At 63.4% G+C, this 54,873-nt stretch carries 59 protein-coding genes; 25 read left to right on the plus strand and 34 right to left on the minus strand.

Translation table 11 applies throughout. The features are described 5' to 3' along the window. Window positions 1–283: helix-turn-helix domain-containing protein (locus NKI61_RS17350; RefSeq protein WP_352840148.1), on the minus strand; the 283-nt coding region annotated here is incomplete at its 3' end. A 143-nt stretch (window positions 284–426) separates the two neighbouring features. Between NKI61_RS17350 and NKI61_RS17355 the strand changes: the two genes are divergently transcribed. Next, a complete protein-coding gene (locus tag NKI61_RS17355; RefSeq protein ID WP_352840149.1) occupies window positions 427–1,038 on the plus strand; it encodes a class I SAM-dependent methyltransferase in 612 nt (203 codons plus the stop codon). A gap of 2 nt (window positions 1,039–1,040) precedes the next feature. On the opposite strand, the gene NKI61_RS17360 is transcribed toward NKI61_RS17355, so the two are convergent. Beyond that, on the minus strand, window positions 1,041–1,496 hold the full coding sequence (locus NKI61_RS17360) for a MarR family winged helix-turn-helix transcriptional regulator (protein ID WP_023727329.1): 456 nt from the start codon (window positions 1,494–1,496) through the stop codon (window positions 1,041–1,043). A 132-nt stretch (window positions 1,497–1,628) separates the two neighbouring features. On the opposite strand from NKI61_RS17360, the gene NKI61_RS17365 reads away from it, so the two are divergent. After that, window positions 1,629–2,036: a cupin domain-containing protein gene (locus tag NKI61_RS17365; RefSeq protein ID WP_352840150.1), complete on the plus strand. Its 408-nt coding sequence runs from the start codon at window positions 1,629–1,631 to the stop codon at window positions 2,034–2,036. Window positions 2,037–2,039: 3 nt separating this feature from the next. Here NKI61_RS17365 and NKI61_RS17370 read toward each other — a convergent pair whose 3' ends face one another. The 6 genes from NKI61_RS17370 to NKI61_RS17395 form a co-directional block, all read right to left on the minus strand. Then, complete coding sequence (locus NKI61_RS17370; protein ID WP_352840151.1) at window positions 2,040–2,807, minus strand: YbaY family lipoprotein; 768 nt, start codon at window positions 2,805–2,807, stop codon at window positions 2,040–2,042. A 69-nt stretch (window positions 2,808–2,876) separates the two neighbouring features. Beyond that, window positions 2,877–3,350, minus strand: a complete 474-nt coding sequence (locus NKI61_RS17375) for a molybdenum cofactor biosynthesis protein MoaE (RefSeq protein ID WP_352840153.1) — start codon at window positions 3,348–3,350, stop codon at window positions 2,877–2,879. Window positions 3,351–3,354: 4 nt separating this feature from the next. After that, complete coding sequence (gene moaD, locus NKI61_RS17380) at window positions 3,355–3,612, minus strand: molybdopterin converting factor subunit 1 (protein WP_023673448.1); 258 nt, start codon at window positions 3,610–3,612, stop codon at window positions 3,355–3,357. Window position 3,613: 1 nt separating this feature from the next. Then, window positions 3,614–4,210, minus strand: a complete 597-nt coding sequence (pgsA, locus tag NKI61_RS17385; protein ID WP_023673449.1) for a CDP-diacylglycerol--glycerol-3-phosphate 3-phosphatidyltransferase — start codon at window positions 4,208–4,210, stop codon at window positions 3,614–3,616. A 170-nt stretch (window positions 4,211–4,380) separates the two neighbouring features. Then, window positions 4,381–6,456: an excinuclease ABC subunit UvrC gene (uvrC, locus tag NKI61_RS17390; protein ID WP_352840154.1), complete on the minus strand. Its 2,076-nt coding sequence runs from the start codon at window positions 6,454–6,456 to the stop codon at window positions 4,381–4,383. Next, window positions 6,453–7,217 (minus strand): SDR family oxidoreductase, encoded by a 765-nt coding sequence (locus NKI61_RS17395; RefSeq protein WP_023742332.1) that lies wholly within the window; start codon window positions 7,215–7,217, stop codon window positions 6,453–6,455. Before NKI61_RS17395 ends, uvrC begins: the two co-directional genes overlap by 4 nt. 411 nt (window positions 7,218–7,628) lie before the next feature. On the opposite strand from NKI61_RS17395, the gene NKI61_RS17400 reads away from it, so the two are divergent. Then, window positions 7,629–8,279, plus strand: a complete 651-nt coding sequence (locus tag NKI61_RS17400; protein WP_023673452.1) for an outer membrane protein — start codon at window positions 7,629–7,631, stop codon at window positions 8,277–8,279. A 63-nt stretch (window positions 8,280–8,342) separates the two neighbouring features. Here NKI61_RS17400 and NKI61_RS17405 read toward each other — a convergent pair whose 3' ends face one another. From NKI61_RS17405 to NKI61_RS17415, 3 genes are all read right to left on the minus strand, one after another. Further along, entirely contained in the window at window positions 8,343–8,939 is a 597-nt protein-coding gene (locus tag NKI61_RS17405) for a glutathione S-transferase family protein (RefSeq protein ID WP_023689091.1), read from the minus strand. Window positions 8,940–9,280: 341 nt separating this feature from the next. Then, entirely contained in the window at window positions 9,281–9,670 is a 390-nt protein-coding gene (locus tag NKI61_RS17410) for a hypothetical protein (RefSeq protein WP_023742331.1), read from the minus strand. Between the two features lie 377 nt (window positions 9,671–10,047). Beyond that, on the minus strand, window positions 10,048–10,776 hold the full coding sequence (locus NKI61_RS17415) for a DinB family protein (protein ID WP_023742330.1): 729 nt from the start codon (window positions 10,774–10,776) through the stop codon (window positions 10,048–10,050). A 62-nt stretch (window positions 10,777–10,838) separates the two neighbouring features. On the opposite strand from NKI61_RS17415, the gene NKI61_RS17420 reads away from it, so the two are divergent. Beyond that, window positions 10,839–11,462, plus strand: coding sequence for a TetR family transcriptional regulator (locus tag NKI61_RS17420; RefSeq protein ID WP_031198064.1), 624 nt, complete (start codon window positions 10,839–10,841; stop codon window positions 11,460–11,462). 97 nt (window positions 11,463–11,559) lie between these two features. Here the strand turns inward: NKI61_RS17420 and NKI61_RS17425 are convergent, their stop codons facing one another. The 5 genes from NKI61_RS17425 to NKI61_RS17445 all read right to left on the minus strand — a co-directional run bounded on the left by NKI61_RS17425 (window position 11,560) and on the right by NKI61_RS17445 (window position 14,832). After that, window positions 11,560–12,006: a hypothetical protein gene (locus tag NKI61_RS17425; RefSeq protein WP_023673457.1), complete on the minus strand. Its 447-nt coding sequence runs from the start codon at window positions 12,004–12,006 to the stop codon at window positions 11,560–11,562. A gap of 202 nt (window positions 12,007–12,208) precedes the next feature. Beyond that, window positions 12,209–12,631, minus strand: a complete 423-nt coding sequence (locus NKI61_RS17430) for a VOC family protein (protein ID WP_023684718.1) — start codon at window positions 12,629–12,631, stop codon at window positions 12,209–12,211. Then, window positions 12,619–13,122 (minus strand): MarR family winged helix-turn-helix transcriptional regulator, encoded by a 504-nt coding sequence (locus NKI61_RS17435; RefSeq protein ID WP_023705343.1) that lies wholly within the window; start codon window positions 13,120–13,122, stop codon window positions 12,619–12,621. Before NKI61_RS17435 ends, NKI61_RS17430 begins: the two co-directional genes overlap by 13 nt. A gap of 239 nt (window positions 13,123–13,361) precedes the next feature. Beyond that, complete coding sequence (locus NKI61_RS17440; protein WP_023705344.1) at window positions 13,362–14,210, minus strand: 23S rRNA (adenine(2030)-N(6))-methyltransferase RlmJ; 849 nt, start codon at window positions 14,208–14,210, stop codon at window positions 13,362–13,364. A 7-nt stretch (window positions 14,211–14,217) separates the two neighbouring features. After that, window positions 14,218–14,832, minus strand: coding sequence for a hypothetical protein (locus NKI61_RS17445; RefSeq protein ID WP_023684715.1), 615 nt, complete (start codon window positions 14,830–14,832; stop codon window positions 14,218–14,220). Between the two features lie 182 nt (window positions 14,833–15,014). Between NKI61_RS17445 and NKI61_RS17450 the strand changes: the two genes are divergently transcribed. Further along, window positions 15,015–16,172 carry an ATP-grasp domain-containing protein gene (locus NKI61_RS17450; protein WP_027048820.1) on the plus strand — a complete coding sequence of 386 codons (1,158 nt, stop codon included), beginning with the start codon at window positions 15,015–15,017 and terminating at the stop codon, window positions 16,170–16,172. A gap of 58 nt (window positions 16,173–16,230) precedes the next feature. Here the strand turns inward: NKI61_RS17450 and NKI61_RS17455 are convergent, their stop codons facing one another. The 11 genes from NKI61_RS17455 to NKI61_RS17505 form a co-directional block, all read right to left on the minus strand. Further along, window positions 16,231–16,524 (minus strand): addiction module antidote protein, encoded by a 294-nt coding sequence (locus NKI61_RS17455; RefSeq protein WP_023672747.1) that lies wholly within the window; start codon window positions 16,522–16,524, stop codon window positions 16,231–16,233. A 1-nt stretch (window position 16,525) separates the two neighbouring features. After that, window positions 16,526–16,813 carry a type II toxin-antitoxin system RelE/ParE family toxin gene (locus tag NKI61_RS17460; protein ID WP_023672746.1) on the minus strand — a complete coding sequence of 96 codons (288 nt, stop codon included), beginning with the start codon at window positions 16,811–16,813 and terminating at the stop codon, window positions 16,526–16,528. Between the two features lie 52 nt (window positions 16,814–16,865). Beyond that, window positions 16,866–17,870 (minus strand): Rieske 2Fe-2S domain-containing protein, encoded by a 1,005-nt coding sequence (locus NKI61_RS17465; protein WP_023743808.1) that lies wholly within the window; start codon window positions 17,868–17,870, stop codon window positions 16,866–16,868. Further along, complete coding sequence (locus NKI61_RS17470) at window positions 17,867–19,000, minus strand: GNAT family N-acetyltransferase (RefSeq protein WP_023814931.1); 1,134 nt, start codon at window positions 18,998–19,000, stop codon at window positions 17,867–17,869. Before NKI61_RS17470 ends, NKI61_RS17465 begins: the two co-directional genes overlap by 4 nt. After that, window positions 18,997–20,253: a F390 synthetase-related protein gene (locus NKI61_RS17475; protein WP_023715075.1), complete on the minus strand. Its 1,257-nt coding sequence runs from the start codon at window positions 20,251–20,253 to the stop codon at window positions 18,997–18,999. The genes NKI61_RS17470 and NKI61_RS17475 overlap by 4 nt, the downstream gene beginning before the upstream one ends. Next, window positions 20,250–21,074 carry an MBL fold metallo-hydrolase gene (locus tag NKI61_RS17480; RefSeq protein ID WP_023743806.1) on the minus strand — a complete coding sequence of 275 codons (825 nt, stop codon included), beginning with the start codon at window positions 21,072–21,074 and terminating at the stop codon, window positions 20,250–20,252. Before NKI61_RS17480 ends, NKI61_RS17475 begins: the two co-directional genes overlap by 4 nt. Beyond that, complete coding sequence (locus NKI61_RS17485) at window positions 21,071–22,075, minus strand: NAD-dependent epimerase/dehydratase family protein (RefSeq protein WP_352840156.1); 1,005 nt, start codon at window positions 22,073–22,075, stop codon at window positions 21,071–21,073. Before NKI61_RS17485 ends, NKI61_RS17480 begins: the two co-directional genes overlap by 4 nt. After that, the gene (locus NKI61_RS17490) at window positions 22,072–23,013 is read right to left on the minus strand and encodes a 3-oxoacyl-[acyl-carrier-protein] synthase III C-terminal domain-containing protein (RefSeq protein WP_352840157.1); all 942 of its coding nucleotides are present in this window, start codon (window positions 23,011–23,013) and stop codon (window positions 22,072–22,074) included. The genes NKI61_RS17485 and NKI61_RS17490 overlap by 4 nt, the downstream gene beginning before the upstream one ends. Before the next feature lie 143 nt (window positions 23,014–23,156). Beyond that, window positions 23,157–23,606, minus strand: a complete 450-nt coding sequence (locus tag NKI61_RS17495; protein ID WP_023738611.1) for a DNA polymerase III subunit chi — start codon at window positions 23,604–23,606, stop codon at window positions 23,157–23,159. A gap of 8 nt (window positions 23,607–23,614) precedes the next feature. Next, entirely contained in the window at window positions 23,615–25,105 is a 1,491-nt protein-coding gene (locus NKI61_RS17500; protein WP_023715072.1) for a leucyl aminopeptidase, read from the minus strand. Between the two features lie 49 nt (window positions 25,106–25,154). Further along, window positions 25,155–25,448, minus strand: a complete 294-nt coding sequence (locus tag NKI61_RS17505; RefSeq protein ID WP_155923279.1) for a hypothetical protein — start codon at window positions 25,446–25,448, stop codon at window positions 25,155–25,157. A 32-nt stretch (window positions 25,449–25,480) separates the two neighbouring features. Here NKI61_RS17505 and lptF point away from each other — a divergent pair, with 32 nt between their 5' ends. The 8 genes from lptF (at window position 25,481) to NKI61_RS17545 (ending at window position 34,054) form a co-directional block, all read left to right on the plus strand. Then, window positions 25,481–26,680 (plus strand): LPS export ABC transporter permease LptF, encoded by a 1,200-nt coding sequence (lptF, locus tag NKI61_RS17510; RefSeq protein WP_023672737.1) that lies wholly within the window; start codon window positions 25,481–25,483, stop codon window positions 26,678–26,680. Window positions 26,681–26,682: 2 nt separating this feature from the next. Then, window positions 26,683–27,765 (plus strand): LPS export ABC transporter permease LptG, encoded by a 1,083-nt coding sequence (lptG, locus tag NKI61_RS17515; RefSeq protein WP_023695591.1) that lies wholly within the window; start codon window positions 26,683–26,685, stop codon window positions 27,763–27,765. After that, window positions 27,765–30,197 carry an LPS-assembly protein LptD gene (locus NKI61_RS17520; protein ID WP_023742320.1) on the plus strand — a complete coding sequence of 811 codons (2,433 nt, stop codon included), beginning with the start codon at window positions 27,765–27,767 and terminating at the stop codon, window positions 30,195–30,197. The genes lptG and NKI61_RS17520 overlap by 1 nt, the downstream gene beginning before the upstream one ends. A 91-nt stretch (window positions 30,198–30,288) precedes the next feature. Continuing rightward, the gene (locus NKI61_RS17525) at window positions 30,289–31,218 is read left to right on the plus strand and encodes a SurA N-terminal domain-containing protein (RefSeq protein ID WP_352840158.1); all 930 of its coding nucleotides are present in this window, start codon (window positions 30,289–30,291) and stop codon (window positions 31,216–31,218) included. 12 nt (window positions 31,219–31,230) lie between these two features. Then, complete coding sequence (gene pdxA / locus NKI61_RS17530) at window positions 31,231–32,259, plus strand: 4-hydroxythreonine-4-phosphate dehydrogenase PdxA (protein ID WP_031193551.1); 1,029 nt, start codon at window positions 31,231–31,233, stop codon at window positions 32,257–32,259. Between the two features lie 53 nt (window positions 32,260–32,312). Beyond that, complete coding sequence (gene rsmA / locus NKI61_RS17535) at window positions 32,313–33,149, plus strand: 16S rRNA (adenine(1518)-N(6)/adenine(1519)-N(6))-dimethyltransferase RsmA (protein ID WP_352840163.1); 837 nt, start codon at window positions 32,313–32,315, stop codon at window positions 33,147–33,149. A 115-nt stretch (window positions 33,150–33,264) separates the two neighbouring features. Continuing rightward, window positions 33,265–33,468, plus strand: coding sequence for a hypothetical protein (locus tag NKI61_RS17540; RefSeq protein ID WP_023693963.1), 204 nt, complete (start codon window positions 33,265–33,267; stop codon window positions 33,466–33,468). Window positions 33,469–33,484: 16 nt separating this feature from the next. Beyond that, on the plus strand, window positions 33,485–34,054 hold the full coding sequence (locus NKI61_RS17545) for a Fic/DOC family protein (RefSeq protein ID WP_348625866.1): 570 nt from the start codon (window positions 33,485–33,487) through the stop codon (window positions 34,052–34,054). An 85-nt stretch (window positions 34,055–34,139) separates the two neighbouring features. Here the strand turns inward: NKI61_RS17545 and gmk are convergent, their stop codons facing one another. The 7 genes from gmk to fabD form a co-directional block, all read right to left on the minus strand. Continuing rightward, on the minus strand, window positions 34,140–34,814 hold the full coding sequence (gmk, locus tag NKI61_RS17550) for a guanylate kinase (protein WP_023672729.1): 675 nt from the start codon (window positions 34,812–34,814) through the stop codon (window positions 34,140–34,142). A gap of 6 nt (window positions 34,815–34,820) precedes the next feature. Beyond that, window positions 34,821–35,711 carry a YicC/YloC family endoribonuclease gene (locus NKI61_RS17555; protein WP_023695597.1) on the minus strand — a complete coding sequence of 297 codons (891 nt, stop codon included), beginning with the start codon at window positions 35,709–35,711 and terminating at the stop codon, window positions 34,821–34,823. A 262-nt stretch (window positions 35,712–35,973) separates the two neighbouring features. Further along, window positions 35,974–37,209 carry an endolytic transglycosylase MltG gene (mltG, locus tag NKI61_RS17560; protein ID WP_023702950.1) on the minus strand — a complete coding sequence of 412 codons (1,236 nt, stop codon included), beginning with the start codon at window positions 37,207–37,209 and terminating at the stop codon, window positions 35,974–35,976. A gap of 201 nt (window positions 37,210–37,410) precedes the next feature. Continuing rightward, window positions 37,411–38,673 carry a beta-ketoacyl-ACP synthase II gene (gene fabF, locus NKI61_RS17565; RefSeq protein WP_023685687.1) on the minus strand — a complete coding sequence of 421 codons (1,263 nt, stop codon included), beginning with the start codon at window positions 38,671–38,673 and terminating at the stop codon, window positions 37,411–37,413. A gap of 34 nt (window positions 38,674–38,707) precedes the next feature. After that, on the minus strand, window positions 38,708–38,944 hold the full coding sequence (locus NKI61_RS17570) for an acyl carrier protein (protein ID WP_006203723.1): 237 nt from the start codon (window positions 38,942–38,944) through the stop codon (window positions 38,708–38,710). Window positions 38,945–39,165: 221 nt separating this feature from the next. After that, complete coding sequence (fabG, locus tag NKI61_RS17575; protein WP_352497165.1) at window positions 39,166–39,903, minus strand: 3-oxoacyl-[acyl-carrier-protein] reductase; 738 nt, start codon at window positions 39,901–39,903, stop codon at window positions 39,166–39,168. A 60-nt stretch (window positions 39,904–39,963) separates the two neighbouring features. After that, window positions 39,964–40,911, minus strand: a complete 948-nt coding sequence (gene fabD / locus NKI61_RS17580) for an ACP S-malonyltransferase (RefSeq protein WP_023805665.1) — start codon at window positions 40,909–40,911, stop codon at window positions 39,964–39,966. Window positions 40,912–41,188: 277 nt separating this feature from the next. On the opposite strand from fabD, the gene NKI61_RS17585 reads away from it, so the two are divergent. From NKI61_RS17585 to NKI61_RS17640, 12 genes are all read left to right on the plus strand, one after another. Then, window positions 41,189–43,117 (plus strand): LTA synthase family protein, encoded by a 1,929-nt coding sequence (locus NKI61_RS17585; RefSeq protein ID WP_352840159.1) that lies wholly within the window; start codon window positions 41,189–41,191, stop codon window positions 43,115–43,117. Between the two features lie 311 nt (window positions 43,118–43,428). After that, complete coding sequence (rpsF, locus tag NKI61_RS17590; RefSeq protein WP_023672722.1) at window positions 43,429–43,929, plus strand: 30S ribosomal protein S6; 501 nt, start codon at window positions 43,429–43,431, stop codon at window positions 43,927–43,929. Then, window positions 43,929–44,177, plus strand: coding sequence for a 30S ribosomal protein S18 (gene rpsR / locus NKI61_RS17595; protein WP_006203718.1), 249 nt, complete (start codon window positions 43,929–43,931; stop codon window positions 44,175–44,177). Before rpsF ends, rpsR begins: the two co-directional genes overlap by 1 nt. Before the next feature lie 265 nt (window positions 44,178–44,442). Then, on the plus strand, window positions 44,443–45,030 hold the full coding sequence (gene rplI, locus NKI61_RS17600) for a 50S ribosomal protein L9 (RefSeq protein WP_023672721.1): 588 nt from the start codon (window positions 44,443–44,445) through the stop codon (window positions 45,028–45,030). A gap of 186 nt (window positions 45,031–45,216) precedes the next feature. Continuing rightward, window positions 45,217–46,566: a cyclopropane fatty acid synthase gene (locus tag NKI61_RS17605; protein ID WP_023672720.1), complete on the plus strand. Its 1,350-nt coding sequence runs from the start codon at window positions 45,217–45,219 to the stop codon at window positions 46,564–46,566. A gap of 157 nt (window positions 46,567–46,723) precedes the next feature. Next, the gene (locus tag NKI61_RS17610; protein WP_023738601.1) at window positions 46,724–47,701 is read left to right on the plus strand and encodes a small ribosomal subunit Rsm22 family protein; all 978 of its coding nucleotides are present in this window, start codon (window positions 46,724–46,726) and stop codon (window positions 47,699–47,701) included. A 222-nt stretch (window positions 47,702–47,923) separates the two neighbouring features. Further along, window positions 47,924–49,417 carry a replicative DNA helicase gene (locus NKI61_RS17615; RefSeq protein WP_023731144.1) on the plus strand — a complete coding sequence of 498 codons (1,494 nt, stop codon included), beginning with the start codon at window positions 47,924–47,926 and terminating at the stop codon, window positions 49,415–49,417. A gap of 230 nt (window positions 49,418–49,647) precedes the next feature. Then, complete coding sequence (gene radA, locus NKI61_RS17620; RefSeq protein ID WP_023672716.1) at window positions 49,648–51,051, plus strand: DNA repair protein RadA; 1,404 nt, start codon at window positions 49,648–49,650, stop codon at window positions 51,049–51,051. 50 nt (window positions 51,052–51,101) lie between these two features. Continuing rightward, a complete protein-coding gene (locus tag NKI61_RS17625; RefSeq protein WP_023672715.1) occupies window positions 51,102–51,767 on the plus strand; it encodes a CvpA family protein in 666 nt (221 codons plus the stop codon). Between the two features lie 108 nt (window positions 51,768–51,875). Next, window positions 51,876–53,357 (plus strand): amidophosphoribosyltransferase, encoded by a 1,482-nt coding sequence (gene purF / locus NKI61_RS17630; RefSeq protein WP_352840160.1) that lies wholly within the window; start codon window positions 51,876–51,878, stop codon window positions 53,355–53,357. Between the two features lie 30 nt (window positions 53,358–53,387). Continuing rightward, window positions 53,388–54,143, plus strand: a complete 756-nt coding sequence (locus NKI61_RS17635) for an SDR family NAD(P)-dependent oxidoreductase (RefSeq protein WP_023824144.1) — start codon at window positions 53,388–53,390, stop codon at window positions 54,141–54,143. A gap of 77 nt (window positions 54,144–54,220) precedes the next feature. Then, window positions 54,221–54,850, plus strand: coding sequence for a hypothetical protein (locus tag NKI61_RS17640; RefSeq protein ID WP_352840161.1), 630 nt, complete (start codon window positions 54,221–54,223; stop codon window positions 54,848–54,850). Window positions 54,851–54,873 lie beyond the last annotated feature (23 nt).

Here is a 54,873-nt window from a genome sequence, read left to right on the forward strand (position 1 = left end):
CCGTCAGGCAACTGGCATTGCGGATATTGAACAATGCAGCCGTCTGCCGATACGACAGACCTTCCTCCCACATCCGCTCAAGCACCGACAGCCTGAACGCCGCGTCATAACGATCGTACTTGGCAGATAGCCCGGCATCTCCATGGGCCTGGTACAACGCAACCCACTTGCGAACAGTGGCCGCATCAACGCCATGCATTGACGCCGCGCTCGCGTAGCCCTCATCCTCGCCTAAATAGATGTCGACAACCGAGCGCTTGAAACTCTCGCTGTATTTGGACATGCAAAACCCCCGAAGGTTGTGTCCAACTTTCGGGGGTCAGTTCATTTCGCCGGCCTTTTTTCTTGGCGTCGGACCTCCCTGCACTCCCCCGAAGATCGGTCTCAGCTAAAGTCGGCCCAGGCACCAGCGGAACCGACCCGACCATGACCAGCGCCATCCCCGGTTTCTTCCAGGGCACCGAGATGCCGTCGAGCGGCTGGTGGGAGGCGCTGTGGCCTGATCCCGCCGGCGTGCTTGCGGCAACCGGGCTGAAGCCGGGCATGGAGGTGGTCGACCTCTGCTGCGGCGACGGCTGGTTTACGCTGCCGATCGCCACGGTCGCCCGCCGTGTCATCGCCATCGATATCGACGCCGACCTGCTGGAGGCCGCGCAACGACGTCTGATCGGCGCCGGCGCGACCAATTGCGAATTCGTCGCCGGCGACGCCTACGAACTCGCGAGTCTCGTGTCCCGGCCCGTCGACTTCGTCTTCCTGGCCAACGCCTTCCACGGCGTGCCAGACCGGCCGCGGCTGGTACGTGCCGTGCGCGAAGCACTCGTCCCCGGTGGACATTTTGCGATCGTCAACTGGCACGGGCAGCCTCGCGAGACGACGACAGTGCTGGGCGAGCCGCGTGGCCCGCGAACCGAACTCAGGTTGTCACCTCAACAGACCATCGCGGATGCCGAAGCCGGCGGCCTGAAGCTTGTTAAACTGGTCGAGGTGCCGCCCTATCACTATGGGGCGATGTTCGAGAAGGCGAAGCCGGTCTGAGCTCAACGAATGAGCGGCGTGTCCCAGAGGTCGCCGAGCAGCGTTTTCAGCTCGGTGAAGCGCTTCTGCCCAAGCTCCTGCGCCCATTCCCGCTCGACGTCGAGCAGGATGTCGGCCATCTTCTGGTATGCGGCGCGCCCGCGGTCGGTGAAGTGGACGACGGTCCCGCCGCTCTCATCGGGTGCCGCCGAGCGAGTGATATAACCCATCGCTTCCAGCGTCTTCAGCAGTTGATTCATGGCCTGCTTGCTCATCGCGGCGCGCTCGGCGAGCGCGCTCGGCCGAAGGCCATCCGGGCCGGGATATTGGATCACCGCCATATGCGGCGGGCTGAGGTCCTCGAAACCCGACGCCCTGAGATCCCTGATCAGCTTGCGGTGAATGGCCATGGCCGGAACGCGCAGCAGTGCACCGATCAGCGGTGGCTTCTTTGGCGGTTCTTCCGCGGATAATGGCATTGACACTCTGGTAAATTGAGTTTACTCATTTCGGTAAATTCAATTTACCACGTGGGAGGATGAAATGCTAGACAGAGCTAGCCAGATCAGCGTAATCCGGCCGACGAGACAATCAGCCATGGCGGCCTTGCCGTGCGCTTCCTGCTTACCGGCGACCAGTCGAACGGCAGCATCGCCGCCTTCGAACTGACGGTCGCCGGCTCGCAGCGCCTGCCCGCCCCGGCGCACAGCCACGATCACTATGAAGAGACGATGTACGGGATCGAAGGCGTGCTGACGCTGACCGTCGACGGACACCGGCACGATATCGGGCCTGGGCAGGCGCTGTGCATTCCGCGCGGCGCGGTCCATCGCTTCGACAACGACACCGCCGCGACCGCCAAGGTGCTGTGCGTGGTGACACCGGCGGCGATCGGCCCGGAATATTTTCGCGAGGCCTTCGCCATCTTCAGCACTGGCGGCCCGCCAGACCGCACCAGGCTGATGGACCTGATGCGCCGGTTCGGCCTGACGCCGGCGCCCCCGCCGCCGCAGTCTTGATTCTTAGCTCGCTGCGTTGAAGCGCAAGATATCGTGGCCGTCCTTGTCGGCGATGATCAGCTTGCCGCCATCGACACGGTATGACGCCGCCTTGGCGAGCGCCTCGAACAGCGCCTTTTCCTCGGCCATGATCTCCGGCGCGCAGGCCTTGTAGGTCGAGCCGATGTCGCTGATGACGATGGTCTCGCCATCGACTTTGGCGGTGGCGAAATAGGCGTTGCACGGGCCGCTGCCGCCCGCCTTGCCGGCTTCGCTGACCCGGAACGTCGCCTGCGGCTCCGAAATCACGCCGATACCGTCGATATATTCGACTAGCCAGCTCTGGCCGGACAGCGAGGCCGAGGTCGGCTTGTCGCTCGGCGCCACCATTTTCAGCACAATGGCCTGCGGCGCCTCGCTGAGCGGATCGACCTGATAGCGCGAGTCCGTGAGGAACAGCAGCTTGTCGTCGGCGGTGATGCGCGCCTGCAGCGCATAGGTCATGTTGGGCCGGATCACCGTTGGATCGAAGCTGATCTCGAACTTGATCGGCACCTGGCCGGCCGGCGCTACCTTGCGCTCGCCGACAATGGCGGCCGGCGCATCGGCCAGCGATACATCGGCAAGTTGAACCGACAGCACGGCGTTGGGCGGCAGCGCGATGCGCTCGCGATACATCACCTCGCCTTTCAGGGTTTTTTCGGCGGCGACGGAAGGCTCGGGAACGGCCAGAACGCCGATAACCAGCGGCACAAAACCGAAGACGAAGAATTCGGCGATCCTGTCCAGCATGCCCTTGCTCCCTTTTTGCCGATGCGATTTGGCCAAGGGAATGCGGTCAATACATGGCTGCGCCGAGATTTATTCGGGCCGCGCCTTCCAGCGCGCCGCAGCCTGCTCGTCGGCGTCCTTGGCCTCGACCCAGCCGCCATCGCTGCCGTCCACGCGGTGCTCCTTCTTCCAGAAAGGCGCACGCGATTTCAGGAAATCCATCAGGAAATTCGCCGCCTCGAACGCCGCCTGCCGGTGCGAGGACGCCGCCACCACCAGCACTATGTTTTCGCCCGGTGCGATCTTGCCGTGGCGATGGATGACGGTCAGGCCTTGCAACGGCCAGCGCTGAAGCGCCTCGCCGGCGATCCGGCTGATTTCGGCCTCGGCCATGCCTGGATAGTGCTCGAGTTCCAGCGCCGACAGCTGGCCCTGCTCGTCGCGGCAAAGTCCTGAGAAGGACACCACGGCGCCGATGTCGGCGCGACCCCCGGTCAGTTTCGCGATCTCGGCGGCAACGTCGAAATCGTCGCGCTGGATGCGCACCGTCGGCGCGCCGGACATGGTGTCAGCCCCCGGTCATCGGCGGAAACAGCGCGATCTCGCGCGCGCCGGCTATCTTCTCGCGATGCTCGACATGTTCCTGGTTGATGGCGACGCGGATCACATCAGGATATTGCAGCGCGTGCTCATATTCCTCGCCACGCGATTTCAGCCAGCGCAGGAGGTCGGCCACCGTCTCGATACCGGCGGGCAGTTCGACATCCTCTTCCGGCTTGCCGATCCGTTCGCGCACCCAGGCGAAATAAATGAGCCGGGTGATCATCTCACTCGTCCATGATGTGCTTGAGGCCGGCGCGGAAATAGTCGTAGCCGGTGTAGAGCGTGACGAGGGCTGCGATCCACAGCAGCACCAGTCCGGTCTGCGTGGTCAGCGGGAAGATCTTGTCGCCGGCAGGCCCGGCCAGCAGGAAGGCGATGGCGACCATCTGGATGGCGGTCTTCCATTTGGCGAGCTGCGTCACCGGCACCGAGACTTTCAATGCAGCCAAATATTCGCGCAGCCCCGAAACCAGGATTTCGCGGCACAGGATGATGATTGCCGCCCACAGCGACCAGCCTGCGATGCCGGCATGGCGGTCGGTGTCGGCGGCGAGCAGCAGCAGGCAGGTGGCGACCAGCAGTTTATCGGCGATCGGATCCAGCATCTTGCCGATGTTGGACGTCTGCTGCCAGGCGCGCGCCAGATAGCCGTCGAGATAGTCGGTGATCGAAGCCAGCAGGAAGATGATCAACGCCGACCAGCGGGCGAAGTCGCTCGATTTCAGATGCCCCTCGAGAAAAAAGCACAGCACCACCAGCGGCACCGCGACGATGCGGGCATAGGTAAGCATGTTAGGCAGGTTGAACGCGCGCTTGGCCATATCTCAGGGACTCTTTCTGCCTGCGTACTCAAATCAGAACCGGATGTAGGGGGTCAACAGGCGAGATTCGATTGGCCAGACGAAAATAGCGCGCGATTGCCGGGATTCGAGTGGCCTGCGAGAAAAGAACGGCTGCTGCCATTTGATCGGGACAGCGGCGTCACCGGCGCTCAGCTCTCATGGAAATGATTGTAGACGAGCTTGGCGACCTGCTCTGAAATACCGTCGACCTTGACCAGATCCTCGACTGCCGCGCGGCTGACCGCCTTCGCAGTGCCGAAGGCCAGCAGCAGCGCGCGCTTGCGGCCGGGACCGATGCCGGCGATCTCGTCGAGCGGGCTCTTGACCAATTCCTTCTTGCGCCGCGCGCGGTGCGAACCGATGGCGAAGCGATGGACCTCGTCGCGCAGCCGCTGGACGAAATAGAGCACGGGATCGCGGACGGGCAGCGAAAACGAGTCCCTGCCTCTGACGAAGAAACGCTCGCGGCCGGCATCGCGGTCCTGGCCCTTGGCGATGCCGATGGCCGCCACGCGATCCTCGATGCCGAGGTCGGCGAGGATCTTGCGCACCGCGCTCATCTGGCCCTGGCCGCCATCGATCAGGATGACGTCGGGCCAGGCCGGGAAGCTGCCGGAGACGTCTTCTTCGATGTCGTCGCCTGCTCCACCGGCTGCCGCGTCGTCGGGAACGACATCGCCATGTTCCTTCAGCAGCCGCGAAAAGCGCCGTTCCATCATCTCGCGCATCATGCCGAAATCGTCACCGGGCGTGATCTCGGTCGAGCGGATGTTGAATTTGCGGTACTGGTTCTTCACAAACCCTTCCGGCCCGGCGACGACCATGGCGCCAACGGCGTTGGTGCCCATAATATGCGAATTGTCATAGACCTCGATGCGCACCGGCGGCTTCGGCAGGCCGAAGGTCTCGGCAAAGCCGGCGAGCAGCCGGCCTTGCGTGGAGGTTTCGGCCAGGCGGCGGCCGAGCGCCTCGCGGGCATTCTGCAGCGCGTTGTCGGTCAAATCCTTCTTCTCGCCGCGCTGCGGCACCGAGATCGACACTTTACGGCCGGCGCGGGTGGACAGCGCTTCGGCCAACAGTTCCTGATCCTGGACGCCTCGCGACAGAAGGATGTTCCGTGGCGTCGGCTTGTCGTCATAGAACTGCGCCAGGAACGAGCCCAGCACTTCCGCCCCCTCCAGTGCCGGATCGGCCTTGGGGAAATAGGCGCGGTTGCCCCAGTTCTGGCCGGTGCGGAAGAAAAACACCTGGATACAGACCTGGCCGCCCTCCTGATGGATGGCAAAGACATCGGCCTCGTCGACCGTGGCCGGGTTGATGCCCTGATGGCTCTGCACATGGGACAGTGCAGCCAACCGGTCGCGATAAATGGCGGCGCGCTCGAAATCGAGCTCCTGCGAGGCCTGCTGCATGGCGGCAGAGATTTCGGTCTTCACCTTCTGGCTGCGGCCCGACAGAAAATCCTTCGCCTCGCTGACCAGCTCGGCATAGTCGCTATGCGAGATCTCCCCGGTACATGGACCGGCACAGCGCTTGATCTGGTAGAGCAGGCACGGCCGGGTGCGGTTTTCGTAAAAGGAGTTGGTGCAGCTCCTGAGCAGGAAGGCGCGCTGCAGCGAATTGATGGTGCGCCCGACCGCGCCGGCCGACGCAAAAGGTCCGAAATAGTCGCCCTTGCGCGAGCGCGCACCGCGATGCTTGTAGATGCCGGGCGAGACGTGATCGCCGGTCAACAGGATGTAAGGGAACGACTTGTCGTCCCGCATCAGCACATTAAAACGCGGCCGCAAGCGCTTGATGAGATTGGCCTCGAGCAGCAGCGCTTCGATTTCGGTGCGGGTGACGACGAACTCCATCGTCGATGTCTCGCGCACCATGCGGCCGATGCGGGCGGTGTGGAACCGGCCTTGCGCGTAGTTGGTCACCCGCTTCTTCAGGCTGCGCGCCTTGCCGACATAAAGCACGTCGCCGGCAGCGTTCATCATGCGGTAGACGCCGGGCGCATTGGGCAGCCGCTTGACCAATGTCTGGATGACCTCCGCGCCGACCATGCCGTCGGCGTCGCCGGCATGCGGCGCCCAGTCTATCGCTGTGAAGGCGACATCGGGCCCGGTGGCCTCGGGCTCGACGATCTCCTCGACCGCTTCATCCTCAAGCTCGATGTCAGGCGGCATATCGTCGGCGGCGCCGGCGCGCGTCTTGTGTTTCTGGTCTGCGGGACTCATTCCACCATGCCTGTCACATCCGGCGTCTGCCATGCAAGATGCTGGCCGCCGTCGAGCGCGATCATCTGGCCGGTCACCGAGCGCGCCTCCCAGAGATAGCGGATGGTGGCGCCGAATTCGGCCAATTGCGGGCCGCGCTTCAGAATCAGGCCATCGACCTGCTTTTGGAAATCATCATCGTCCTGGCGCGCATTCTTCAGCGCCGGACCGGGACCGATGGCGTTGACGCGGATGCGCGGACCGAGCGCCTGTGCCAGCATTTCGGTCTGCGTCCACAGGGCCGACTTCGACAGCGCATAGGAGAAATAGCGCGGCGTCGGCCGCCAGACGCGCTGGTCGATGATGTTGACGATCAGCCCCTCCTGCCCTTGCGGCAAGGCGCGGGCGAAGTTTTGCGCCAACAGCGCCGGCGTCTTCACATGGATGGCGAAGTGAAGGTCCCATGCCGCCCAGTCGAAGTCCTCGACGCTATCGTCGACGAACAGCGACGCATTGTTGACAAGAAGCGTGACCGGGCCGAGCGCTGCCGCGGCGCGGCCGACGAGATCGCCAACCGCATCCATGTCGGTCAGATCGGCGGCTACCGCGCCGGCGCGGCCGCCTCCGTCCCTGATGTTCGCAGCCAGCGCGTCGGCCTCGGCGGTCGAGCGGTTGGCGTGGATGGCGACGGCAAAACCGTGCGCGGCCAGATCCTCGACGATCGCCTTGCCGATCCGCTTCCCCCCGCCCGTCACCAGCGCCGTTCCGGCGGCTTCGATCATCTGTCAATCCTCAATCTGCGCCTCAATTCGGCTGGCGGCACATTGTGACGCGTCCAGGGGTTAAATGCCGTTTCCACCTGGGGCAGGAATGTGGCGAAACGGCTTTTTCGCCGCCGGCACCGCCCCGGATTCGGGTCGGCAGGACCGCAATATAGGACGCTGAACCCGTTGCACCAAGCCGAGTGCAGTGCAGCATCGCCTGCGTACTGACATTTCGCTGTTGCGAAGATGCAACGTCAAGCTTCGGCCTCATTCGTGCCGGGGAATGACCCATTTTCAGGTTCGCTGCCGCCGCATTTTGACACGACATTCGGAACCGTTGAGTGCCAGATCCGTTTCACCCCCCGGACGGGTTGATGGCGCTCAGGACAAACAAGCCTACGTGTCTTGTGGCTTAAGGAGTAAACAACAATGCAAACCAATCTCAAATTCGCGCCGCTCGCGGTTGCGCTCGGGCTCTTCGCCCTCAGCGGTACCGCTTTTGCTGCCGATGTCGTCTCGGAAGAGCCCCCGGCGCCGGCCCCGATCGCCGAGCTCCCCGTCGCTTCCTGGGCCGGCCCGTATGCCGGTCTCAGCGCCGGCTACGGCTTCAGCGGTCATGCCAAAGTCCAGGACGGCGGCCCCGACATCAAGACCAAGGGCTTTGTCGGCGGCGTTTTCGGCGGCTACCAGTGGCAGCAGGAAAACTTCGTGTACGGTGCTGAAGCCGATCTCGGCTACAATGGCGTCAAGGGTGACAGCGGCGGCGTCAATTCCAAGGGCGGCTTCGAAGGCTCTCTGCGCGCCCGTCTGGGTTACGCCGTGACCCCGGAAATCCTGCTCTACGGCACCGGCGGCGGCGCCCTGAAGAACCAGAAGGTCTCGGTCCCCGGCGACAGCGACAGCAACACCATGCTCGGCTGGACGGCCGGCGTCGGCACCGACATCAAGATCACCGACAATGTGTTCGGCCGTGTCGAGTACCGCTACACCGACTTCGGTTCCAAGAGCTTCGACAGTGTCGGCACCAAGGTCAAAGAGAGCGACAACCGCGTCACCTTCGGCGTCGGTATGAAGTTCTAACTGTCGTTCAAGCCACGACACAAGAAAGCCGGGCCTCGCGCCCGGCTTTTTTTGTTTCGCCCGTCAGGCCGGCACAGCCACCTTCAGCCCCGGAAACTTCTCATCGAAACGCGCTGCCCAGCGGGTCAGGCGGCCGCGGCCCTTTTCCCATTTGCCGGCGAAGCGCAGAGAGAGGTAGCCGAGGCAGGCACGCAACGCCAGCTGGCCAAGCGTGATCTTCTTCGGCAGCTTCGGCGGATTGGCGTTGAGGAAATCGAGTGCGGCGGTGATCTTGGTCCACTGGCGATCGAGCCAGGGTTGATAGACCATCTCCTCCGGACGCGTGCGCCGCTCATAGACCATCGACAGCGCGCAGTCGCATATGCCGTCGGCCAGCGCCTCCAGCACTTCGGCCTCGAGGCGCTTGTCGGCATTGCGCGGCAACAACAGGCTCTTGGAAGCGCGGTTGAGATGCTGGGTGATGGCGCGGCTGTCGTGGATCGAGCGGCCGTCGTCGAGCACCAGCACCGGAATCTTGCCGAGAGGATTGGCTGACATCAGTTCAGCAGGCTTGTCCTCGGTCTTGACCGGCACCAGCTCGACGGCAATGCCGGCATGGAGTGCTGCCATGCGCACCTTGGAACTGTAGGGGGATGAGGACGCGTAGAGCAGCTTCGGCATGATCGGTTCCCTGTTTTCGGACGGCCAGTGCATGTCGCTCAACAATGCGGCTCCGGTCTTGAGAACGACGCGCGTAAAACAAAGGTCTAGAGCGCGTCGCCTGAACCCCATCGGATGCGACCGCCTTAGTGTTGGCCGATCTTCCCTGAGGGAGCAACTGCCAGAAGGGCAAAACCAGGCGGCCAATCCGCCGACAATGAAATCGCCAATGCATGTCTCACAGAAGTGGCGTCAATTTCGAGAGAACGACATGCATCAAAACAAGACCTAAATCACAACAAAAAAGCTCCCGGGAATCTGCCAGTCGGCAAAGTTCCCGGGAGCTTTGAGATGGTCCGCTGTTACTTCTTCTTGGCGGCTGGCTTTTTGGCCGGTGCAGCCTTCTTCACAGCTGCCGTCGACTTGGCGGCGGCGGCCTTCATCGGAGCCTTGGCGGCGGGTTTTGCCGCTGTCTTGGCTGCCGGCTTCTTGGCGGCGGGCTTGGCTGCTGCCTTCGCAGCAGGCTTCGCCACAGCCTTGGCGGCCGGCTTCTTGGCGGCGGGTTTCGCTGCTGCCTTGGCGGCGGGTTTTGCAACTGCCTTAGCTGCCGGCTTTGCCGCTGCCTTGGCGGCCGGCTTTGCCGCTGCCTTCGGTGCTGCCTTCTTTACTGCTGCAGGTTTCGCGGCAGCTTTCGGTGCCGCTTTCTTTGCCGGCGCTTTCGCCGCCGGCGCCTTCGTCGTGGTCTTTGCCATGCGATGCCCCTTGCGTTTGTGCCGATGGCCGTGAGTGACCCGGCGAGCTAATGCATATCTGACTCGTGCGTATCTAGCCAGCGAAGCATTACATAGAATTTTGCAGATTAAGTTTCGGTTACGCTGAGAGCATGATCGCAATGATCGGCACAGAAATCGGCAAAGAATCTTCCCGCTTCGCAGCGAACTATTGCGAGAGAAATCTCTGATATCGCGACTCACACGATCTTCTCGTCAAGCTCACATTCTCTTGCAACGCCGTCGATCTCACGCGGTCATCGGCGGCCTATCGGATGGCAACAATCATCGCACAGCAGAGGCTGATCTTGCTTCATCCCAACGGTTGCAGGAACAGCACTAAACTAGACGCGAGCTTTTTACTCGTATATCGAAAGTGGTTGGATGGAAGCCAGGAAAGACAGCACTTGAAGGGACAGCCTGTTGTGTCGGAGTTTCCCAGACGAGAAGGGAGATCGCCAGCTTCGGCGCAAGAGATGCCTAACGGAAATGGGAAACGAAGATCGGGGAATCCTCCTCCCGGGAAGCCGCGATCCCTTGGAAGCCACGGGGTGCAGGCCCCTAAGCGCCAACCGCTCGCGCACCTGCAGCCGGCGCGAAGGCTCGGCGTGGTGGAGGTGGACGGCAAACGTATCCCACGGCGGCGCAATGCCGATCTGCATCAGGATCCGCCCGATCTCGCCGCGGTGATAGCCGCCATGCGTGACGACATGTGTCAGCATTTCCTGGCGTGACATCATCGCCCTGTCGCCGTCGGTGAAGGTGAAAGCCACAGGCTCTGACATGAGCTTTGGCGAGACGGCTTCGATATAGTCGAGATACCAACGATCCATCGCAGCGACATCAGCGCTCAATTCATCGAGTGCCGGTGTGTCCTCGGTGTTGTTGGACGCATAGCCATGACGCGTGCCGGAAAGATGCGCGGCGAATATCTTCGATACGACAAGGTTGTGGTTGATGAGACGGGTCGCCGTGTGGCTCTGATCGATATGCTCCTGCTGGTCGAGGCCCGCAAGCTTCTCCAGCAATTCACCGTTCGCCCAGGCTTGATAAACGAAGAGGCTGCGGAGCAAATCCAGCGCGTCCATGGTCTATATCCTTTGCAAAAAATGTGAGTATGTTATCTATATTCTTGGCTGCTGGAGCAGACATGTCTACTCGCATTGCAAAGCCGCGCTCACGCATGCGCAAGCAGCCGCGCCAGGCGCGTTCGAGAGCGACGGTCGAGGCGCTCATCGAAGCCGGTGCTCATGTTCTGAGCGCGCTCGGCTGGGCCGGCTTCACCACCAACAAGGTGGCCGATGCGGCCGGCGTCAGCATCGGCTCGCTCTATCAATATTTTCCCGACAAGCTGTCGCTGGTCGAAGCAATTCGCCGGCGACATTTCGATCAGGTGCTGTCGGTGATCGCCGAATCAGCAGAAGGCGACAAGCCGCTCAAGCGATTCGCGCAGGAGCTGGTGCGCGGCATGATCGATGCGCACAGCATCCATCCGACGCTGCATCAGGTGCTGCTCGACGAGGCGCCGGGCGATCGCGGCTCACGCGCCGCCCATGCCTCGTTCCAGTCGCGCTATCTGGATCACTACACGGCGGCGGTGGCGCAATATCGCAGGCGCAGAAAGGACAATGAGACCGTGGCCCGGGTGCTGTCCTCAGCGGTCGAGGGCGTCATCCACAATGCCGCGCGGCGAGACATGCTCGACGCGCCGGAACTGCAGAAGCAGTTGGTCGAGCTGATCTGCGCTTACGTATCTGGTGGGAAGGCGGTGTGAGGCAGCGGCAGCAGTTCGGAGATTGGCGAATCCGGAGCGACATCAGATCTCCCCCTTGCGGGGAGATGGCAGGTTCAACGGCGGTTCTTATCCGACCTTAGCGCAGGACGCGGCAGCGGCCGTTGTAGACCATCCAGCGGTCGAAGCCCGAGACGCAGAATTCGACATTGTCGCCGATCGAGGCAAAACCCTGGCCTTCCTCGATCAAGTACCAGATGGTGCGGGCGCGGCCATCGGAAAGGCTGACGGTGGCGCCGCAATAGCGGCGGCCGATCGGCCATTCTTCGCTGGCCGGGAGATAGCGATGCTGGTGGATGCGTTGAAAATCGGTGATCGAAACATCCGGCAGATGCGGCACGTGATGCACCTGGTAGGAGAAGCGGCTGGAGATCTTGCTTAGCACCCATGCCTCGCCGCAAACGCCGCTGTCCTCGTCGGAATAGACGGAAAGGTCGGCGGCCTGTGCTGGCTGGCCAAGGGGTGCGGCCAGCGGCGTGCAAAGCGAAATCAGGGCAGCAAGAGCGGATTTGGCAAAGCGAGTCATGGCAGCCTCTCAAAGGTCGACTGCGCCCACTTTGCGGATTCGGCGGCGCGCGGTCAAGCGGTCGCCCTGACGATGGTTTCCCGCTCCGCAACCGGTTTTGCCGGTGCGAAGCTGCGAAACCACGTCCTGACCTTCGAAAAAGCTCGCCTTGCCCATTAGGAAAAGCGGCCTGCCCATGGCCGGCGGGCCGCCGAAACCCGGTTCAGCCTTGCTTGGCGTCGCCCTGCGGTATGGCGGCCGGGTCCATCCACATCGCTTCCCAGACGTGGCCGTCAGGATCGGCCAGGCTGCGATTGTACATGAAGCCATAATCCTGCTGGGCGTTGATGTCGGCGGCGCCGCCATTTTTCGCCGCCGCCTCGTTCATCGCATCGACCGCCGCGCGGCTGTCGCAGGACACGGCAAGCATGACCTCGCTCGAGGTGGCCGGCGGGATGGGGCGATCGGTGAACTGACGCCATTTGGCATGGGTGAGCAGCATGACGTTAATCGTTTCGCTCAGCACCATGCAGGCTGCGGTGTCGTCGGTGAAGTGCGGGTTGTTGTCGAAACCGAGAGCTTTGTAGAAGGCCATCGACGCAGCGAGGTCGGCGACAGGCAAGTTGACGAAGATCATACGGGGCATAGCGTCTCCTTGACAGTACACAGTTGAAACCGGACCGGCGTTGCGCCGGACCATCCTCCGATGCCTTCTCTCAACGCACCGGTTTTGCTTTGCCGCGCACCCTCTCGGTCTGCGCCTTCTGCATCGCTTCGACCTCTTGATAAGCCGAGCAAAAACTGCATCTCGGCCGCCGAATATTTCTCCAGCAATGCGTCGCCCGCCTCGAGGATCGGATGGTAGCAGCGCCGGACGAGTTCCTCGGTGCCCGCCGCGACCATGACCTTGCGCCTGTCATCGGGATCCGGCTGGCGGCTGACGAAGCCGCGCTTTTCCAGCCGGTCAATCAACGTCGTAACCGCCGCCGGCGTGAGATTTGTCTCCCTCGCTACGACGTTTGCCGGCCGCGGGCCGTGACTGATCGCGCCGAGACAGCGGCGCTCGGCAGCGCTCAGCACATAGATTTCGGCAACGGTCCCATCGAACGTTTCAACGGCATCCTGCCAGCGCGACATCGCGAAGCCTATCGCGTTGACCCGTTCCTTTTTTGTCGATCTTGGCTTCGATTCGAAATCTAATAATTAGACATCTATCTATCTGATTCTGGGATTAGCGTCAACGCCAAGCCGATTAGATGTGCATCTCCATGGTTTCGGTTCGTTGAACACAGCTGAGCATTCGCGGATGGCGCCACCGTCAAAACTTCTAGCGACTTTGTGTCTTTGCCGCGGGCGTCGCCCGCTGCGAAGCGTCGCTACTCCCCGGCCAGCCATTCCAGCGACCAGTGCGCCGGCTTTTCGACCGCCAGCAATCTGTGCAGGACCGGCAGCACGATGCGCAGTTCGCGCTCCAGCGTGAAGGGCGGGTTGACCACCACCATGCCGCTGCCGTCGAGGCTTGGTTCACGCGATGCCGGCCGGATCTCGAACTCGATGTCGAGCAGTTTTGGAACGCCGGATTGCTTGAGCGCCTTGCGGAAGGCGATGATCGCTTTGCGGTCCTTGATCGGATACCACAGCGCGTAGATGCCACCCGGCCAGCGCCTGTGCGCTTTCTGCATTCCGTCGACCAGGCGGTCGAATTCGCCGGCTTCTTCGAACGGCGGATCGATCAGCACCAGGCCGCGCTTTTCCTTTGGCGGCAGATGCGCGCCAAGCGCCAGCCAGCCGTCGAGTTCGATCACCCTTGTCTGGAAATCGCCGGCAAACAGCGTCTTCAGCCTGGCAGCATCTGCGTCGTGCAATTCGATCGCCGACAACCGGTCCTGCTTTCGCATGAGGTACCTGGCGATCAATGGCGAGCCCGGATATTTCTTCACCCCGCCATCGGGATTGAGCGAACGCACCGCTTCAAGATAGGGGGCAAGCAGCGCAGCCGCCGATTTTTCGATCGGGGCGTGGATGAGGCGGCCGATGCCGCCTTGCCATTCGCCGGTCTTTTGCGCTTCCGCCGACGAAAGATCGTAGCGGCCAATGCCGGCATGAGTGTCGACGACACGGAACGCCTTGTCCTTTTGCTTCAGATAGTCGAGCAGAAGGCTGAGCACGACATGCTTGACGACGTCGGCGAAATTGCCGGCGTGATAGGCGTGACGGTAGTTCATGCTGCGCTCATGTCGAGGAGCCTCTGCCCCAACGCGGCGGTGGCGGCTTCGAGTTCGGGTTCTCCGGCCGGCGACCGCCGAAAGCCAGAGTAAGCAGGAAGCCGATCAGGCCGACGGCCATCAGCCCATAGCCAACCGGCCGTGCGCGTTGATCGATCTCACCGGCGCCGGAGCGCAGTATCAGATCCACTGCGCGTATCGGGATATCGTCGGCGTCGCCCGGGCCGGCGGTGAAGAGATAGGCGCCTGGACTGACGGTTTCGATCACGCCGGCCTCGTCGCGAAAGATCTTGTCGGGCAGTTGCGGGCTGACCTGGCGCGGATTGTCGGCGTGGTTGAATTGCAGCGTCGAGGCAAGCACCGTGCGCCCGGCTGTGGCGGCAGTCAGCGTCAGCACGGTGCGCTGCTGCGAGACAATGCGCTCGGCCTTTGCCGTCAGGTCGACCAGCACTCTGACCGGCGCGTCGCCAGCTTTCAGCGTCACCGTCACAGGCCTAAACCGTCCCTGGTCGTAGACGCGCCAGGTGCCGATCTCGTGGCCGGAGAAATTGCTCATGGCCCAGGGATAGACGAAGCCAATGGCGGCGCCGGCAAGCAGTATCAGGACAAACAGAAAGCGCATTGAGGAGATCCGGGTGTTCGACAGATTGCCAATAACGCCCCGAAGGCCAAAAAGCGATGGCTGACGCAGCGGAGCCACCTTTGTGGAGTGCGTTGGCGGCACGCAAGCCATGTGGCACTTATGGCGAATGAAGCCTTCCGCAGAAGCATCGACTCGTCTTTTCCAACCGATGCCGGTGGCTCATGCCCAATAGCACCGTGCTGATCACCGGTGCCCGCGCGCCGGTGGCGCTGCACCTGGCGCGGCTGCTGCATGGCGCCGGTCGCCGGGTGATCCTGGCCGACAGCCCGGCCCGGCCGATCGCCGCAGCGAGCACGGCCTGCGCCGCCTACCATCGCCTGCCGCCGCCGCGCTTTGCCGCCGACGCCTATGCCAAGGCGGTGGAAGCGCTTGTCCGCGCGGAAGGCATCGAACTCGTTATCCCGACCTGCGAGGAAGTCTTTTATCTCGGTCGTCTCTGGCAGCACCGCGCCATGCCGGCCCGCCTCTTCGCACCCGAGATGGCGATGCTCGCCCGCGTTCACGACAAGCATGCCTTCATCCGGCTGGCGCAGAGCCTTGGGCTCGACGTGCCGGAAACGATACTGCTGCAAAGCGAGGCCGATCTCGACGGCGTTCGTGGCCAATCGCGCGAATTGGTGTTCAAACCTGTGTGGTCACGTTTTGCCCGTGACGTACTGCTGCGGCCATCGCCGGACGAACTCGACGCCGTCCGCCCCTCGCCCGCCGCTCCTTGGGTGGCGCAGCGCTACGTCGCCGGTGAAGAGATCAGCGCCTATGCGGTGGCGATCGAGGGTGAACTCAAAGCGCTGGCGCTCTACCGTTCGCTCTATCGCGCCGGCAAGGGCGCCGGCATCTGTTTCGAGCCGGTCGAGGATATCGCGGCGCGGCGCTTCGTCGAAACCTTCGTCGCCGGCGCCGGCTGGACCGGCCAGATATCCTTCGACCTGATGCGCGAGAACAACGGCAGGGTGCTGCCACTGGAGTGCAATCCGCGCGCCGTGAGCGGCCTGCACTTCTTTCGCGATCCGCGGCGCTTCGCCGACGCGGTCCTGGAGGATGGCGCCGAGGTGAAGCCCGACGTGACGGCGCCGCAGACGGTGAGGCTTGCGATGTGGATCTACGGGATGCCGGCGGCACTGCGCTCCGGTGGTCTCGGCAGCTTTCGCCAGGCGATGCACGATGCCGATGAGCTGCTCGACTGGCCGGGCGACCCCGCGCCGAAGCGGGCGCAGTGGCGCACGCTGGCCGAGATCGCCGGCACAGCACTGCGCCAGCGCATCAGCCTTCAGGCTGCGTCGACGCGCGATATCGAGTGGAATGGGCCGGAACAGGACTAGTCGAGTTGAAGCGGAACTTCCCGTTTTCAGCTGAGTGCGTAAGTCCTGCTAAGGTTGCCTAAACGGGATTAACTGGCTTTGCGGACAATTGCAGGCCAAGCGCCTTGGTTACGCCCAGCAATGTACTGAGGCGCGGATCGCCCTTTTCGCTCAGCGCCTTGTAGAGTGCCTCTCGGGTCACGCCGGCGTCCTTCGCTATGCTTGTCATGCCGCGGGCGCGCGCGACAATGCCGAGGGCGTGCGCAATATAAGTCGCGTCCCCGGTCTCGAACGCATCAGCGAGCAGTTCGGCTTGAGACTCAGCATCATCAAGATATTCGGCGGCGTCGAATGGTGTGGTTCTGAGGGTCATATCAAACTTCCTTTGCCATTTTCCTGGCTTTTCCGATGTCCCTGTCCTGCGAGCCTTTGTCACCGCCGCAGAGCAGGATAATGACCGTGTTGCCGCGCCGGACGAAGTACACGCGGTATCCCGGACCGTAATCTACGCGCAATTCTCCTATGCCATCGAAGAACTTGGCATCTCCCAACAGCCCAGCCTGAACGCGGACAATCCGTTGGGTGATCTTCTTTACGGCGCGAATGTCCGTGAGCCCTCTGAGCCATTTTCGGAATTCGTCAGTGGATCGAACTTCGATCATCCGTGAACTATAATTTACAGCAGAACTGGAATCAAGTGCCGTGAACTTTAGATTACAACTCGATTTGGTGCACCCGCGGCTCTGCCGCCGCCGGTGGCATCTTGCCGTCGATGATCGCCGCTATGTCGCGGCGCAGGAAATCCAGCGGGCCGATCGCCGGCTGAACCTGCGGCGATATACGGGCGTTGTCGCTGGCCGATTTCAGCACATGGCGATCCTGCTGCAGGGCAAAGGCAAAGAGCGGCCGGAAAGCAAGCGCCTTGAGTTCGCCGAACAGGCCCTGTCGCGGGCCGATCAGCCAGCCGACGCCTTCGACGGTCCGTTCGTCCGCCTGACGCAAATGGAAAGTGGTCGCCAGCGCCAAGCCGCCCTTGCCCCAATATTCGAGTTCGACGATGCCGGGATGGCGGTAGCGGCCGATGGTCTTGGCGCGCTCGCCTTCCAGCAGCCGGCTGACCAGCCCCTGTTGGCGGTCCTCGCCGGTGTAGCAGCTTTCGACCCAGCCCTTGCCGCCGGTCACCTCGACGCGCACGAGATGGCGCTTTGCGGTCAGGCCGCGCAGCACACCCTTGTGGGTGAAGTGGGTGTGAGTGGCGTCGAGAATGTTCTCGGCGGCGTCGAGCACCGTCGATCGCGCCGAGCTTCGCACCCGCTTCACGACGACATCCTTGCCTTGCATGCAATGGAGATAGGGCTCGCCCTCAGGCGTGCCTGCCGAGACGAAGACGACGCCGTCGCGCTCGATCGCGCTGTAGCGGCGGATACGGTAATGCGGGACGTCGCCGACATGGCCGGGAATGGCGGTGCAGCGCCCTTCCCCATTGTAGCGCCAGCCATGATAGGGACATTCGATCTCGCCACCGACGACCTTGCCGGTCGAGAGTTCGACCAGGCGGTGAGCGCAGCGGTCGAAGAGGGCGGCAATGCCTTTCGCCGAGCGGAACAGCACCAGTGGCGCGCCGTCGAACAGGATGCGCTTCGGCTTGGCTTTGATGTCGGCAGACCGCATCACCGCCTGCCAATAGTCTTTGTCTTTCTGCTGCCGGGTGTCGCTCAAAGTTCAAATCTCCTGAGCAGGGGAATGCCGATCTTCGCGAGCACAAATTCCATGATCCGCACCGCCATGCGTTGGCGGCGCGGCAGATGGGCAGCATAGACGGCGTTGTATTCCACCGTCGCCGCGGCGCCGCGCAAGCGTTTGAAGGCGGCGGCACCGGCGCTCATGTTGAAGAACAGGCTGTGCGCCATCGCATGATCCTGCGCCAGCGCCATCATCATGCGGTAAAGGCCTTCGCTCACCGGGAGGCCGGTGTCGTAGCCGACGATGGGCTGCGTCAGTGTCCTGCCGTTCTGAGACAAAGCGGCGACGGCGACCAGTTCACCGCCGGGACGACGCAGGCCTGCCAGTTGCAGGATGCCGCGACGGTGCGTCTCGCCGATATAGCGGGCCGTGTAGTGCGGGTTGAGCGGCGTGTATTTGTCGAGATAGAGCATCCGGTAGAGCGCTTCGGCGCGCGCATAGTCGGCCTCGGTGAAGTCGCCATTGCCGACCTGCTCGAAAGGCGTCGTGGGCAGCCGCTTGCGGTCGCGCTTCATGTCGTTGGTCATGGCCGAACCGTCGCCTGCGAAGATGTAGATCTGCCGCGCCGCCAGCATTCGAAAACCCTCCGCCTTCAGCGCTGCGATTGTCGACGGATCGGCGATCTCGTTCAGGGAGCGGATGAGAACAGCGCGATCGGGAAAACGCGCGGTGAGATCGTCGCGCATCGCCGCGACCGCGTTGCGATCGAGCAGCGGCACCGGATTGGTCGAATAGAGCCAGTTGTTGACCTGAACCTGATGGTCAAGGCCGCTCATCCTGACCAGCGGCGCGCACAGGCCGATCAGCATCCGCATCGTTTTTTGCAGCAAGGGCGAGGAGACGAAATTGCGGATCTCGTCGATGGCATAGTCGACATAGGCGCTGGACGGGCAGCAGATGTAGCAGTTCGGCGCTTCGCTTCTGTCGTTCAGCGTCAGCGGAAAGGAGCGGCCGGCGATCTCGAAGGTTTCGACAGCCACTGTCAGATTGCGCACGAGGTCGCGCACCGGCACCTCGTTGAAAAGCTGAACGAAGGCTTCGACCTCACGCGGGTTGTTTTCTACCCGGTTCGTCTGATCGAGTGGCAACATAGCGAGCCGGTTCATGATGCCGCTCCCAGGTGGCATTCGACCCGACGCAGTTTGCGGCCGGTCTCCAACGGCAGGTCCCTGCGAACAAGGCTGACCGAAGCTGTCGCCTGGCGCGCCGCCAGCAAATTGCGCACGGACTGATGGGCGGCGGTGGCGGCTTCGTCGGCAAGCCCGGGGGCCAGGCTGAGTTCGATTGCATCTTCAGCGGTCTGGACCAGGCGGAAATCGTCGATGCGCCGGTCGGCCTTGAGCACCGCATTGCGTAGTATGTCGGGCGTGACGAGGAGCTGCCCGTGCGGCGAGGCTAGCCGGAAAGCGTCGTCCATGCGGCCGACGATCTCGTCCAGCGTGCGCAGCGGCGAGCCGCAGCGGCATGGCTTTTCGGACAGCCGCAGCAAGTCGTTCATCCGGTAGCGCGCCATGATCTGGGTCCGGCGGCGAAAGGCGGTGATCAGCGGCATGACCAGGCCGTCGCCGGCCGGTTCGAACTCGAAGAACACCGAATCCTCGGCCAGATGCAGCCCGCCCTGGCGGCAGGTGACGGCGAACAGCCCTTCGGTCGCCATGTAGATCTGGTCGACCTGACCACCAAAGAATGCCTCGATGACCGGCCGGTCAACCGGGTCGAGCGTTTCGGCGGCGCTGAAGACACGCTGCGGCTTGAGCCGAAAGCCCTCGGCCGCGAAGTGCCGCAGTATCTTCGGTGGCGCGATGATCACCGTCGGCGCGAAATCTTCGAGAGCGCCGCGCCAGCTCTCCGGACCGCGCGTCAGATCGAAGAAGCGCAGGTCGATACGCCGCGATTTGCGCGCGCTATCGTAGAGCCCGGTGTTTTGCGGCAGGATCACCGCAACGCGCTGCCGGCGCCAGAGCAGATCGGGCACGGCTTTGGCCAGGATGGTGCCCAGCCAGCGGTATTTTTCCGCCTCGGAAATGACGAACAGGCCACGATTGCCCGACGTGCCGGTGCTGGAGCCGACAGTCAGCTCGCCAATGCGGCTATCGCCGGCCTGCGCCTTCCAGGCCTCGGCGGCCGAGACGCCATGAATGTTGAAGCGCTCGAAATTGCCCATCAGCGTCGCCTTGTCGGTCACCGGCAGATCGCCGAGATGACGCGGCGTCTTGCCGTAGAACGGCGCGCGCGGCAGGTCGCGGTCGAGAAAGCGGCGCAAGGCATGACCTTGCCAGCGTTCGAAATTCTCACGGCTCTTGCGCGAGAGCCATTGCGTCAACACAAACGAACGGGCCGCTTCCGTCGGCCCGTTCATGCGCTCTCTCCGGCCAGATCGTAGGCCGTCACCGCCGGATCATGACAAAGAACAACCTCGCCGCCGGTCGCCAGAAACCGGCGCAACATTACGCTGGTCGGCTCGATCGCGGCGGCATCCTCGGCCAGCAGGGTTGCCGGCAGACCGGGAGTTCGGTTTTCGACAAGGGCCGCGAACAACCATTGCGCGTCGACGGCGTAGAGCAGCGGCCGCTCCAGATTTGGGAACGAAAGGCCGAACTGGCCATCGGCATGGCCGGGCAGACCGACTGCGATGACGCTGCCGTCGCCGAACAGATCGGCGCCGCCCGGTACGCCGCCACGCGGCTCGACCTGCCGCTTCGACGACAGCCCGTCAAGTCGGGCCTCGAAGTCAGACGGGAACAGTTCCTTGAAGACGCCATGGCGCAGATTCTGCAGGGAAGTCTTGGCCTTCGCCCGCGCCCAGGCGGTGTCATTGGCGATAAGCCGAGCGTTGGGAAACAGCGACAGGCCCGACATGTGGTCGGCATGGAAATGCGTGACGATGACGGTGCGCACATCCTGCAAAGACAGGCCGAAGCGCGCCAGTACCGCGAGCGGCTGCTCGGCTTCGTTGAGCTGGGGCCGGAGGATCGCACTGTAAAGACGCAACGCCGTGCTGCGCTCGCTGCCTTGTGTCACATGCGGCGTGTAGCCGGTATCGACCAGTACGGGGCCGGCCTGCGGATGCATGATCAGGCCGTAGCGGACACGTAGCCTGACCTTCGCCCAGCTGCCGCCGCGCAGGATCAGGCGCTCGACTGCGCCGACAGAGGCGCTGTTGGCGAAGACGATCTTCACGCAGCCTCCCTGCTTTCCGTCGCCTTGCCGAATGTGCGATCGAGCCCTTCCTCGAACGACACTTTCGGCGCCCAGCCGAGGATGCGGCCTGACTTGGAAAGATCGAGGCTCTGCGCATAGGCGAACAGGCCAAGACCGTAGCGCGTCACGGGCGGTTCCGGGCAGCCGGGCAATATATTCGCTACCGTCTCCGCTATCCCGGCCGCCAGCATGGCGGGCCAGAGCGGCATTCTGCGCCAGCGCGGCTGCACGCCGGCGCGGGCGCAGGCCGCCTCGGCAATGCGGCGGACCGGCACCACTTCGCCGCCGGAGATGTTGAATACCTGTCCCTCGGCAGCGCTGCCGGCGGACAGCGCGGCAAGCACCGCATCGACGACATCCTCTATATAAGTGAGATCGATGCGCGCCTTGCCGTCGCGAAACAGCGGCAGCGGGCGCTGCCGTGCCACCTGCAGCAGACGCGGCAGCAGCGTGCGGTCGCCGGGACCGTAGAGGCCGCGCGGCCGCAGCACCACCGGGCTGATCTCAGGCGCCGCCAGCACGATCTCCTCGGCCTGCCGCTTGGTGCGGGCATAGCGGTTGACCGGAGGGGGCAAGGCCGCATTCTCGGAAACTCCGAGCTGGTCGCGATAGGCGAAACAGACCGTCGGGCTGGAGATATGGACGAAGCGGCGCACGCCTTGCCCGCGCGCGAAATCGCTGAGGTTGCGGGTAGCTGTGACATTTGCCGTCTGGAAATCCGCCAACCTGCCGAAGGGCGCGGAAAGTGCCGCGCAGTGGATGATCGCATCGACTCCGTCGAGAGCGCGCGCGGCAGCTGCATCGAACGGTTGAGACAAATCGAGCCGAACGACCCGATGACCAGCGGCTTCGAGCGCCGCGCAGCGTTTGGCGTCCCTGCCAAGACCCAGCGCCGGTGTACCCAGTGCAGCCAGCCGCGCCATGACATGCGCGCCCAGGAAGCCGCTGGCGCCGGTGACGAGGACGCGTCCCACGGTCATGCTTCCAGCGCCATGCCGCCGAACGACACGCCGGCCGAGGTGCCGAGGAACAGCACTTTGGCGCCGGGCACTATGCGTTGTTCGCGGCGCGCGACGTCGAGCGCAAAGGGGATGGAAGCGGCGATCTGATTGCCGTAGTGCGCCGCGATGTCGACGAGCTTTTCCCTGGCGAAGCCGGTCTGGCGCGCCATGTGGGCGAGCGCGAAAGGGCTTGCCTGATGCGGCACGACGAGGTCGACATCGTCGTGCCGCCAGCCGGCGCGATCGAGCAACTCCGCTACAAAGCCGTTGAAATGGCGTGACGTGACGCGAAACAGTTCCTTACCCTCCATGTGGAACAGGCTGTGGCGGGCGAATTCCTCGGGCTCCAGATGAAAGTCGAACCGGGTGCCGCCGGAGCCGATGCTGCAGGCCGCATAGGCGGAAGGGTAGGTGCGCATCAGATTGGCCGCCACCCCACCTTCGCCAGGGGCTGCCTGTTGCAGCACGGCGGCCGCCGCGCCATCGCCGAAGAGGGCCGCAATTTCCGGCTGGTCCTGCCACGGCAGGGCGCGCGAGGCGATTTCAGACGAGAACACCAGCGCCGTCCGGCATTGCCCGGCCTCGATCAGGCGCGACGCGGTCTCGAACGCTGTGAGGAAACCGAGGCAGGTGCTGTTGACGTCGAAGGCGGCCGCCGACCCATCGGCAAGGCCGAGGCGCTGCATGACCAGCGGAGCCGTCGACGGCAACGGCTGATAAGGCACGCCGCAACCGCCGATGACCAGATCGACACTGCCTGCCTCAAGTTCGGCATCGGCAAGCGCCAGACGGGCTGCGGCACAAGCAAGGTCGACCTGCGATTCGGCGTCGCAGACATAGCGTTCGATGACGCCGGTCGCGGCCTCGAAATGTCCGTCGCCAAACCCCAGCCGCGCGTCGAGGGCGCGCGACGTCACGCATCGAGCCGGCACGGCTCGCCCGGTTCCGATGATCCTGATCCGCATTCTCAGCCCGCCGCTTGAGTTGCGCTTTTCGCAATTCCTAAGTCGGATCGTTCGGCGACAACAGCGTCGTTTTCAAGACGCGCCGGCAAAAGCGCTTACGCCTTGCGCTCCCAGCGGCGGTCGGGCGTCTGCTGCCAGTAGGTGACCGCGTGGCCCGCTTCTTTCAACACCTTCCAATGCGTCCGCGCGCTTTCGACCTGGGCCGCGTCATGGCCGTCGAACAGGAACACGGCGCGTTCGTAGCCGGCGAGATCGGCGGGTGCGGCGCCATCGACGAGGAAGCGTATCTGCGCCTGGTTGGGGTTGGCGTCGCTCGTGGTGAGCAGGATTGGCTGTTCGGCCGGATGGGCTTCACGGTCGGTCGCGTGCGCGAGGAACGAATCGTCCCTGAATGTCCACAGATGCAGGTCGAGCGCATCGCGCCGCTCCTCGGTCCCGGTCTGCACCACGGCGCGCCAGCCGCGATCGACGCTGCGCTCGAGCAGGCCGGGAAGCGCATCCTCCAGCGTCGATTCGGTCAGGTGGTAGAACAGGACATCGGCCATGCCCTGCCTTATCCCTCGTAATTGTCGCGCACCAGCCGGTCGAGCAGCCTGACGCCGAAACCCGAGCCCCAGGACTGGTTGATCTCGCTCGGCGGAGAGCCCATCGCGGTGCCGGCGATGTCGAGATGCGCCCACGGCGTTTCCTTGACGAAGCGCTGCAGGAACTGCGCGGCGATGATGGCGCCGCCATAGCGGCCGCCGATGTTCTTCATGTCGGCGTTCTTGGAATCGATCAGCTTGTCGTATTCGGGCCCAAGCGGCATGCGCCACAGCCGCTCCTGACTCGCCTGGCCGGCCGCCGTCAACCTGTCCGAAAGTTCGTCATTGTTGGAGAACAGGCCGGCATAATGCTGGCCGAGCGCGACCATGATGGCGCCGGTCAGCGTCGCCAGATTGACCATGAATTTCGGCTGGAAGCGGTCGTTGCAATACCACAGCGCGTCGGCCAGAACGAGGCGTCCTTCGGCATCGGTGTTGAGCACCTCGATGGTCTGACCCGACATCGAGGTGACGATGTCGCCGGGGCGCTGGGCATGGCCGTCGACGGCATTTTCCACCAGCCCGACGATGCCGACGACATTGGCCTTGGCCTTGCGCGCGGCTAGCGCCTGAATGAGCCCGATGACGGCCGCGGCGCCGCCCATGTCGCCCTTCATGTCCTCCATGCCGGAAGCCGGTTTCATCGAATTGCCGCCGGTGTCGAAGGTGACGCCCTTGCCGACGAAGGCGACCGGTGCGTCCTTGGCCTTGCCGCCCTTCCATTGCATGACAGCCATCCGGGCGCCGCGTGGCGAGCCTTGCGCGACACCGAGGAGCGAGCCCATGCCGAGCTTCTTCATTTCCTTCTCGGTGAGGATCTCGACCTCGACGCCGAGCGCTTCCAGTTCCTTGGCGCGGGCGGCGAATTCGATCGGGCCGAGCGTATTGGCCGGTTCGTTGACAAGGTCGCGCGCCAGAAGCACGCCGTCGATGACCGCAACCTCGTCGGCGAAGGCCTTTTTCGCCGCGGCAGGATCGGCGGTGTGGATGGTCACCTTGACCGGTTTCTTCGGCTCGGCATCGTCCTTGTCTTTCCTGGTCTTGTATTTGTCGAAGGAGTAGCTGCGCAGAATGATGCCGGCGGCAAGGTTCGCCGCTTGCCTGCCGCCAATCTTTGCGCCCGGCACATCGAGGATGACGGCCACCTCCGCTGCCTTGCGCAGGGACGCGGCGATGGTGCCGCCAAGCTTCAGCCAGGCAAAGTCATCGAGGCCGGCGACCTTGCCGGCGCCGACCGCCACCAGTCGGTCGAGCGATGTTCCCTGCGGCGCCAACACTTCGACGACACCGGCGAATTTTCCGGAAAACTCCGCCACCGGAAACGCCCGCGCCAGCGTTCCTGAGGGGTCGCAGGCCTTTGCCGGTTCGCCAAGGCCACCATCGTCGGCCGCCAGCACGAAGATGCTGCCCTTTTTGGGTGCGGCAAATTTGGCGAAGGCGATCAATGGTCTCAAAGTCATCAGGTCCTGCTTTCGGGAAACGGCTCAGATTTTCAGGAAAAATGCATTCTCAGGGAAGATGCGCGACATTTGGTCGTTTTCCTTGATTTGGCAAGACTTTGCCGGAATCAGGGCTCATATGCGCAGCGGAATCGATAACGATTCGTCGCGGCACGGCCCCGCTTTCCTGCCGCAACCTGTTGTTAACCATCGATGTTCTCCCTTTCTTATCCATTGCCGCCGACACTCCGGCCTGCGGGACGGGCGATGTGGGACGGAGAATCGGATCGAACCGCCTGAAAGAAATGGCCAAACGCACCCAGTTGTACAGCCGCAGCCGGACGACTACCTTGTCGGCGGGCATGATGCCGTTCGGCAAATCGAGAAAAGCCTTACATGAAGGTCGTTGAACGCTACATCATGCGTCGCGCACTGGCGGTGTTTCTCGCTGCGCTGATCTGGACGCTGGCCATTGTCTGGACGACGCAGGTGCTTGCCCGCATCGACCTGGTCACCGACAGTGGCCAATCGGCGCTCACCTTTTTCGAGGTCGCGGGCCTCATCATCCCCACCATCATCCCGATCGTGGTGCCATTCGCCCTGGTGGTGGCGGTGGCCCAGACGCTCAGCGTCATGAACTCCGATTCGGAATTGGCCGTCATCAACGCCGCCGGCGCCTCGCGCTGGACGATTGTGCGGCCGGTCCTGCTGATCGCGCTGGCGGCCAGCGTCTTTTCCTTCGCGGTCGACAATGGCGTCGAACCCTATGCCAGGCAGAAGAACCGCCAGCTGATAGCATCCTCGCGCGCCGATCTCTTGTCGCTGATCATCCAGGAAGGCACGTTCCGCAAGATCGACGACGGGCTGTTCCTGCAAATAGGCGAGCGGCTGCCGGACAACCGGCTCGGCGGCATCTTCGTGGCCGATTCGCGCGAGGAAGGCGCCAATCTGATCTATTATGCCAAGAGCGGCAGCGTCGTCGAAAAGGGTGACGAGAAGGTGCTGATGATGAATGACGGCGTCATTCATCGCAAGACGCTGACCGGCGACCTGTCGGTCATCCGCTTCACGTCCTACGCCTTCGACCTTTCCGCCTTCATGTCGGCGGCGAACGATATCATGCTCCTGCCCAAGGACCGAACGACGCAATACCTGCTCAACCCGGATCCGAACGACAAGATCTTCCAGCGCAGGCCCGGCGCCTACAAGGCCGAGCTCGACCAGCGCTTTTCCGAATGGTCCTATTCGCTGGTGTTCGCGCTGATCGCGCTGGCCGTGGCAGGCGATGCGCGCTCACACCGCGAGGCGCGCATCCACCCGCTGATCACAGCCATCGCCATTGCGCTGTTCGTGCGCTGGCTGGGCTTCTTTGCCGCCGGCAAGGCCGACAAGATCCCGCAATACGCCTATATGGTCTATGGCGTGCCGGTCATCGCCTCGGCGGTCGCCATCTGGTTCATCGTCACCTCGCGAAGCATGGAACTGCCCGGCAGCTGGGCCGACTGGATGACGAATTTCGCCGGCCGCGTCAGCGATGGCTGGACGGCGCTCAAGCTGCGCCTCAATCGGCGCTACACATCCGGCCAGGGAGCCTGACGATGGGCTGGACCCTGGGCCGCTACTTCTTCTTTCGCTACGTGTCGATCACGATCTGGTTCTTCATCGGCCTTCTGGCGCTGGTGTTCCTGATCGACTTCACCGAGCTGTCCGGCCGCATCACCGGCCTGCCGGGCTTCACCTACGGCACGGCGGTCGCGATCTCGGCGCTGAGGATGCCGATGATCATGCTGCAGACGGTGCCGTTCGTCGGCCTGTTCTCGGCGATGGCGACGCTGGTGTCGCTCAACCGCAAATACGAGCTGGTGATTGCGCGCTCGGCCGGAGTGTCGGCCTGGCAGTTTCTGTTGCCCTGCTGCATCGGTGCGCTGTTATTCGGCATTTTGTCGGTCGGCGTGCTCAATCCGATCGCCGCGCATGGCTTCTCATGGTCGGAGCAGATGGAAAACCAGCTGCGATCCGGCAATTCGAACGCGGTGGCGGCCGATGCCACGCCGTGGATCCGCCAGAAAACCAACTCCGGCGACACCATCATCGGCGCCCGCGCCATCCTGAACCAGGGCCTGGAAATGGCCGACACCGTGTTCTTCGTCCTCGATCCGCAGGGCAATATCGTCGAGCGCAAGGACGCGGCGCGGGCCTTTCTGCGCGACGGCTACTGGGAATTGCAGGACGTCAAGGTGTTCAAGGACGGCAACATCCGTTCCGAAACGACCGACCAGTTGCCGACCAACCTCAAGCCGGAATTCGTGCAGGAACGGCTGGCGCGCCCCGAAACCATCCCGTTTTACGACCTTCCCGGCAAGATTGAGGTTGCCCGCTCCTTCGGCCTCAAGGCAAATGCCTTCGCCATGCAGTTCGATTCGCTGGTGGCGTTACCGTTCCTGCTTGTGGCCATGACGCTGATTGCGGCAACAGTTTCAATGCGATTTGCGAGGATGGGGCAGTCGGCAACGATGATTCTGGGTGGCGTCCTCGCCGGGTTTCTGCTTTATGTCGTTTCGGTATTGGTCAAGGCATTCGGCGTTGCGGGATTCGTGCCCACAGCCGTGGCTGCATGGGTTCCGGTTGTCGTGGCTATGTTCTTTGGGGTGACATTCCTGCTATACAAGGAAGACGGCTAGTGAGGGAGGCGGCTTTGCGCAGCCATAGGCAGGCCGGTTTGGCGCGCCTCTATTCGGCGAGCGCCTTGGCATGCCTGCTCGCCTGCGGCGTGCTGACGGCTCCTGCGCTGGCGCAGGACGTCACCGACGTGGCAACGAAGGTTCCTTCCGGCTCCCAGATGCTGCTGGCGGCAGACACGCTCGTCTATAACAACGACAACCAGACGGTCACCGCCATCGGCGGCGTCCAGATCGACTATGGCGGCAACAAGCTCGTCGCCCAGCGCGTCGTCTATGATCGAAACACCAAGCGGCTGGTTGCCAGCGGCAATGTCGAGATCGTCAACAGCGACGGCACCAAGATCAACTCGCAGCATATCGATATTACCGACGATTTCGCTGACGGTTTCGTCAATGCGCTGCGCGTCGAAACGCCCGAAAAAGCCTATTTCGCCGCCGAAAGCGCCGAGCGCATGGGCGGCGTGCTGACAACGTTCCACAACGGCGTCTATACGGCCTGCGAGCCTTGCGAAGACAAGCCGGACAAGGCGCCGACCTGGCGGATCAAAGCCAGGAAGATCATCTGGAACGGCGAAAAGAAGACGGTTCGCTTCGAGAATGCGAATTTCGAATTCTTCGGTTTCCCGCTGGCTTATCTGCCGGCGTTCGAGATCGCCGACCCGACGGTCAAGCGCAAAAGCGGCTTCCTGATCCCCAGCATCGGCTACAACAACCGTCTCGGCGTCGGCGTCAAAGTCCCCTACTACTTCGCTTTGTCGCCGACCTACGACCTCACCGTTACCGGCAGCGGCTACACCAAGCAGGGTTTCCTCGGCGAGGCCGAGTGGCGCCAGCGCTTCAACAATGGCCAGTACACGCTGAAGCTTGCCGGAATCAACCAGCAGGACCCTGGCGCTTTCCGTGATTTCGCGGCTTTCCCCGACGGCTACAATGTCAATTCGGGGCCAGCAGGCGATCCGAACAAATTCCGCGGCATGATGGGCACCAAAGGCCAGTTCGCCATCAATCCGCGCTGGGACTTCGGCTGGGATATCCTGCTTCAGACCGACAAGAATTTTTCGCGTACCTACACGATCGAAGGCTACAACGACGCCGTGCATCAATCGTCGGTCTACCTGACCGGCCTAAACGACCGCAATTATTTCGATGTGCGCGCCATGCGCTTCCAGGTTCAGGAGAACACACCGGACGGCAACGTCGCATCGCGCAGCGACAAGCAGCCCTGGGTGTTGCCGTCGCTCGACTATGCCTACATCCCCGACATGTCGGTGGCCGGCGGCCAGCTGTCGTTCAACGTCAATGCGCGCATCATCCGCCGCGACGATCTCGATCAGGCCTATTTTACCCCCTATGTGCCGGGCTCAGGCGTCCAGCGCGTGCGCGGCATCGAGGGCGAATCCGGTCGCCTCACCGCCGAGGCCGAATGGAAGCGTACCTTCACCACGGACGGCGGATTGCAGTTGACGCCGCTTCTGGCTCTGCAGGGCGACGTCGACTATCTCAACGCTTCTTCGGCTTCGCTGACTGCGGTAAACCAGATGGCGACGAATGTCGGTGCCGCCGACGACATGCGGTCTTCCTTCGCCCGGTACATGGCGACCGCCGGACTTGAAATGCGCTGGCCGGTGCTGTTCTCGATGACCGGCTCCAGCCATATCGTCGAGCCGATGGCGCAGGTCTTCATGCGCCCGAATGAGCAGTATGTCGGCGGGCTCGCCGTTCCCAACGAGGATGCACAGAGCTTCGTCTTCGACGCCACGACGCTGTTCGAGCGCGACAAGTTCTCCGGCTACGACCGCGTCGAAGGCGGCAGCCGCGCCAATGTCGGGTTCCGCTATTCCGGCGCCTACGACAATGGCTGGGGCACCAACGCGATCTTCGGCCAATCCTACCAGTTGGGCGGGCGCAACTCGTTCGATTCACCGGATCTGGTCAATGCGGGCGCCGATTCCGGCTTGGAGACTTCGACCTCCGACTATGTCGGCCTTGTCGGCTTCAGCAGCCCGAGCGGCTTCTCCGGTTCGCTCAGCGGCCGCTTCGACGAGCAGACCTTCGAAGTTCGCCGTGCCGAGGTGAAGGCCGCCTATTCCGGGCTGCCGGTTTCGCTGAGCGCCAAATACGCCTTCATCCAGGCGCAGCCCCTCTATGGTTTCACCACCGACCGCCACGAAGTCACGCTCGGCGCCTCGACACACCTGGCCGAAAACTGGCGCGTCTTCGGCACCGGCACCTACGACCTGCAACAAAGCGTGCTGGTCAAGGACGGCGTCGGCTTTGCCTACAATGATTCCTGCTTCACCTACCTGATGACGTACTCGGAATCACGCGACATCAACACCAAGGAAGTGTCGCAGAATGTCGGCTTCAACCTGTCGTTCCGCACGCTCGGCGATTTCGGCTCGTCCCAAAGCTCGATCGACTCCATCCAGTAGAGCCGGCTGACGACATCGTTTTGCCGCATAAAGCGGGCACGGATTTCGCCAATATCGGGCTGGAATCGGCCAAAACCGGGCTAGAATTGGGATGCTTTCGATGAGGAAATACCTGTTTTCGGCAGGATTCGCGCTCCTGTTGGCGGCGACCACGGTCTCCGTCACCATGATAGTACCGCCGGCCTTCGCCAGTGAAATAAAGTATGTCGTCAACAACATGCCGATCACCACCGGCGACATCGCGCACCGGGCTGCCTTCCTGAAACTGCAGCGCAAGAAGGGTGACGCGGGTCAGGAAATGATCGACCAGACGCTGCGTATGGCGGAGGCCAGGCGTCTCGGCATCCGCATCTCCGACGCCCAGGTAGAGGCTGCCTATCAGCGCTTTGCCTCGAGCAACAAGATGCAGCTCAAGCAGCTCGACGGTGTCATGGCGCAGTCCGGCGTGACCAAGGAGCATTTCAAGGAATTCATCCGCTCCCAGATGGCGTGGAACCAGGCGCTGAGCGCACGCTACAGCGGCGGCGGCGGGGAGGTGAGCGAACAGGATCTGGTCAAGCGCATGCTCGAAAAAGGCGGCGCCAAGCCAAGCGCCACCGAGTACATGCTGCAGCAGGTAATCTTCGTGGTGCCGAAGGCCGAGCGCAGTGCCACACTCGCCAAACGCAAGCGCGAGGCCGAAGCCATGCGCGCCCGCTTCAATGGCTGCAACACCACGCGTGAATTCGCCAAGGGCCTGATCGACGTCACCGTTCGCGACCTCCCCCGATTGCTGGCGCCGCAACTGCCGCCGGACTGGGCCGAGCAGATCAAGGCCACCAAGCTGGGCGCCGCCACGGCCGTGCGCGAGACCGATCGCGGCATCGAATTCATCGGCATCTGCTCATCGCGCGAGGTTTCCGACGACAAGGCGGCCCAGATGGTGTTCCAGAGCGAAGGCAGCGGCGGCAAGAACGCCGACGAGCTCTCGGCCAAGTATGTCGAAGAGCTGAAGGCGAAAGCCAAGATCGTTACGCGCTGAACCGGCCCAGCCGTGCATGAGACAGAGCTTCCGCTGGCGCTGAGCGTCGGCGATCCATCCGGCGTCGGTCCGGAAATCGCCATTGCCGCGTGGCAGAGCGCCCGCGGTTCCGGTGCCGCGCCCTTCTATCTTCTCGCCGATCCGGCGCTGATTGCCGCGCGGGCGCGCCGGCTCGGCGCGGCGGTGGCAATCGCCGAGACGGTGCCGGCCCAAGCAGCTGGTGTCTTTCAACACGCCTTGCCCGTGGTGCCGCTGGCGGCCCACTTCACCGACGATCCCGGCCGGCCCGACCCGGCCAATGCCGCCGGTATCATCGAGGCCATCGATCGCGCCGTCGCCGACTGCCTTGCCGGTCACGCGGCCGCGGTCGTCACCTGCCCGATCGCCAAGAAGCCGCTTTACGATGCCGGCTTCGGCTTTCCCGGTCACACCGAATATCTGGCGCATCTGGCCTCGCTCCACACCGGCGGCACGGTGACGCCGGTGATGCTGCTCGCCGGCCCCGAATTGCGCACCGTTCCGGTCACCATCCACATCGCGCTGGCCGAGGTGCCGAAGACGCTGACGACGGAGCTGATCGTTGCCATCGCGCGCATCACCGCCGGCGATCTTGCACGCCGTTTCGGCATCGCCAGGCCGAGGCTCGCGCTTGCCGGCCTCAATCCGCATGCCGGCGAAAGCGGCGCCATGGGGACAGAGGACGAGCGCATCATTCGTCCTGCGGTCGACATGTTGCGGGCGCAAGGCATCGATGCCTTCGGGCCGCTGCCGGCCGATACGATGTTTCATGCGCGCGCCCGCGCCGGCTACGACGTGGCGGTCTGCATGTATCATGACCAGGCGTTGATCCCGGCCAAGGCGCTGGCCTTCGACGAGGCCGTCAACGTCACGCTTGGCCTGCCGTTCATCCGCACCTCGCCCGATCACGGCACAGCCTTCGACATCGCCGGCAAGGGCATCGCACGTCCCGACAGCCTGATCGCGGCGCTGAAGCTGGCCCGCCGGCTGGCCGATACCGGCGCAAAGCCCGCAGTTGCATGAGCCAAAAATCATGAGCCCAAATCATGAGCCCAAAATTCATGAGCCCAAAATTCATGAGCATTGACGGGCTGCCGCCGCTGCGCGAGGTGATCGAGCGCCATGGACTGCAGGCAAAGAAGGCGCTTGGCCAGAATTTCCTGCTCGACCTCAATTTGACCGGCAAGATCGCGCGGGTCGCCGGCGACCTCAGCGACAGCACGGTGATCGAGGTCGGCCCCGGCCCCGGCGGGCTGACCAGGGCGCTGCTCTCTGCCGGTGCCCGTCGCGTCGTCGCCATCGAGCGCGACGAACGCTGCCTGGCGGCCTTGGCCGAGGTCTCCAACCACTATCCGGGCCGGCTCGAGGTGATCAGCGGCGATGCGCTGAAGACGGATTTTGCCGCTCTTGCCAATGCCGCGTCACAAGGCGGCCCGGTGAGGATTGCCGCCAACCTGCCCTACAATATCGGCACCGAGCTGTTGATCCGTTGGCTGACCGTGGCGGACTGGCCGCTCTTCTATCAATCGATGACGCTGATGTTCCAGCGCGAGGTGGCCGAGCGCATTGTCGCCAGCGCCGGCAGCGATGCTTATGGTCGGCTCGGCGTGCTGGCCGGCTGGCGGACCGAGGCGAGGATCGCCTTCGACGTGCCGCCGCAAGCGTTCACGCCGCCCCCCAAGGTAACGTCCTCGGTGGTGCATCTGGTGCCGCGCGCCAACCCTTTGTCAACCGACGTGAAAAAACTCGGCCGCGTCACCGAAGCCGCTTTCGGCCAGCGCCGGAAGATGCTGCGGCAGAGCGTGAAGAGCCTGGGTGGCGAGGCACTGCTGACGCGCGCCGGCATCGATCCGACCCGGCGTGCGGAGACGCTCAGCGTCGAGGAATTCGTGCGGCTGACAAACGCGCTTTGACCGGCGGCGCTGGCGCGGCCGTGGACCCAAATCGCATGCTGTGTGACAGCGACGACAAGCAGCATATAGCGGCATGCAGTTGCCGGTGAGTCGCCGAGCGTGATATTGTCGTCATATGAAAAAGAGTACCTCAAGCCTCCGGCCGACCCAAAATGGCCAGTTTGTCCTGACCAGCGGCAGGGGCGAAAAAATCAGCGCGGTTGAAGGCTTGAAGCTATCGCAACGTATGGGCTTCATTCTGAAGGAAAGCCGTGAGCGCGGCCTGAGCGGGGATGAGCGCAGGGCGCTTATCAAGGACCAAGTAACCCGCAAGAAGTAGGATCGGCAGGTGGTCTATGCCGCTGAACATGATCGCTGTGCTACCCAGGCACGACCGTTCTCCGCAACAGGCTGAATATCAAAGACCAGGCCCAACTCGATGCATTCGAGTTGGCACTTTTCCTGACCAGGGCCGACGAACATATCCCCGCAGGCCGTCTGGATTTCGAGCACTACAAGGCGTCGATCATCACCTGTTCCAGGACGTTTATGAATGGGCGGGAGAGGTTCGCGCCATCCCCATCGGCAAGGGGGGCAACTGGTTCTGCTATCCTGAGTATATCAACCAGGAAATGCATAGAATTTTCGGCGAACTCGCCGACGGTGATTATCTCTGCGAACTCGACCTCGACGCCTTCGCCGTTCGGGCCGCGCATGTTTTGGCGGAAATCAATGCCGTCCACCCGTTTCGCGAAGGCAACGGCCGCACGCAGCTTACCTTTCTGGCAATGCTGATGGAGAATGCGGGATTCCCATTCAATGCCGATATGCTCGGTCGCGAAAACGTCCTGAATGCGATGATTGAGAGCTTTGCCGGCGAGGAAACCCCATTGGCAGAACTCATAAAAGATATCGCGAGCCAGTAACAGATGCCCACAGCGTCCATATTGCCAGATCGTTTGCCAAAGACGCCTTCATGGGGACAGCCGGCCATCGGGGAACGACAGCTGCCTATTCCGTCTTCTCGTCCAGCAACCCCGAGACGAAATCGAACAGCCCGGGCCGGCGGTCGCGCCGCAGCCTTTCCGCCGTCACGATGCCACGCACTTCGGCGAAGGCGCGGTCGAGATCGTCGTTGACGATGACAAAGTCATATTCCTTCCAGTGCTCGATCTCGTTGCGGGCGTTCTTCAGCCTGGTCTCGATCACGTGCTCCTGGTCCTCGGCGCGGCGCTTGAGGCGCGACTTCAATTCCTTCATCGACGGCGGCAGGATGAAGATCGAGACGATGTCGGCGCGCATCTTCTCCTTGAGCTGCTGGGCGCCTTGCCAGTCGATGTCGAAGAGCATGTCACGGCCCTGCGCCAGCGCCAGTTCGGCCGGCTCGCGCGGCGTCGCGTAGCAATTGCCGTGCACCTCGGCCCATTCGAGCAACGCGTCGGAATCGCGCAGCCGCTCGAACTCGCGCGTGGTGCGGAAGTGATAGTGGACGCCCTCGATCTCCGAGCCGCGGCGTGGCCTGGTGGTGACCGAGACCGATAATTCCAGGCTGCCGTCGCTTTCCAGCAGGTTGCGCGCGATCGTCGACTTGCCGGCGCCCGACGGCGACGACAGGACCAGCATCAGCCCGCGGCGGCGAATGCGGGATCCGAGATCCCTGGCAACCATCGGCTCCTTGCCACCCATTCGGGTTTACTCCAGATTCTGGACCTGTTCGCGAAACTGGTCGACCACCGCCTTCAGTTCCAGCCCGATGGCGGTGACAGTGGCGGCGTTCGACTTGGAACACAGCGTATTCGATTCGCGGTTGAATTCCTGCGCCAGAAAATCGAGCTTGCGGCCGATAGCGCCGCCATTTGCCAGCAGCGCTCTGCCCGACGCCACATGCGTCTTCAGCCGGTCGATCTCTTCACGGATATCGGCCTTGGTAGCCAGGAACGCCGCTTCCATGTGCAGCCGGCCGGCATCGAGATTGGCCGACGCATCCATCAGCAGCCGCACCTGTTCGGCGATCCGCTCGCGGATTGCCGCCGGCTCGCGCGACGGGTCGGCCTCGGCTTGAAGCGTCAACGCCTCGATGGCGTCGATATGGCCGGAAAGCAGCGAACGCAGCGCTTCGCCCTCGCTCTGGCGTGCCTGCTCGAGGCCTGTAAGCGCCGTTTCCAGCGCCGACAGGATTGACGCGTCGAGTGCTGCCCGCACCTCCTCGGTTTCGCTGGTTTCAGGGATATCGAGCACGCCGCGCAGGGAAAGCAGACCGTCGGCAGTTGCCGGACCAACACCGAACTGGTCCTGCAGCCGCTTGGCCAAGCCCGCCAGATCCCTGAGGAAGGCTTCGTTGACCACTGGCTGCGCCTGCTGGCCGGCGGCGCGGCCGACGGTCAGCGTCGCCTGGAAATTGCCACGCGAAAAGCGCTTCTGCAGCGTCTGCCGCACAGTCGGTTCGAGCCGCTCGAAACCTTGCGGCAGCCGCAACCTGACCTCGACGCTCTTGCCGTTGACCGACTTGACCTCCCAGGCGATCGAGGCGCCGTCATGTTCGGCAACAGTGCGTGCAAATCCGGTCATGCTCTGCAAATTCATGATGCGGCTCGTGTCTCCCTGATGGTCCGATTCTAACAATTGCGCATGCGTTCGATATCACGGGCAGCGCGAATGTCAGAATCGCAATACCGGCAAGATGTTGATTTCCGCTGTCGTTTCGATCTCGCAGGGCTGAAATCGAGATTCAGAGGCACCCGAGCAAGACCGAAAACGCTTCGAACCCCGCTACTCGTTCAAAGCAGCAGCGCGTCCGCCTCTGTCCGCGTCGCTTAAGGTCGATCCGTCTGAAAGCGCCGGCCTGCTACTGGGCGGCACCCGTATCGCCGGCATCGCCACTTGCGTCACCGTTGTCGTCGCCATCCGCCGGCGCATCGGTCTGGCCCGGAGTCTTGGCGCCCTTGGCGGCGTCTTCAGCCTGCTTCTTCTGCAGTGCCCGGTAGCGGGCAACGTTCTCATTGTGCTCGGCAAGCGTGGTGGCAAAGACGTGGCCGCCGGTGCCGTCGGCGACGAAATAGAGATCATCGGTCTTCGACGGGTTGGCGACGGCTTCGAGCGCGGCGCGGCCGGGATTGGCGATCGGCGTCGGCGGCAGGCCATTGATCAGATAGGTGTTGTAAGGCGTCTGTTTCTGGATGTCAGATTGATAAATCGGCCGGTCGGCGGGTTTGCCCTTGCCGCCGAACAGGCCGTAAATGATGGTCGGATCGGATTGCAGCCGCATGCCCTTGGCCAGACGGTTGAGGAAGACGGCGGCAACGCGCGAGCGCTCGTCGCCCCGGCCGGTTTCCTTTTCGACGATCGAGGCCAAGGTGACGAAGTCGTCGACATTGGCCAGAGGCAGGTCGGGCGCGCGCCGCTGCCAGACCTCGTCGACCAGCTTCTTCTGGTCGGCGAGCAGCTTGTCGACCATCTGTTGGCGCGTGGCGCCGCGGGTAAAGCGCAGCGTGTCGGTGGCGAGGCTGCCCTCAGCCGGCTTGGCGGCCGGCATGTCGCCGGTCAGCGCATCCTGCTCGGCGATGCGCTGCAGCGCCTGCTCGACCGTCAGGCCCTCGGGAATGGTCAGCGAATACATCACCGACTTGCCGCTCTTCAGAAGCTCCATGATGTCGCGCATGGAGGCGCGCGGCTTTATCTCGTATTCGCCTGCCTTCAGCGCTGAATCATTGCCATAGACCCGCACGGCGATGCGGAAGATGCGGGCATCGCTGATCAGCCCACGCCGTTCGAGCTGGTCGGCAATATCCTGGACGCCGGTGCTCGGCTTGACCAGGAAGGTGTCGCCGGCCACCGACGGGCCCGGTTCGTTGAATGCCTGCTTGCCGAAATAGAGCGAAACGCCGGCGGCGAGGATCATCAACATCACCGCGGAGATGACGAAGTTCATGAACACGACGACTTGGCTGCGCGAGGCGCGCGAGCGCTTTGGTGGTGGTGTGCCGGCTTCCGGGCGCAAAGCTTCGGCCGCGGTCTTCGGCACGATCGGGCCGGTCTGCTGGTTTTGTCCGAATTGTCCGCTGCCGCCCGGATTGGTGTTCATTAGCGCCCTACCATCTGATCTCTTAGAGCGACCATGCGCCCGATTGGACGCACAGCGTGCCCTAACATTTCAAGCCTACGCATCGTGCTTTTAAAAAAGCGCCTTCGGTTTCAGGCCGATGCGACGAATCCCCAGCGGCAGAGTAGGCTTGAATATGGCAAAATTGACGACAGACCGCTGGCGCGCCGGTCGATACCGCAATCAGCCTGTATAACGCTGGAATACCAGCGAAGCGTTGGTGCCGCCGAAGCCGAAGGAGTTGGACAGCGCCACGTCGACCTGGCGATGCCGTGGCGTGTTCGGAACAAGATCGATCGCGGTTTCCCGTTCCGGGTTGTCAAGATTGATGGTAGCTGGCGCGATGTTGTCTCTGATAGCGAGGATCGAAAAGATCGCCTCGGCGGCACCCGCGGCACCCAAGAGATGGCCGATCGACGACTTGGTCGACGACATCGAGATTTTCGAGGCGGCGTTGCCGACCAGCCGCTCGACGGCGCCGAGTTCGATCGTGTCGGCCATGGTCGAGGTGCCGTGCGCGTTGATGTAGTCGACGTCGGCGGGCGTCAGCTTGGCCCGGTTCAGCGCCGCCGTCATGCAGCGGAAGGCGCCGTCGCCGTCTTCGGCCGGTGCGGTGATGTGATAGGCATCGCCGGTCAGGCCGTAGCCGGTGACCTCGGCATAGATCTTGGCGCCGCGCGCCTTGGCGTGTTCGAGTTCTTCCAGCACGACGACCCCGGCGCCCTCGCCCATGACGAAGCCGTCACGGTCGCGGTCATAGGGACGCGAGGCCTTCTCAGGCGTGTCGTTGCGGTCGGTGGACAGTGCCCGGCAAGCAGCGAAGCCGGCAAGCGATAGTCTGGTCACCGGCGATTCCGCGCCGCCGGCCAGCATCACGTCGGCATCGCCGAAGATGATCAGCCGGGCGGCATCGCCAATGGCGTGCGCGCCGGTCGAGCAGGCGGTGACGACGGCGTGGTTGGGGCCTTTCAGCCCATGCCGGATCGATACCTGGCCAGATACCAGGTTGATAATGTTGCCGGGAATGAAGAATGGACTGATACGGCGCGGTCCGCGCTCTTTCAGGATGATAGCGTTCTCGGCGATGCCCTCGAGGCCGCCAATGCCGGAGCCGATCATGACGCCGGTGGCGCAGCGCTCGGCTTCGGTGCTGGGCTCCCAGCCGGAATCCTTCAGCGCTTCGTCGGCGGCCGCAATCCCGTAAAGGATGAAGTCGCCGATCTTGCGCAGTTCCTTGGGCTCGAGCACGGCTTCGGGATTGAGCGTGCCGTTGGTGCCGTCACCGCGAGGAATGACGTGGGCGATCTTGCAGGCAAGATCTTCCACTTCGAACTCGGTGACGCGCTTGGCGGCGCTGCGGCCGGTCAGAAGTTCCTTCCAGCTGTGCTCGAAGCCCATGCCGAACGGCGAAACCAGGCCAAGGCCCGTGACGACGACACGCCTCATCGCAGGTCCTCCCCGGTGATGACTGCGGATAGTGTCAGGCCGAAGCCTTGTCGATGTACTTCACGGCATCGCCGACGGTCAGGATGGTCTCGGCCGCATCGTCCGGAATCTCGACGCCGAACTCTTCTTCGAACGCCATGACGAGTTCGACCGTGTCGAGGCTGTCCGCGCCCAGATCATCGATGAAGCTCGCCTGCTCGGTCACCTTGTCGGCATCGACGCCAAGATGTTCGATGACGATCTTCTTGACGCGCTCTGCGGTGTCACTCATTTGGGGCATCCTCGTCTTTTGTTTGTCTGTCTTCGTTAGCGGGCAGAATGCCGCTAATCAAGCTGAAAGATGGTCCTGCCGGAAACGCAACGATGCCGGACCGGTTTTTGCCCGAACCGCCGGGTTGCGGGCCGCATTACACGAAAAATGGCCGAGGTCCAAGGCGAAATGGTCTCTTTTCACAAGCCGGCCATGTCTTCTTATCACCCGACAATATCCCGTCAGATCATGGCCATGCCGCCGTTGACATGGATGGTCTGGCCGGTGACGTAGGCTGCCTCGTTGGAGGCGAGATAGGCGACGGCCGACGCCACTTCAACACTCGTGCCCATGCGGCGCGTCGGGATCGCGGCCATTACCGCGTCTTTCTGCTTGTCGTTGAGCTTGTCGGTCATGGCCGATTCGATAAAGCCCGGGGCGACGCAGTTGACAGTGATGTTGCGGGTGGCGATCTCCTGCGCCAGCGACTTGGAAAAGCCGATCATGCCGGCCTTGGAGGCGCAATAATTGGTCTGGCCAGGATTGCCGGTGACGCCCACCACCGAGGTGATGTTGATGATGCGGCCATGGCGGCGGCGCATCATCGGATGGGTCAGCTCGCGGGTCAGCCGGAACACGGCGGTGAGGTTCACCTCCAGCACGCTGTCCCAATCCGCGTCCGCCATGCGCACGAACAGGCCGTCCTTGGTGATGCCGGCATTGTTGACCAGTATGTCGACGCCTTCGAGTTCGGCTTCGGCCTTCTGGCCAAGCGCCTTGACCTCGTCACGGTCGGCAAGATTGGCCGGGAACAGCTTTACCCGGTCGCCGAGTTCGCCGGCCAGGGTCTCCAGTTTCTCGATGCGGGTGCCGTGCAGGCCGACAATGGCGCCTTGCGCATGCAGCACCCGGACAATCGCCTCGCCAATGCCGCCCGATGCGCCGGTGACGAGCGCCTTGCGGCCGGTCAGTTCGAACATTTTCGTCTCCTGATCTTAAGAGAACACCCTTCCCACGGGAGAGGTTGAATCGCCAGTGGATTATGCAAGCGCGGCCAGCGCCGCCTCGACTTCGGCCGGCGTGCCGACGGCCGATGTGGTGATGTCGCGGCTGATCCGCCGCGCCAGGCCGGAAAGCACCTTGCCGGCGCCGATCTCAAAGAGCGTGGCGACGCCATTGGCGCCGAACCACTCCACCGTTTCGCGCCAGCGCACGCGGCCGGTGATCTGCTCGACCAGGCGGCGCGCGATCTCGTCGGGGTCGCGGGTCGGGGCTACAGTGACGTTGGAGACGACGGGCACGACCGGTGCATTCTTGGTCACGCCCGCCAGCGCCTCGCGCATGACATCGGCCGCCGGCGCCATCAGCGCCGAATGGAAGGGTGCGGAGACCTGCAGCATCAGCGCCCGCTTGGCGCCCTTTTCGGTGCACAGTTTCGCGGCGAGTTCCACCGCCGCCCTGGCGCCGGAGATCACCAGCTGGCCGCCGCCATTGTCGTTGGCGATCTGGCAGACCTGGCCGGATCCCGTTGCGGCCTCGGTGCAAGCGGCTTCGACGTCGGGCTGTTCCAGTCCGATGATCGCCGCCATGGCGCCCTCGCCGGCCGGCACCGCCGCCTGCATGGCGTTGCCGCGGATGCGCAGCAGCCGGGCAGCATCGGCGACCGAAACGAAACCGGCCGCGGCAAGGGCGGAATATTCGCCGAGCGAATGACCGGCAACGTAGGCAACCTTGTCCTTCAGCGAAAAGCCGCGCGCTTCCAGCGAGCGGATTCCCGCCAGCGAGACCGCCATCAGCGCCGGCTGGGCATTGGCAGTCAGGGTCAGCGCCTCTTCCGGGCCTTCCCAGATCAGTTTCGACAGCTTTTCGCCCAACGCATCATCGACTTCCTCGAACACCCTGCGTGCCTCGGGGAAGGCGTCGGCGAGGTCCTTGCCCATGCCGACAGCCTGACTGCCCTGTCCCGGAAAGGTGAATGCGACGGCCATTTGGGCGCTCTCCAGCGGCTGATTTTTCCTGCCTGTGACGCAAGGCGGACCGTCAAGTCAAGCCCGGAGGCGGCATTTCCGCTCTCGCTTGAACCGGAGCTGACCTCGAGTCCCTGTTCCCAAAGGCTTTTTGCCGATCACACCTGATGAAAACCGCTCACGAATCGTTTGCTGGCTCTTCTTATTTTCGCCACAGGCGCTAGCTTTTGCATGACAGTTCTATGACAGAACGGTGGCGCGAGTGGAAATACGCGTTGCTTGGGCCGGGGGAAGAGACGTGGCTAGGATCAGGAAGGGCGCGGCCGTACCCGCGCCACAGTTCTTGGAAGACGATCCGTCCACCGGCTACCTGCCGGGGCGCAGATGGCCGGTCATCCGCTACGGTCTGGTCACGCTGCTTGCCTCCGCCATCCTGGTGTTCGCCATCGAATGGATCGTGCGCGGCGACTTCTTCGGCACAGTCGACTTCTTCCTGCAGCCATTCAAGCCGGGCTGGACCACCATCATTGTCTTTGCATTGGTGCTGATGGGACTGGACGCCGTGTTTGGCCGCAGTCACCAGAGCCTGATGATCGTGGCGCCGCTGACGCTGGCGCTGGCCTTTGTGGGGCATCAGAAGTCGCATTATCTCGGCGATCCGCTCTACCCAACCGATTTTCTTTATTCGCGCCAGATCATGGCACTGATGCCGCTCCTGGTGCGCGAGCGGCCCTGGACGGCGCTCGCCATGGCGGTCGGCATCGTCGCCGGCCTGTCGCTGCTGATCTATGGCTGGCGGTTGTGGCGCCGCAAGGTTCCGATCCTCAGCCGCAAAGGGCGGCTGGCGCGGCTGACGCTGGCAGTGCCGCTGCTCGCCTTCTTCGTCTCAATCATGGACTACGCCACCTTCTCGTGGACCCGCGACCGGCTGCAGATCATCCCGATCATGTGGGACCAGAAGGAGAACTACGCCTCCAACGGGTTTGCGCTGGCCTTCGCGCTCAACGTGCCGATGGCGCATGTCTCGGCGCCGGCGGGCTATTCCGACAAGGCGATCGACGCGATCGACAGGCCTGCTGTGGCGGCCTCGGTACCGGATGAGAAACCCGACATCATCGTGGTGATGAGCGAATCTTTCTGGGATCCGACCAAGCTGCCCGGCGTCACAATCACGCCTGACCCGATCCCCAATGTGCGGGCGCTGCGTTCCGGCTATATGTTTTCGCCGGAATTCGGCGGCATGACCGCCAACATCGAATTCGAGGCGCTGACCGGCTTTTCCAATGCCTTCCTGCCGGCGGGCTCGATCCCCTACCAGCAATATGTGCGCACGCCGACGCCGTCGCTGGCGACCTTCCTGAAAAGCGAGGGCTACCGGGCGCGCGCCATCCATCCGGGCACCAACTGGTTCTGGAACAGAGGCGCCGTCTATGCCGATTTCGGTTTCAACGATTTCCGCTCGGAAGAGACGCTGCCGCCACTGGAAAAGCGCGGGCCGCTGGCTTCCGATGCCTCGATGACCGACGAGATCATCGCAGAGGCCGACGCCAGCGAGCGGCCGGTGTTCTTCTTCGCCGTCAGCCTGCAGAACCACGGTCCCTACGAGCCGTACCGCTATTACAATCCGACCCACAAGGTCGCGGCACCGATCAGCACATGGGCGCGGGAATCGCTGCTCAGCTACGCCGAAGGCTCCGCCGATGCCGACCGTGGCCTCGAACGATTGATCGAATGGGCGAAGAAGCGCGAGCGGCCGACGGTCATCGCCTTCTTCGGCGACCATCTGCCGCCGCTCGGCCCCGTCTATGTCGAAACCGGTTACCTGAAGGACAATGTCGCGCCGCGCAAGGAACCGACGCCGGAGGCGGCACTGGAGCATCATCAGACGCCGCTGGTCATCTGGTCTAACCGCACCGGTCCGGCGCAGGATATGGGCGCGGTGAGCCCGGCCTTCCTGCCCTACCATATCCTTACCACGGCCGGGATCACGCACCCCTACTATACCGGCTTCCTGGGCGCGCTGCGCGAACGCTATCGCGTCGTGGATCGCAATCTGCTTCTGACACCGTCAGGTGAGGCCACGGCGGACTGGGCGCGGCAGAAGGACATCGATCCGGCGATCAACGACTTCCGCCTGCTGCAATACGATATGATGTTCGGCAAGCGTAAGGCGGCTCCGGACTTCTTCCCCGAAACGATCAACGGTCGTACCCCGCATACGAGTTGATGCCTGGTCTTTTCCAACCCTGCGACGCCAGGACGCTGTCCGGAGCATGCGTTACCCTTGCCTTCCAGCCAAATTGCTATATAGACGCCCGCAATCTGCCGGTCCTTGCTGGGGGCTGAACGGAGGGCCGGAGGTTTTATCCAAAACCTTCGTGTGAAGCCAGAAGCGCTTCCGCCTCCCGTGTCTCCGCTCTCGACCGTCTCGAAATGCTCCTTTCTTCCTCGCCCCCTCGGGACCAGCGGGTCAGAGAAGTTGCAGAGGCTTTTGCCGCGAGGATCCGGGAGAGAAACGAAGAAAGGCACTGAACCACTATGGCTCTATACGAACATGTGTTCCTTGCCCGGCAGGACCTCTCGCAGCAGCAGGTCGATGCGCTTGTCGAACAGTACAAGGGCGTCATCTCCGCAAATGGCGGGTCCGTCGGCCGGGTCGAGAACTGGGGACTGAAGTCCCTCACCTACCGGGTCAACAAGAACCGGAAGGCTTACTACACGCTTATGGACCTCAACTGCCCGCCGGCAGCGCTCAACGAGATGGAGCGCCAGATGGGCCTGTCCGAGGACGTGCTGCGTTTCCTGACCGTCAAGGTCGAGGCGCATGAGGAAGGCCCGTCGGCCATGATGCAGAAGCGCGAAGAGCGCTCGGAACGCGGCGGCTTCGGCGACCGCGACCGTGGCGATCGTGGTCCGCGCTCGTTCGGCGACCGTGATCGCGGCGACCGTGGCGATCGTCCGCCGCGCTCATTTGGCGATGCCGGTGGCGATCGTGGTCCGCGCCGTCCGCGCGAAGGCGTTGAAGGAGGTGCAGAATAATGGTCGACATCAATCAGATCCCGACCCGGCGCCCGTTCCATCGCCGCCGCAAGACCTGCCCGTTCTCCGGCGCCAACGCGCCCAAGATCGACTACAAGGACGTGCGTCTTCTGCAGCGCTACATTTCCGAGCGCGGCAAGATCGTGCCGTCGCGCATCACCGCCGTCAGCCAGAAGAAGCAGCGCGAACTCGCCAAGGCGATCAAGCGCGCCCGCTTCCTCGGCCTGCTGCCCTACGTGGTTCGCTAAGATCTCCGAAGCAGGCGGTTCGCCGCCTGCTTCCTTCTCCCACGGCGACGGGCGCCCAGGGGTAATTTGATGATGCATGTCGTTGTCCCAAAACCGGGACCACTCTTGGCGACGTGCATTGAAATCCCGAGTTGAGGTGAAAAGCCTCTAACTGCCGCGACAGGCAGGACAGCGACACCGGCGCAAAGGCGCTCAGAGCTTCCTGACCTGTTCCATTCAATTCGGCGCCGATCCCGCGGTCGGTGCCAGACGAAGGAACAAGACCATGCAAGTGATTCTTCTCGAACGCGTTTCCCGCCTCGGCCAGATGGGCGATACCGTCAAGGTCAAGGACGGCTTTGCCCGCAACTTCCTCTTGCCGCAGGGCAAGGCGCTGCGCGCCAACGAAGCCAACAAGAAGAAGTTCGAAGGACAGCGCGCGCAGCTCGAAGCCCGCAACCTCGAGCGCAAGTCGGAAGCCAGCCAGGTTGCCGAAAAGCTCGACGGCAAGAGCTTCATCGCCGTACGTTCGGCCGGCGAGACCGGCCAGCTCTACGGTTCGGTGTCGACCCGCGACATCGCCGACCTGCTGACCGCCGAAGGGTTCTCGGTCAACCGCAACCAGATCCAGCTCAACCAGCCGATCAAGACCATCGGCGTCACCAATGTGGCGATTGCGCTGCATCCGGAAGTCGAGGTCACCATCAGCCTCAACATCGCCCGCACGGCCGACGAAGCCGAGCGCCAGGCCAAGGGCGAGACGCTGACCACCGCCGAAGCCATCTATGGCGATGACATCAACGACAACGCACGGCCGGAGAACTTCTTCGACCCGAACACCGAGTTCGAAGGCGGCGAAGAAGACAACGCCTGATCCCGCACGGGGCGTGATCGGGAAGCGAGGGGAGCAGCGCTCCAATCACTTCCTCGTCATCCAGCCTTTCTGGACCAATGCCCGGGCCTCTCGCCCGGGCATTTTTGGGCCAAATGGAACTTTTCGAACCCCTATATATTGTTGCAGAATTGGTCCGCCAGTCTGACCGTGAGGGGACATTTGGTGATGAATATTCTGTTGAAACGCGTTCTCGACCGCCTGGTGCGTACGGGCAATCTGAAAGTCACCGGCCCGAAGGGCTCGACAGTGGTTTTCGGCGACGGCAGCGGCGAGCCGGTGCATATGCACATCAAGACCGCGCATGCCGAGCGCGCCATTACCTTCGATCCGATGCTGGCCGTGCCGGAAGCCTATATGGACGGCGAACTCGACATCATCGAGGGCGGCGTACTGGGTATGATGCGCATCGCCTTCCAGAACATGGGCAGTGGCGGTATCGACGCCACCTGGTCGAAGGCCATCGAGGGTCTGCGCCACGCCTTTCGCCGCCTGCAGCAGATCAACACCGCATCACGGGCGCGCCGCAACGTGCAGCGCCACTATGATTTGTCGGGTGACCTCTACCGGCTCTTCCTCGACGACGACATGCAGTATTCCTGCGCCTACTTCGAACAGCCGGACATGACGCTCGACGAGGCGCAGATGGCCAAGAAACGCCATATCGCCGCCAAGCTCAGGCTGAAGGCCGGCCAGACCGTGCTCGATATCGGCTCCGGCTGGGGTGGGCTCGGCCTCTATCTCGCCAAGGCTTTCGATGTCGACGTGCAAGGCGTGACGCTGTCGACCGAGCAGCACGGCGTCGCCACCGACCGGGCGCATGCGCAAGGCTTGCAGGACCGCGTGCATTTCGATCTCAAGGACTACCGCGAACTCAACGAACGCTTCGACCGCATCGTCTCGGTCGGCATGTTCGAGCATGTCGGCGTCAACCACTTCCGCACCTTCTTCGACAAGTCGGCGACGCTGTTGAAGCCCGACGGCGTCATGCTCTTGCACACGATCGGCCGCTCCGGCGTGCCGTGGGCGACCAGCGCCTTTATCCGCAAGTACATTTTTCCGGGCGGCTACATTCCCTCGCTGTCGGAGGTGATGCCGGCGATCGAGAAGTCGGGGCTTGTGGTCACCGACATCGAGATTCTGCGGCTGCACTATGCCGATACGCTGAAGCATTGGGGCCAGCGCTTTGCCGCCAACCGCGACAAGGCCAAAGCCATCTACGACGAGCGCTTCTGCAGGATGTGGGAGTTCTATCTGGCGGCTTCGGAAGCCGCCTTCCGCTGGCAGGATCTGGTGATCTTCCAGATCCAGATCGCCAAGAAGAACGACACGCTGCCGATGACGCGCGACTACATGGCCAAATGTGAAAAGGCGCTCGAAATGCGCGAAATGGGGCATCGTCAGGAGGCGGCGGCCGCCGAGCCTGCTGTCGCCAGGTCTGTGCCTGCCAGGTCCGTTGCTGTCAGGTCCGTTGCGGCCAAGCCAGCGCGCCGTCGCAAGGTGGCGGATCGCGAATAACGCCTCGATTGCGATTGCCGCTTGCCATTGACGGCTCTGACACTGAAAAAGGTCTCGTTCTCGCGAGACCTTTTTTAATGACCTGCCTGCCCACCATCGCCACCACCCTTGTCGAGTTCGCCCGCGCCTCGGTGCTCGCGGCACGCGGAGCCTGAGCGTGGAACTCCCCGCCTCGCTGCGACAAGGCGTCGAGCGCCTGCTCGAAACGATACCGCTGGCGGTGCTGCGCCAGGCGGCGAAGACGCTGTCTGACCGCTACCGCGCCGAATTGCGCGACGGCCGCCTGCACATGGCCGAAGAGATGGCGGTAAAAGCCTATCTGGCGACGCGGCTGCCGGCGACCTACGCGGCGGTACGGGCCGGTCTCGACGAACTCGCCTATGCGCGGCCCGATTTCCAGCCAACGAGCTTGCTCGATGTCGGCGCCGGTCCTGGCACGGTGCTTTGGGCCACTACAGACCTGTGGCCCGACCTCGAAGAGGCGGTTCTGGTTGAAGCAAGCGCCGCGGTGCGCAAGGTTGGCCAGTCGCTCGCCCTTGATACCATCGCCACCAGGATGGACTGGCGCGCCGGCGACGTGACCATCGACCTTGCCGATCTCAAGCCTGCCGATCTGGTCACCTGCGCCTATGTGCTGGACGAGATCGCGCCGGCATCGCTGCCGAAGCTTGTCGGCCGGCTCTGGCAGTTGACCGGCGACACACTGCTGATCGTCGAGCCCGGCACACCGGCCGGCTGGCAGCGCATCCTGGCAGTGCGCAGGCAATTGCTGGAGGCCGGGGCGCATGTGCTGGCGCCTTGTCCGCATGAGGCGCCCTGCCCGCTTGAGCCCCCCGACTGGTGTCATTTTTCGCGCCGCGTCGCCCGCTCGCGCCTGCATCGCCTGGCCAAGGACGCCGACGTGCCGTGGGAGGACGAGAAATTCATCTACGTCGCGGCTTCGCGGCAACCCGCGCCTGCACGTCAGCCGCGCGTGATTGCGCCGCCGAAATCGGGCTCCGGCAAGGTGCTGCTCAAACTGTGCCAGCCGGATGGCGGCGCCGGCGAGACACTTTTCACCAAGCGCGAGGGCGAGTTGTTCAAGGCAGCGCGGCGGCTGGACTGGGGCGATACATTGGACGGAAGAAGCGGATAATCACCGAGATTGTTCTTGCTCTGTTCCAACGACTCGGATAAAAGTCAGCGCCTTTCTGAGTCAACCGGAATCGGGGCGCGGAAACACTCTTCTGTGGACGGTTTGCCGCCCCTGTGAACAAACGGGGCATCAAGGTTGATTGGTCGTGCGGTGATGCAGAAAGGTCAGCACCGATTTATCTCGTTCTGATATCGAGAAGCCGGGATCAAAATCGGGGACATCATGGCAGAGGCAGCGCGAAAATTCGGCGTGGCGGAGCAGCAACCGCTTTATCGTGAAGCGCCGAACAACATCGAGGCCGAACAGGCGCTGCTCGGCGCCATCCTCGTCAACAACGATGCCTTCTACCGCGTCTCCGACTTCCTCAAGGCCGGCCATTTCTACGAGCCGCTGCACCGGAAAATCTTCGAGGTCGCGGCCGAGCTCATCCGCATGGGCAAGGTGGCGACGCCGATCACGCTGAAAACCTTCCTGCCGGCCGACGAGAAGGTCGGCGACATGACGGTGGCGCAATATGTGGTTCGTCTGGCGGTCGAAGCCGTCACCGTCGTCAACGCCACAGACTATGGCCGCGCCATCTACGATCTGGCCACGCGCCGGGCACTGATCACCGTCGGCGAGGACATGGTCAACATCGCCTATGACGCGCCGGTCGACATGGCGCCGTCCGAACAGATCGAGGATGCCGAGCGGCGGCTGTTCGAACTGGCCGAAACCGGCCGCTACGACGGCGGCTTCGAGAGCTTCACCGACGCGGTCAAGACCGCCGTCGACATGGCCAACGCCGCCTATATGCGCGACGGCCATTTGTCGGGCCTCGCCACCGGCATGCGCGATCTCGACCGCCGCATGGGTGGCCTGCAGGCGTCGGATCTGATCATCATTGCCGGCCGTCCGGGCATGGGCAAGACATCGCTAGCCACCAACATCGCCTTCAACATCGCCGAGATGTATGAGCCGGCGCAACAGGCCGACGGCTCGTTCAAGGCAGCCAATGGCGGCGTCGTCGGCTTCTTCTCACTGGAAATGTCGTCCGAGCAGCTCGCCACCCGCATCATTTCCGAACAGACGGAAATTTCGTCGTCAAAAATCCGCCGCGGCGAGATTTCAGAGATGGATTTCGAAAAGCTGGTCGCCTGCTCGCAGACCATGCAGAAGATCCCGCTGTTCATCGACCAGACCGGCGGTATCTCGATCGCGCAGCTGTCGGCGCGGGCGCGGCGGCTGAAGCGTCAGCGCGGCCTCGACCTCATCGTCATCGACTATATCCAGCTGATGCAGGGGTCGAGCGCGAAATCGTCGCAGAACCGGGTGCAGGAAATCACCGAGATCACCACCGGCCTCAAGGCGCTGGCCAAGGAACTCTCCGTTCCGATCATCGCGCTGTCGCAGCTGTCGCGTCAGGTCGAAAGCCGCGAAGACAAGCGCCCGCAGCTGTCCGATCTTCGCGAATCCGGTTCGATCGAGCAGGACGCCGACGTGGTGATGTTCGTCTATCGCGAGGAATATTATCTGAAGAACCGCGAGCCGAAGCCCGGCACCGACGAGTACATCAAGTGGGAACACGAGATGAACGAGATGCGCGGCAAGGCCGAAGTCATCGTCGCCAAGCAGCGCCACGGCCCCACAGGTTCGGTCAGCCTCGCCTTCCAGGGCGAGTTCACACGGTTTTCCGACCTCGCCGAAGAGCATCATATTGCGGAGAGGTTCGAGTAGCTTTTTGGCCTACCGCAGCGCTCCATCACACCCCCCTCTGTCCTGCCGGACATCTCCCCCGCAAGGGGGGAGATCAGCAGCTTTGCGGACGACGCTCATCTTGCGACGTTGGCGATTGGCGAAAGCAGCGACGATAGCCAATCTCCCCCCTTGCGGGGGAGATGTCCGGCAGGACAGAGGGGGGTGTGCTGGATCACCCTCCTTCGGTCATTTGCAGGCAGCATCACTCCATGGCTAAATCGCGCGTCCAGTTCATCTGCCAGAATTGCGGGTCGGTGCATCAACGCTGGGCCGGCAAATGCGATGCCTGCGGCGAGTGGAACACACTCGTCGAGGAAGGCACGTCCGGCGGCATCGGCTCGGGACCGGCCAACACGCGCAATGCGCGCAAGGGCCGCGCCGTGGTGCTGACCAGCCTGTCCGGTGACATCGAGGATGCGCCGCGGATCATCTCCGGCATTGGCGAACTCGACCGCGCCACCGGCGGCGGTTTCGTGCGCGGCTCGGCGCTGCTGGTCGGCGGCGATCCCGGTATCGGCAAGTCGACGCTGCTCACCCAGGCCGCAGCAGCATTGGCGTCAAAAGGCCACCGCATCGTCTATGTCTCGGGCGAAGAGGCTGTCGCGCAGATCCGGCTGCGGGCGCAGCGGCTTGGCGTCGCCGACACGCCGGTCGAACTTGCCGCCGAGACCAATGTCGAGGATATCCTGGCAACAATAGCCGACGGCAGAAGGCCGGACCTCGTCATCCTCGATTCCATCCAGACGCTGTGGACCGACATGGCCGACTCGGCGCCCGGCACCGTCACCCAGGTGCGCGCCTCGGCGCAAGCGATGATCCGCTACGCCAAATCCACCGGTGCTGCCATCGTGCTGGTCGGCCATGTCACCAAGGAAGGCCAGATCGCCGGTCCGCGCGTCGTCGAGCACATGGTCGACGCCGTTCTCTATTTCGAAGGGGAAGGCGGCCATCACTACCGCATCCTGCGCACGGTGAAGAACCGTTTTGGGCCGACCGACGAGATCGGCGTCTTCGAGATGTCGGACAAGGGCTTGCGCGAGGTCGCCAATCCGTCGGAGCTGTTCCTCGGCGAACGCCACGCAAAATCGCCGGGTGCCGCGGTATTTGCCGGCATGGAAGGCACACGTCCGGTGCTGGTCGAGATCCAGGCACTGGTGGCGCCGTCCACATTGGGCACGCCGCGCCGTGCCGTCGTCGGCTGGGACGGCGCACGGCTGTCGATGATCCTTGCCGTGCTCGAAGCCCATTGCGGCGTGCGCTTCGGCACCCACGATGTCTACCTCAACGTCGCCGGCGGCTACCGGATTTCCGAGCCGGCGGCCGATCTGGCGGTTGCCGCTGCACTGGTTTCGTCGCTCACCGGTCTTGCCCTTCCCGCCGATTGCGTCTATTTCGGCGAAATCAGCCTGTCGGGCGCAGTGAGGCCGGTTGCGCATGCGCAGCAGCGTCTTAAAGAGGCCGAAAAGCTGGGTTTTGGAAGTGCGGTTCTGCCCTTGGGCAGCGAGGAGGTTGTCGGGGGGATCGGGGCCGGCGCTTTCCAGCCGACCGAACTTGCCGATCTCGTCGCACGCATAGCCGGCTCACGGCGCAGCCGTGTCGACGTGGAAGATTGACGCGGCTCGCCCGAGCCGTGAAAAGACAATCTGAGTGGGGCGAAAAAGACATGCCGATTACGCTGCTGGACGGAATTCTCGTCGGCTTCACCCTGGTCTCGGCGATGCTCGCCATGGTTCGCGGCCTGTCACGCGAAATCCTGTCCGTCGTGTCCTGGGCGGCTGCCGCCGCGGCGGCATTCTTCTTCTACAAGCCGGTACTACCTTACGTTCAGCCCTATGTCGAAAGCGACAAGATCGCCATGGCGGCATCCGCCGGCATCGTCTTCCTCATCGCGCTGATCGTCGTTTCCGTCATCACCATGAAGCTTGCCGACTGGATCATCGATTCCAGGATCGGCGCGCTCGACCGTACGCTGGGCTTCCTCTATGGCGCCGCGCGCGGCGTCCTCGTCGTCGCCGTGGCGCTGCTGTTCTTCAACTGGCTGGCCGGCGCCAAGGCCCCTGCCTGGATCGCCAACGCCAAGTCGAAGCCGCTGCTCGAGACCATCGGCGCCAAGCTGGAAAGCCTGCTGCCCGAAGATCCGGAAAACGCCATCCTGAAGAAGCTCAATCCGAATCAGCCGGCAGCCGAGACGCCTCCGGCGGCCGATGCGCCGGCGGCGGATGCTCCGGCAACCGGTGACGATACGCCGGCGCCCGACGACGAGACCGACGCTCCGGCCGATAACGCACCCGCGCCCGCTGCTCCGGCTCCGGCCGCGCCGGCAAACTGATACGGACGGATGGTGCCGGCCAGGCGCCATCCCGGCAGTTCCGGCCTGACTACGTTGCTTTCGAGGTGCTATCGCACTATATGGCCATTTTAGCGGAGCTTGAGCCCCATGGCAATTTCGAAGGCAGACGCGGACGACGTGCTTTCCGCCGAAGCAGACGATCATTTCCACGACGAATGCGGCGTGTTCGGCATTTTCGGCCGGCAGGACGCTGCGGCCATCGTCACGCTAGGCCTGCATGCGCTGCAGCATCGCGGCCAGGAAGCGGCCGGCATCGTCTCCTATGACGGCACGCAGTTCCATGTCGAACGCCATGTCGGCCTGATCGGCGACACCTTCACCAAGCAGCACGTCATCGACAGCCTGCAAGGCAACCGTGCCATCGGCCACACGCGCTATGCCACGACCGGCGGCGCCGGCATGCGCAACATCCAGCCTTTCTTCGCCGAACTCGCCGATGGCGGCTTCGCCGTCGCCCATAACGGCAATCTCACCAACGCCATGACCGTGCAGCGCGCGCTGCAGAAACAGGGCGCGATCTTCTCGTCGACCTCCGACACCGAGACGCTGCTGCATCTCGTTGCCACCAGCAAGGAACGCGATTTGAATTCGCGCTTCATCGACGCCGTGCGTCAGGTCCAAGGCGCTTTCTCGCTGGTCGCGATGACCTCCAAGAAGATGATCGGCTGCCGCGATCCGCTCGGCATCCGCCCGCTGGTGCTCGGCGACCTCGACGGCGCCTGGATCCTGGCCTCCGAAACCTGCGCGCTCGACATTATCGGCGCCCGCTTCGTGCGCGACCTGAAGCCCGGCGAAATGGTCGTGGTGACCTCGAAGGGCATCGAGAGCCTGTTCCCCTTCGAGCCGCAGAAGACCCGCTTCTGCATCTTCGAATATGTCTATTTCGCCCGCCCGGACTCCTCGGTCGAAGGCCGCAATGTCTACGAAGTGCGCAAGCGTATCGGCGCCGAATTGGCGCAGGAAAGCCCGGTCGAGGCCGATATCGTCGTGCCGGTGCCGGATTCCGGCACGCCGGCGGCAATCGGCTTTTCCCAGGCGGCAGGCATCCCCTTCGAACTCGGTATCATCCGCAACCACTATGTCGGCCGAACCTTCATCCAGCCCGGCGATTCGATCCGCCATATGGGCGTCAAGCTCAAGCACAACGCCAACCGCCGGATGATCGAGGGCAAGCGCGTGGTGTTGGTCGACGATTCAATCGTGCGCGGCACCACCAGCCAGAAAATCGTGCAGATGGTGCGCGATGCCGGCGCCAAGGAAGTGCATATGCGCATCGCCTCGCCGCCGACCAGCGCGTCGTGCTTCTACGGCGTCGACACGCCGGAGAAGTCGAAGCTTTTGGCATCGCGCATGTCGATCGAGGAAATGGCCGAGTTCATCCGTGTCGATTCGCTCGGCTTCCTCACCATTGACGGGCTCTACCGCGCCGTCGGCGAAGCCAGCCGCGACAATGAGCAGCCGCAATTCTGCGACGCCTGTTTCACCGGCCAGTACCCGACCCGCCTGCTCGACTTCGAAGGCCACGACAATGTGCGCACGCTGTCGCTGCTGGCGAACAACGGGGCGTAAAGCCCAACTGCTATCCTTGAAAGCGCTCGCATGACCCTCGACCTCTCCGGCCGCGTCGCGGTCGTTACCGGCGCCTCGCGCGGCATCGGCTACTTCATCGCCAGGGAACTTGCCGCCGCCGGCGCGCATGTCATTGCGGTTGCCCGGACCGTCGGCGGGCTGGAAGAACTCGATGACCAGATCAAGGCCGAGCGCGCGAAAACCGGCAAGGGCGAAGCGACGCTGGTGCCGCTCGACCTCTCAGACATGGCCGGCATCGACCGGCTGGGCGGGGCCATTCACCAGCGTTGGGGCAAGCTCGACATTCTGGTGGCCAATGCCGGCGTGCTCGGCGTCATCTCGCCGATCGGCCATGTCGAGGCCAAAACCTTCGAGAAGGTAATGACCATCAATGTCACCTCGACCTGGCGGCTGATCCGCTCGGTCGACCCGCTGCTCAGGCTGTCCGACGCCGGCCGCGCCATTCTCATGTCCTCCAGCTCCGCGCATTCGGCGCGCGCCTTCTGGGCGCCCTATGCGGCGTCGAAGGCGGCGGTGGAAGCCATGACGCGTTCCTGGGCGCATGAGACGCAGAGCCTGGCGCTCCGCATCAATGCCGTCGACCCCGGCGCCACCCGCACCGCCATGCGTGCACAGGCCGCGCCCGGCGAGGATCCGGAAACGCTGCCGCATCCCTCAGAGGTGGCAAAACGCATCGTGCCGCTGGCGAGCCCCGAGCTGAAAGAGACGGGGCTGATCTTCCAGGTCAAGAACAACCGCTTCGTCGCCTACCGGCAGCCGGAATAAACCGGGTTGTAGCGGGATTAAACAGGCCTCCAGTTACGTTTCTTCGAATGTAGGACATTCGAAACCGGAGGACCGACATGCGTAGACTTCTTCTCGTTGCCGCCGCCGCGATTGCCGCCACAGCCGGCGTGGCGCTGGCGCAAGACGCCAAGATGAGTTTCTTCGTCACCAGCGTCGGTTCCGGCAAGGGCGCCGATCTCGGCGGTCTCGAGGGCGCCGACGCGCATTGCGCCTCGCTGGCGGAAGCGGCTGGGGTTACCGGCAAGGAATGGCACGCCTATCTCTCGAGCGCCAATGTCGATGCGCGCGACCGCATCGGCAAGGGTCCCTGGGTCAACGCCAAGGGTGAGAAGATTGCCCATGACGTCGCCTCGCTGCACAGCGACGCCAACGCCATCACCAAGCAGACGGCGCTCAACGAAAAGGGCGAGGTGGTCAACGGCCGCGGCGACAAGCCGAACCGGCACGACATTTTGACCGGCTCGAAGCCCGACGGCACCAAGATCGCCGACCAGACCTGCGGCGACTGGACCTTGAGCGGGGTGGAGGGCGCGGCGATGATGGGCCATCACGACCGCACCGGCCTCGACGAGTCGGCGGCGGCGAAATCCTGGAACTCCTCGCATGCCTCGCGCGGCGGCTGCAGCCAGGAGGCGCTGAAAGGCACCGGCGGCGACGGCCTGTTCTACTGCTTTGCGGTGAACTGAAGGACGTCTGGGGGAGCGGTTCG

This window comes from Mesorhizobium sp. M0514, assembly GCF_040321145.1.
Lineage (GTDB): Bacteria > Pseudomonadota > Alphaproteobacteria > Rhizobiales > Rhizobiaceae > Mesorhizobium.

What these genes read in the sequence shown, in the direction of transcription:
- NKI61_RS17540 (WP_023693963.1), top strand. Translation starts at nt 33,265, where the DNA reads ATGAAAAAGAGTACCTCAAGCCTCCGGCCGACCCAAAATGGCCAGTTT.
- NKI61_RS17625 (WP_023672715.1), top strand. Translation starts at nt 51,102, where the DNA reads ATGCCGATTACGCTGCTGGACGGAATTCTCGTCGGCTTCACCCTGGTC.
- NKI61_RS17640 (WP_352840161.1), top strand. Translation starts at nt 54,221, where the DNA reads ATGCGTAGACTTCTTCTCGTTGCCGCCGCCGCGATTGCCGCCACAGCC.
- NKI61_RS17605 (WP_023672720.1), top strand. Translation starts at nt 45,217, where the DNA reads ATGAATATTCTGTTGAAACGCGTTCTCGACCGCCTGGTGCGTACGGGC.
- NKI61_RS17455 (WP_023672747.1), bottom strand. Translation starts at nt 16,524, where the DNA reads ATGACCCTCAGAACCACACCATTCGACGCCGCCGAATATCTTGATGAT.
- mltG (WP_023702950.1), bottom strand. Translation starts at nt 37,209, where the DNA reads ATGAACACCAATCCGGGCGGCAGCGGACAATTCGGACAAAACCAGCAG.
- NKI61_RS17360 (WP_023727329.1), bottom strand. Translation starts at nt 1,496, where the DNA reads ATGCCATTATCCGCGGAAGAACCGCCAAAGAAGCCACCGCTGATCGGT.
- purF (WP_352840160.1), top strand. Translation starts at nt 51,876, where the DNA reads ATGGCAATTTCGAAGGCAGACGCGGACGACGTGCTTTCCGCCGAAGCA.
- lptG (WP_023695591.1), top strand. Translation starts at nt 26,683, where the DNA reads ATGGGCTGGACCCTGGGCCGCTACTTCTTCTTTCGCTACGTGTCGATC.
- NKI61_RS17430 (WP_023684718.1), bottom strand. Translation starts at nt 12,631, where the DNA reads ATGCCCCGTATGATCTTCGTCAACTTGCCTGTCGCCGACCTCGCTGCG.
- lptF (WP_023672737.1), top strand. Translation starts at nt 25,481, where the DNA reads ATGAAGGTCGTTGAACGCTACATCATGCGTCGCGCACTGGCGGTGTTT.
- gmk (WP_023672729.1), bottom strand. Translation starts at nt 34,814, where the DNA reads ATGGGTGGCAAGGAGCCGATGGTTGCCAGGGATCTCGGATCCCGCATT.
- NKI61_RS17395 (WP_023742332.1), bottom strand. Translation starts at nt 7,217, where the DNA reads ATGATCGAAGCCGCCGGAACGGCGCTGGTGACGGGCGGGGGGAAGCGG.
- rpsF (WP_023672722.1), top strand. Translation starts at nt 43,429, where the DNA reads ATGGCTCTATACGAACATGTGTTCCTTGCCCGGCAGGACCTCTCGCAG.
- NKI61_RS17445 (WP_023684715.1), bottom strand. Translation starts at nt 14,832, where the DNA reads ATGCGCTTTCTGTTTGTCCTGATACTGCTTGCCGGCGCCGCCATTGGC.
- pgsA (WP_023673449.1), bottom strand. Translation starts at nt 4,210, where the DNA reads ATGGCCAAGCGCGCGTTCAACCTGCCTAACATGCTTACCTATGCCCGC.
- NKI61_RS17460 (WP_023672746.1), bottom strand. Translation starts at nt 16,813, where the DNA reads ATGATCGAAGTTCGATCCACTGACGAATTCCGAAAATGGCTCAGAGGG.
- NKI61_RS17495 (WP_023738611.1), bottom strand. Translation starts at nt 23,606, where the DNA reads ATGGCCGATGTCCTGTTCTACCACCTGACCGAATCGACGCTGGAGGAT.
- NKI61_RS17410 (WP_023742331.1), bottom strand. Translation starts at nt 9,670, where the DNA reads ATGGCAAAGACCACGACGAAGGCGCCGGCGGCGAAAGCGCCGGCAAAG.
- NKI61_RS17555 (WP_023695597.1), bottom strand. Translation starts at nt 35,711, where the DNA reads ATGAATTTGCAGAGCATGACCGGATTTGCACGCACTGTTGCCGAACAT.
- fabD (WP_023805665.1), bottom strand. Translation starts at nt 40,911, where the DNA reads ATGGCCGTCGCATTCACCTTTCCGGGACAGGGCAGTCAGGCTGTCGGC.
- NKI61_RS17425 (WP_023673457.1), bottom strand. Translation starts at nt 12,006, where the DNA reads ATGACTCGCTTTGCCAAATCCGCTCTTGCTGCCCTGATTTCGCTTTGC.
- NKI61_RS17420 (WP_031198064.1), top strand. Translation starts at nt 10,839, where the DNA reads ATGTCTACTCGCATTGCAAAGCCGCGCTCACGCATGCGCAAGCAGCCG.
- uvrC (WP_352840154.1), bottom strand. Translation starts at nt 6,456, where the DNA reads ATGAGTCCCGCAGACCAGAAACACAAGACGCGCGCCGGCGCCGCCGAC.
- NKI61_RS17500 (WP_023715072.1), bottom strand. Translation starts at nt 25,105, where the DNA reads ATGACTTTGAGACCATTGATCGCCTTCGCCAAATTTGCCGCACCCAAA.
- NKI61_RS17375 (WP_352840153.1), bottom strand. Translation starts at nt 3,350, where the DNA reads ATGTCCGGCGCGCCGACGGTGCGCATCCAGCGCGACGATTTCGACGTT.
- NKI61_RS17475 (WP_023715075.1), bottom strand. Translation starts at nt 20,253, where the DNA reads ATGAACGGGCCGACGGAAGCGGCCCGTTCGTTTGTGTTGACGCAATGG.
- moaD (WP_023673448.1), bottom strand. Translation starts at nt 3,612, where the DNA reads ATGATCACCCGGCTCATTTATTTCGCCTGGGTGCGCGAACGGATCGGC.
- fabG (WP_352497165.1), bottom strand. Translation starts at nt 39,903, where the DNA reads ATGTTCGAACTGACCGGCCGCAAGGCGCTCGTCACCGGCGCATCGGGC.
- NKI61_RS17470 (WP_023814931.1), bottom strand. Translation starts at nt 19,000, where the DNA reads ATGAACCGGCTCGCTATGTTGCCACTCGATCAGACGAACCGGGTAGAA.
- NKI61_RS17450 (WP_027048820.1), top strand. Translation starts at nt 15,015, where the DNA reads ATGCCCAATAGCACCGTGCTGATCACCGGTGCCCGCGCGCCGGTGGCG.
- NKI61_RS17415 (WP_023742330.1), bottom strand. Translation starts at nt 10,776, where the DNA reads ATGGACGCGCTGGATTTGCTCCGCAGCCTCTTCGTTTATCAAGCCTGG.
- rsmA (WP_352840163.1), top strand. Translation starts at nt 32,313, where the DNA reads ATGAGCATTGACGGGCTGCCGCCGCTGCGCGAGGTGATCGAGCGCCAT.
- NKI61_RS17525 (WP_352840158.1), top strand. Translation starts at nt 30,289, where the DNA reads ATGCTTTCGATGAGGAAATACCTGTTTTCGGCAGGATTCGCGCTCCTG.
- NKI61_RS17405 (WP_023689091.1), bottom strand. Translation starts at nt 8,939, where the DNA reads ATGCCGAAGCTGCTCTACGCGTCCTCATCCCCCTACAGTTCCAAGGTG.
- NKI61_RS17485 (WP_352840156.1), bottom strand. Translation starts at nt 22,075, where the DNA reads ATGACCGTGGGACGCGTCCTCGTCACCGGCGCCAGCGGCTTCCTGGGC.
- NKI61_RS17635 (WP_023824144.1), top strand. Translation starts at nt 53,388, where the DNA reads ATGACCCTCGACCTCTCCGGCCGCGTCGCGGTCGTTACCGGCGCCTCG.
- rplI (WP_023672721.1), top strand. Translation starts at nt 44,443, where the DNA reads ATGCAAGTGATTCTTCTCGAACGCGTTTCCCGCCTCGGCCAGATGGGC.
- NKI61_RS17615 (WP_023731144.1), top strand. Translation starts at nt 47,924, where the DNA reads ATGGCAGAGGCAGCGCGAAAATTCGGCGTGGCGGAGCAGCAACCGCTT.
- NKI61_RS17505 (WP_155923279.1), bottom strand. Translation starts at nt 25,448, where the DNA reads ATGCCCGCCGACAAGGTAGTCGTCCGGCTGCGGCTGTACAACTGGGTG.
- NKI61_RS17370 (WP_352840151.1), bottom strand. Translation starts at nt 2,807, where the DNA reads ATGCTGGACAGGATCGCCGAATTCTTCGTCTTCGGTTTTGTGCCGCTG.
- NKI61_RS17355 (WP_352840149.1), top strand. Translation starts at nt 427, where the DNA reads ATGACCAGCGCCATCCCCGGTTTCTTCCAGGGCACCGAGATGCCGTCG.
- NKI61_RS17400 (WP_023673452.1), top strand. Translation starts at nt 7,629, where the DNA reads ATGCAAACCAATCTCAAATTCGCGCCGCTCGCGGTTGCGCTCGGGCTC.
- NKI61_RS17570 (WP_006203723.1), bottom strand. Translation starts at nt 38,944, where the DNA reads ATGAGTGACACCGCAGAGCGCGTCAAGAAGATCGTCATCGAACATCTT.
- radA (WP_023672716.1), top strand. Translation starts at nt 49,648, where the DNA reads ATGGCTAAATCGCGCGTCCAGTTCATCTGCCAGAATTGCGGGTCGGTG.
- fabF (WP_023685687.1), bottom strand. Translation starts at nt 38,673, where the DNA reads ATGAGGCGTGTCGTCGTCACGGGCCTTGGCCTGGTTTCGCCGTTCGGC.
- NKI61_RS17545 (WP_348625866.1), top strand. Translation starts at nt 33,485, where the DNA reads ATGCCGCTGAACATGATCGCTGTGCTACCCAGGCACGACCGTTCTCCG.
- rpsR (WP_006203718.1), top strand. Translation starts at nt 43,929, where the DNA reads ATGGTCGACATCAATCAGATCCCGACCCGGCGCCCGTTCCATCGCCGC.
- NKI61_RS17435 (WP_023705343.1), bottom strand. Translation starts at nt 13,122, where the DNA reads ATGTCGCGCTGGCAGGATGCCGTTGAAACGTTCGATGGGACCGTTGCC.
- NKI61_RS17440 (WP_023705344.1), bottom strand. Translation starts at nt 14,210, where the DNA reads ATGAACTACCGTCACGCCTATCACGCCGGCAATTTCGCCGACGTCGTC.